This is a genomic window from Bradyrhizobium sp. RP6, from assembly GCF_003837805.1.
Lineage (GTDB): Bacteria > Pseudomonadota > Alphaproteobacteria > Rhizobiales > Xanthobacteraceae > Bradyrhizobium.
The window spans coordinates 1-55367 of sequence record NZ_RQIT01000023.1; the positions used below are offsets into that span (position 1 = coordinate 1).

Genomic DNA, 55367 nt, shown 5'->3' on the forward strand with positions numbered 1-55367 from the left:
CGCCAATCCGCCTCAGCACAGCGCTACCTTTGCCTCGCCGCGACACCAGCGCATCTGCGAAGCTCGGTTGTCCCACCTGTCGATATGCCATCCCAATCCGCCTCCAACGACAGATCCTAGAGAATCGCAAAATTCCCCTTTGTGCAAAGCCCTCGCTTGCGGGAGAGGTCGGATCGCGAAAGCGATCCGGGTGAGGGTTCCGTCCTCTTGTGGAGTGTTCGTCGTCGAGACACCCTCTTCCCAACCCTCCCCCGCAGGCGGGGGAGGGAGCGCAGCGGCGGCTCTGTCGCGACCTGCGCGCATCACGAACTCGCCTACTTCTGCATGAACGACGCCCAGCGCTTCTCGGCGGCTTCGCCCGCCGGCGAGGACCACCAGGCGTAGGACATCAACGCCTGCTTGGCCGCGTTCGCCGGTTCGCTCGGCAGCTGCGCGGCGCGCTCGGGCTTGATCACGCCCGTCTCGAACGCCTTGGGATTGCCCGGGCCGTAGTCGATGTTGAGCGGCAGGTTGGCCTGGTGCACGGGATCAACCGCCTCGTTGATGAACTTGACCGCCGTAGCGAGATTCGGCGCGCCCTTGAGGATGCAGAGCGAGGTGCTCTGCAGGATGCCCTGGTTGTAGGTGAAGGAGACCTTCGCGCCCTCCTTGGCGACGGCGCTGACGCGGCCGTTCCAAGCCATCTCCATATCGACCTCACCGTCATTGAGCAGCTGTGCCGACTGCGCACCCGAGGTCCACCACACCGTGATGTGCGGCTTGATCTCCTCCAGCTTCTTGAACGCGCGGTCGACGTCCAGTGGGTAGAGCTTGTCGGGTGCGACACCGTCGGCCATCAGCGCGGCTTCGAGGGTTGCGATCGGGTGATTGCGCAGCGCGCGGCGGCCGGGGAATTTCTTCACGTCCCAGAAATCGACCCAGCTGTTCGGCGCGTCCTTTGGGAACGTCTTCTGGCTGTAGGCGAGCACGCTGGAATAGAATTCGTAGGACACCGAATATGGGCTGCGATACGCCTCCGGCATCGGTGCGGCGTTCGGAATCTTCGAGAAGTCGAGCTTCTCGATCAGGCCCTGCTCGCCGCCCCGCAGGCAATAGCCGGTCGGGGTGTCCACGACGTCCCAGATTGGCTTGCCGCTGCCGACCTGCGTCTTGATCGCGGGCCAGGCGTCCGGAATCGAATCCTGGTTGATGGTGATGCCGAGCTTCTTGGCGGAAGGATCGAGGATCGCCACGGTCTGCGCCTGCTGATAGGCGCCGCCTTGCGAGACGAAGGTGATCTGCTCGGCGGCGTTGGCTGCAGTACCGAGCGCGACTGCACTGATCGAAGCACCCAACAAGGCGTAACCAAATCCGGAATTCCGTTTCGTCGTCATCCTCGCCTCCTCCATCGCCAAAGAAATCTCACTGACCGATCGCATCGAGAAACTGGTACCAGCCGGCGACCATGCGGACCGCGGGCTCGCGCAGCGGATAGAACGGAATGGGCTTCATGCGCCTGACATCGAGCAGGCCGACCTCCGGGGTCTCGCCGCGCACGAAGGCGGCGAGATAGCGGCCCATCAGGCTCGACATCGCGACGCCGGCGCCGTTGTAGCCCATCGCGACCAGCGTGCGGTCGTCGAGCCGGCCGATATGCGGCACCGAGTCGAGCGTCATGCCGACGAGTCCCGACCATTTGTATTCGAGCGGGATATCGGCGAGATCGGGGAAGATGCCGACCATCGCCTTACGCAGGGCGTCGAAGGCGGCTTGCGAGTCCTGCTTGCCGAAGGCGCCGCGACCACCAAAGATCACCCGATTGTCCACCATGCGGAACCAGCGCATCATGCGCTTGGTCTCGGTATAAGTGCGCCCCGTCGGCATCAGCTTGCCCGCGAGATTGCGCGGCAACTGCCCGGTCGCGACCATGGCGCTGCGGAACGGGATCAGCGTGCGCTGCATGTGCGCGGTCGCACCGGTCAGATCGGAATAGCTGTTGGTGGCGATGATCGCCTGCTTGGCTCGCACCACACCTTGCGGCGTCTCGGCAACGATACCGCCGCTCTCCTTCCGCAGCCGCACTACGGGTGATTCCTGGAAGATCGGGACGCCGCGGCTCGCGACGCCATTTGCCAGACCACGCAGATAATTCAACGGATGGATGCCGCCCGAGCCGGGATTGAGCACCCCGCCGACAAAGATGTCGGAGCCGGTCTCGTCCCGCACACCGTGCTTGTCGAGGATGCGGACCTCGGCCGCCCCCATCTCGCGCGTCATCCAATCGGCCTCGCCGATCGCGGTCTTAAGCGTCGTCTCGTTGTGCGCCGCCTTGACCTGGCCGGTGCGCGTGAGGTTCGCACTGGTGATGCCGAACTCCGAGACCAGCTCCTCGACCATGTCGGTCGATTCATGCGCGATCTCGTACATGCGCTTGGCCATGGCGCGGCCATGTGCGGCGTCGATCTCGCGGAACGAGAGGCGAAACTTTGCGGTGATCACGCCGCCATTGCGCCCGCTCGCGCCCCAGCCGGGGCGGTTGGCCTCCAGCACGACCGGCGACAGGCCGTCTTTGGCAATGTGGTGCGCGGCGGAGAGTCCCGTATAGCCCGCCCCGATGATCACCACGTCGGCCTGCTGCTCGCCCGACAGCACGGGAAACGCGCGCGCTGGCTCGGCCGTCGCTTCCCACAGCGAGTTGACCGATGGCAGCGCGCTCCAGTCCCGTGTCATGCTCGCGCTCACAACGTTAGACCGCGGGCCCGATGGCGGCGTCCGCCAGCGCCTTCAACGTCGGGTAATGAAAGTCCGGCTTGGTCAGCGTCTCCACTGCCGGCGTGCCGCCGAAGCCTGCAATGCCCTGGCGGCGCTCGATCCAGCACACCTGGTAGCCGAGCTTCCGCGCGATCCCGATGTCGTGATACTGGCTCTGCGCGACGTGCAAAATGTCGGACTGCTTGTAGCCGAAAGCGGACTGGCGCCCCCTGTTGTAGGCGAAGAATTCCGGATTCGGCTTGGCGACACCGGTGTCGTCGGCACACACCGTGTCGTCGAAGGGATCGCCGAGCGCGTGCGCGTAGCAGGACAGCGCAACGCGGTCGGCATTGGTCATCGCCACCAGGCGGAATTTCGTCCGCAGGCGCTTCAGCGCCTCGACCGAATCCGCGAACGGCCCCCAGCGCAGCACCGAGAGCTGGAATACATCGCAGGATGCATCGTCAGCCGGCAGCCCGAGCTCTTTGGCGAGATGGCGATAGACGTGGAACATCGCCTCGCTCGAGCGGCCATAGTGCTTGTCGCGGCCACGCTTGTACGGCTCGAAAATCTGGTCGTCGCTGAGCTCGGCCGGCGTCTTGCCGGAAATCTTGCGCACCGCGTCGAGGACGCCGGTCTCGAAATCGATCAAGGTGCCGACGACGTCGAAGGTGAGAACCTTGAAATTGCTGAACGCGGCTTGGGTCGACATGTCAGTTTCTTCTCTCAGGTTGAACAAGGCTGGCTTCAGTCCACCCGGGGCACGACGATGGTGTCCTCGGGGTGAAGGGTGACGGTGAGGCTGCCGCCGAGCGGCGGAATGCGGCTGTAGGCCTGGTGGTAGCTCGGCTGGCGCAGGCTGAGCGCGATGCCGTCAGCGAGCGCCAGGAAGATGCGCAGGCTCTCGCCCTGGTAGACGATGTCGGTGACCGTGCCGGTCAGCCGGTTGCAGGCGGCATCCTGCGCGCCGTCGTCGATCAGGAGCTTTTCGCTGTGCACGGCGAGCATCAGGGCATGGCCATCGGGAATGGCACGGGCGCTGCGCAGCAGCGCATTGCCGAGCGCGACGCTGGCCGCATCGACACGGCGAACGGGCAGCATCGTCGCCTCCCCGATGAAGCTGGCGACGAAGGAATCTGCCGGATGGTCGTGCAGGCGCTCGGGTTCGTCGATCTGGATCAGCCGGCCGTCCTTCATCACGGCGACCCGGTCGCTCATGGTCAGCGCCTCGCGCTGGTCATGGGTGACGTAGATGATGGTGGCGCCGACGCGCCGGTGCAGCGCGCGCAGCTCGATCTGCATGGATTCGCGCAACTGCTTGTCGAGCGCGGAGAGCGGCTCGTCCATCAGGATCAGGCGCGGCTCGAAGATCATGGCGCGCGCCAGCGCCACGCGCTGACGCTGGCCGCCGGAGAGCTGGGCGATGCCGCGCTCCTCATAGCCGGCGAGCCCGACCATGCCGAGGGCCGCGCGCACATTCTCGGGCCAGCTTGCTTTCGGCAGACGGCGGGCGCGCAAGGGAAAAGCGACGTTCTCGCCGACGCTCATATGCGGGAACAGCGCGTAATTCTGGAACACCACGCCGATGTCGCGCTTGTGCGGGGGCATGTAGGTGACGTCGCGGCCGCCGAACAGGATCGTGCCTGACGACGGCAGGATGAAGCCGCCGAGAATGCCGAGCAGAGTGGTCTTGCCCGAGCCGGAGGGACCGAGCAGCGAGACGAACTCGCCGGCGCCGACATTGAGGGAAACGTCGTCGAGGGCGCGGACGGCGCCATACGCCTTGCTCGCGGACCTGATCTCGACACTTTCCGCTCGTTTGTCCAACGATCGACCTCGCCCATCCCTGCAACGGCGTGCCTCACTGCGCGCCATAAGCCTGCTTTATAGACAGGGGTTTGGAGCACTCGCGGTTGCAGCGTGCGCTGCAACTCATCCCTCGCTCCAAGCCGCTATCTTTAGGCTCTGATGGCAATGACAACAGAGTTAGCAAAACCCGGCAATTGCCAAATTATTACGGGCCCCATAACATGGCGTTATGCCCGAGCTGCGCCGCATGCTGCCCTCCAGTAACGCCCTGTTCGTCTTCGACGCAGCGGCGCGCAATGGCAGTTTTACAGCCGCTGCCGCAGAGCTGAACGTCACGCAGCCGGCAGTGAGCCGGATGCTCGGTCAGTTCGAGGAGCATCTCGGCGTTCGCCTGTTCGACCGCACAGCGGGACGCGCGGTACTTACAGAGGAAGGCGAGCTGCTCTATCGCCGCGTGCTCGAAGGCTTTCGCAGCATCGAGACCGGCCTCGTCGAGATCGAGCGGCGCCGCAAGGGCACCGAGACAGTGACGCTATCGGTCTCATCAGCCTTCACCACGCATTGGCTGATGCCGCGCATCGACAAGCTGCAGAAGCAGTTTCCCGAGGTCGATCTGCGCTTCCAGCTCATCTCCGGTGCACTACGCGGACCGGTGGAGAATGTCGATCTGGGCATGCGCTTTCGCGACCGCGACGAGCCGTCCTCCGGCGGCACGCTGGTGATGAAGGAAGTCATGCTGCCGATGTGCAGCCCCGGCTATCTCGGCGAGAGCGATCCCACCGAAGGCAACACCATCATCCGCCTCGCAGAGACGCCGGGAGACTGGGCCGCGGATTACGCATCACTCCTCACCGGACGCCGCGGGGCGGCGAAAGCGCTGAGCTTCACCGACTATGCGGTCGTGGTGCAGGCCGCGCTGCTCGGCCAGGGCATTGCGCTCGGCTGGCTGACGGTGGCTTCGCATTGGCTCCTGACCGGCGCGCTGGTACCCGCCTCCGACACGCTCACCACCACGCGCCGCATCTGCGAATTCCTGCCGCCGCGCAACCGGCCAATGCGTCCGATCGCCGCCCAGATCCGCGACTGGATCATCGCGCAGATGAAGAGCGAGATCGTCGCGATCGACCGTCTCTATCCGAACCTCGGCGCGATGGCGGCGTGTTATTGACGTGCTTCTCCCTCTTCCCACCTGCAGGGAGGGACGATCCCGCAATTCCGCGACCGGCTGGAGACCTGTCGCGACATCACGCTGGCGGTGCGCGCCGGGCGGTGGAGACGACGTCTCAGCTTGATCGCATTTTGAATGCTGCACTGCGGCCAAAATCGACGGAAGTCGCGCTTGATTTTTGCCTGTCCTTGCCCCACCCGGGAGGCATGGCAAAGGACAGCAAGGTCATCGCCGCCAACGCGGCCTTTTACGCCGCCTTTTCGGCCGGCGATTCCGAGGAAATGCAGCGGATGTGGGCGGATGACGACGCCATCTCCTGCATCCATCCCGGCTGGCCGGCCATCATCGGGCGCGCCACCGTGATCGGAAGCTGGCGCGATATCCTGCAAAACCCGGAGCGGCCGCAGATCGTCTGCGCCGAGCCGCAGGCCATCGTCGACGGCGACAGCGCGCGGGTGCTCTGCATCGAGATCGTCGACGGCACCGCTTTGGCGGCCGCCAATCATTTTCGCCGCGTCGGCGACGACTGGCGCCTGGTGCACCATCAGTCGAGCCCGATCGCGCAGATTGTCGAACAGGCTGAGGACGATAGGACGAGTCACCGCGTTCACTGAACACGGCGATCACGCGAGTGTGATCTACTGTGCATGGGGTTGTTTTTCAGTTTCTTGTTTGGCGGCACCGAGTTCCGACAGATCGTCCAGCACGACCTGCGCCGCCGTGAAGTCATCGTCTCCAAAAAACATGCTGCGCGTGATCAGAACCGGGATGCCGGCACGCGAGGCCGCGACCAGGCCGTTGGCGGAATCCTCGATCGCGACGCAGTCCGACGCGCCCAGCTTCAGCCGCGCCAGGGTCTCGATATAGACGTCCGGCGCAGGCTTCTTGCGCCTGACATCATCGCCGGCGACGATCGCCTCGAAATCCCCGGCCCAGCGCGTTCCCAAAGCCTGCGAGAGCAGCGCATCGATGTTGCCGTGCGAGGTGGTGGTCGCGATGGCAAGCCGCTGGCCGCGCGCCCTTGCCGCATTGAGCAGATCCACCACGCCGGGCCGCAAGGGGCAGCAGCCGGTCTCGATCAGCTCGGCATAATGCACGGTCTTGATGCGATGCAGCTCTGCGATTTCCATGTCCGACAATGGCGGAGCGGCCCCCAGCCTCGTGTGGTAGGCGCGCATGCGCTCCTTGCCGCCCGTGACGCGCAACAGGTCCTTGTAGACGGCACGGTCCCACCGCCAGTCGAGACCGTGGCGGACGAAGGCGTGGTTGAAGGCTTGCCGATGCAGTTCCTCGGTCTCCGCCAGGGTGCCGTCGACGTCGAAGACCAGCGCCGCCGCGCGCCGGATCAGCTCGCTGGCTTCACATCGCGTCGCCACAGGCGCTTCAGCCTTCATGATCGAACCGGTCGCCAACGACGCTTCCCTCCCGACCTGCCTGTGACGTGCGAGCATTGCCCGCCGTGGCGGGCGAGACAAATCGCAATATCTTTTGCCGGACCCAAAAATCTCTTATGAGCGAAAAGCGCCACGGCGCGAACGGGAACTCCGACCTGCACGGGAGACGCATGCGGCTCTTCATCCTTGGCCTCGGCTACAGTGCCCGGCACTTCGTCCGCCAACACGGCGCCAGCTTCTCGCATGTCGCCGGCACCGTGCGCGATCCCGCGCAGCGAGCCGACCTCGGCAGCATGGAGGCGCATCCGTTTTCCGGCAGCCGTCCATCGCGCGAGACGATTCAACGGCTTCGCGACGCCGATGTCCTCCTGGTGTCGATCCCACCCGGCAGCGCCGGCGATCCCGCGATCGCGGCGTTCGGCGACGTACTCGAAGGGGACCGCCGCAAGGTCGTCTATCTCTCGACCATCGGCGTGTATGGTGATCACGGCGCTGCATGGGTCGACGAGAGCACGCCGCCTCAGGCCGTCCTCGACCGCACGCGCATGCGCGTTGCTGCGGAGCAGGCCTGGACGGACGCGGCGCGCGGCGATGCGGCCATCCTGCGGCTCGCGGGCATCTACGGTCCCGCCCGCAACGCGCTCGTGACGCTGCGCGCGGGAACGGCGAGGCGCATCGTCAAGCCGGGACAGGTCTTCAATCGCATCCATGTCGAGGACATCGCGAGCGCGATCATGGCCGCTATTCGTCACGCGAGCGGCGGCATCTGGAACGTCTGCGACGACGAGCCCGCGCCGCCGCAGGACGTGATCGCCCATGCGGCGAAGCTGATGGGCATGGCGCCGCCGCCCGAAGAGGCGTTCGCGACCGCCGAGATGTCGGCAATGGCCCGCAGCTTCTATGCCAGCAGCGCCCGTGTCTCCAACGCGAAATTGAAGCGCGAGCTCGGCGTCACGCTGGCCTACCCCACCTATCGGCAGGGCCTCGAGGCGCTGTGGCGGGCAGGCGAAGGACGATAGCGTTCCTGCACTCCCGCGCTTCCCAGACATGCCCCGCCCGCGCTTGACTTCATCCCAGCGCGGTCGTGATCTAGGCATCGAGCGGACTCGTCGAGCCCGGTGGCGCGGCAATATCGCGCTGGCGATCGAAGGCGACACCCAGGCCTTCATCGATCGCATCACCTAGCTGCCGCTGGCGCATCAGCCCTCGACCGAGTTCGAATATGGTTTCTCGATCGACGTGCTCGGCGCGGTTGTCGAGAAGGTGAGTGAGCAGAAGCTCGGCGACTATCTCGCCGCCAATGTCTGGCAGCCGCTCGGCATGAAGGATGCGACCTTCCACCCGACCGACGCGCAGCGCCCTCGCCTTGCCCGCCCGTTCACGAACGATCCGCTCACCGGCAAGCCGCAGGCCATCAGGCTCCTGGACACCCCGACCAAGTTCGATTGTGGCGGCGCCTGCTCGTTCGCGACGGTCGGCGACTACATCCGCTTCGGACAGATGCTGCTCAACGGCGGCGAGCTGGACGGCCAGCGCGTCCTCGGTCCGAAGACCGTGCATCACATGATGTCAAATCACCTCGGCCCCGAGATCAAGGTGGCCAATGTCGAGCCGCATCGCGGCGGCTTCGGCTTCGGCCTTTCGGTTGCGGTCCGGACCAGCGAAGCATTGTCGTCGGTCCCCGGCAATCCCGGCGAGTTCACCTGGAACGGCGCCTACGGAACGCAGTTCTTCTGCGATCCCAAGGAGCGTCGTCTCGCCGTTGTGGTGGGGACGGCCGCGCCCGGCGAGCTCAGGAAATACTACCGCGAGCAGGTTCAGGACATCGTCTATGGCGCGATGACGAAGTGAGATCGCTGCGCCGAAATCAAAAGGACGGCCGATCCGGCCGCCCATTGAAACCGTGCGTCAGCTCAACACGCCGTATTTCTTGAACCAGGCCTGCGCCTGCTTCCAGGCATCTTCCGCGGCGTCCTTGCCGTAGCTGCCGCGATAGTCGGCATGGAAACCGTGCGACGCATCGGGATAGATCTTGACCTCGGCCGTCTTCTTGTTCTGCTCGAGCGCTGCCTTCATCTGCTCGACCTGTGCGACGGGAATGCCGGTATCGGCGCCGCCGTAGAGGCCGAGCACCGGCGCCTTCATCTCTGGCGCGAGCTGCATTGGGCTCTTCGGCCACCGGCGCCCTGGTATTGCTGGCCGGACGGGCGAAATAGGCGGGCATCTCCTCGGAGCCGACCTTGATCTTGGCATCGCCGGCTTCGAGACCATTGGTGTCGGTCGTGACCACCTCGGCGCGCACCGGCCCGGCCGCAAGCGTGTAGCCCGCCGCCACACGGCCGCGGTGGCACTCATGAATCCGCGACGTGAGACCGGAGCACTTTTGGTCAGCCCGACGACGTCGGACGTCATGACAGTTTCGAGTTCATTGGTCCATCCCTTCCTGCCGCCTGCTACGCTCAGGGGGGAAGCATTCGCCAATAGTTGCCGACGAAACGCAAATCACCATCCTGCGCGCACGAGTCGTCGAATTCCAGGATATTGCCGGTCATAGCTATGAAGGCGGCACGCTTTGTCGTTGAACCGCGCGGCTTGTCCAATGCCCAACGACACCCTGACATTCCCTGGATCGCGCGTGTGCCGGGCTTAACCGTCTAGCTGCATTGCGTCGCAACATCCATTAACCGAAAAAGTCGGTTCTCTCCCGGCCGGCCACGCCGCTAGAGATTGCGAAAAATGCCCCTGTTCGCACACTAGACATGCTCAGCCGCAACAAATGGCCACTGGCGTGGCGGCAACGACAAATCATGTTGCTCGCGCAACGAACAACATCGCCAATCTCGGGCGAACCGTCGTCATTTGATTGAAATTTTCCGAGGATCCGAGCTGCGCGATTTACTCGAACTTTCTTTGCGACGCACTAGTTCCACGGTCGGAAGTTCCATCTCCGCTCCGAAACGGAAAGGCTTCTTCCCCAGCCATCCGCCGCCCGCCAACGGACGAAGGAGCGCTCGCGGGCTTCATTCTCGTCCACTCAGATTGCGCTACCGAAAGCTCAATTGAATGAACGCTTATACGACCTGGAACTGAAATGAATTTGGCTCGCGAATCGATTGAACTGTTGGAGCAGGCCGCGCGAATCCTGTGGTTCGAAGGCACCAAGCACGGCTTGCGCGACCGCGAATGGATGGCGCTGCGCTTTCTCTCCCGGGCCAACCGCTTTTCCCGAACGCCCTCGGCGCTGGCGAGCTACGTCGGCACCACACGGGGCACCGCCTCGTTCATCATCGGCGAGCTCGAGCGGCTCGGCTACCTCGAACGAAAGCGCTCGGCCACGGACAAGCGGTCGGTGATGTTGAGCGTGACCCAGCAGGGCAAGAAGTTCCTCGTGCGCGACCCCGTCAACGTTCTCGTCGAAGCGATTGCCGTTCTCGACGACGACGTCAAGATCCGCTTCCGCGACACGTTCCGGCACGTGCTGGATCAGTCCGACGCAGCCGAGCAGCGGCATCACACCGACGTTTGCAAGCGATGCATCTTCCTGCGGGAAGATCGCACCACCACGGACAGCAAGACGACGGTCGAGTTCAGCTGCCGCCTCTTTCGCGCACCGATCGCGGAGACGGAGGTCGATCTGCTATGCACCAGCTTCGAGCATCACCGTCAATAGACGACGGCGCGATCAAGGCGTTGCCTTACGTGACGAATAGATGACGCCGCCGCTGGATTCCACCACCAGGCGCCCGTTCTCGTTCCTGATCTCTTCGATGCGACCGAGGCCGGGCACCTGTTGTCCCAGCACGGCCTCGATGACCCCGTTCGGGCCTTGCAGGATCGCAATCCCTTCATAGGCCTGGCGGACCGACCAGCCCTTGATCGTCTTGCGCGGCACCGACGCACGCTCGGCCGCAGGCACCGAGCCGGTGAATTCGGGCGCTGCGACCGAAGGCATCATCGGCCCTTGCTGTGACGCCGGCTGCGATTGGACCATTGCCGGCGCCGGAGCCTGAACCTGGGCTTGGGCTTGGGCTTGGGCTTGGGCTTGGGCTTGGGCGAGCTTGTCAAGTTTCGCCGTCGAGGACGAGCTCACCCGTTCGATCCGGTCCAGGTTCTCGGCAAATCTGCCGAAGCGATCATTCGTCACCTTGCTCGATTGATCGACCGCAGTCCGCAAGCCATCGAGATTTTCGGACACGCCCGATACCTGCCTGCGCAGTTGCGCGACGGTCTCCCGCAGATTTCTGATCTCGGCACTGGCCGCAACGTTGCTCTGAGCGGGCTGCGTGGTGAGATAGGCAATCACGCCGGTGCAGGCGCAGACCACCAACATGGCAGCGACCGCCAGAGTCGCGAGCGGTGCGACCCAGGTCGGACGGGGTGGCGGCGGTTTCGCCACGATCACGGCCGGCTTGATCACGGCCGGCGCAGGTTTCGGGATCGCCATCTTGTCGAGGCGCGCTTTGGCACGAATGCGCTTCAGCCCCTCGAGAGCTTCCTTCGCGAGAGCTTCGTCGCTCGCCGCAGCCGATACACGCTTTGCGCCGGCACCAGCTTTGGCCGCCGGCGTCGCACTGTCCTTTGCATCGCGCGCCTCCGGAGTCGGCTTCGCCGCCGCGGAAGCATCCGCGGTCGCGTTGGGACGAGCTTGTCCGTCGGACAACATGTGAAATGCTCCGTTCGTTCGATCTTGTCGAACGGTGACATTATTTGCCGAAGCTTGCCTGAAACGTGCGCATCGAAAACTTGCCACTAGCGCATGGTGCGACTCCGCATGAGTCAATCGCGCCATACACGTGGCGATAGTGCGACTCGAAAGACACACACTCGCCAAGATTTCAGCGGGCTGGCGTCGTCTCGCGAAGAGTGAGTCGAGTTGTCGCATCTGGAAAGGCGAGCCCGGGAGTCAATCCCGGGTTGAAGAGCCCTCGATTTGCCCGACCTGCACACTGCTAAAAATAGCTGTAATTGTACGGGGTTGCGCAACATTACAACCGCCGCGCCGCGAAACTAGTTTAGATTCCAAATCAACTGATGCGATTGAGTACATCAAGAAACAACCAGAAACGTATCAACAACATAAAGCACGTGTAGCAACCGCTTTGTTGCGCACGCTTGATCGGAAATCGGCAATTGTTACGGTCCTACTCAAGTGATTCTCGCCAGTTGGCGAGGAGATCGACATAGTTCAGCAGTGTTCGGACGCGATGAGCAACTTGGCGCAACTGTTCTAGGTCGTTTTCTCAATCCGCTCCGCGAGGTGATCCGCAAGGCACCCGCCGGACCTCACCCAGTAAGCGTTCAGTATCGAGTTGATGTAGCAGGCCTGCGGGACGCAGGCACTGAATGCGTAGGGCTGCCCGCGAATATCGAAACCATAACAACGGTTCGCGGGAAGGAATGTCGTCAAACAGCATCGTTGCCGAGCCGGAGCATCACAACAACCAGCCGGCCGCAACAAGTGCGAAACAGGGGCGAAAGACTGATGTATATTATCGTTGATGATCGCGAGAGCGTCGCGAACAGCTACGTCGGAGGGCTCGTTCGCGAAGGTGTGTCGTCGATCGGCTTCTCCTCCGGAGAATTCTGGGACTGGCTGCAATCCGCAAGTGAATCGGATCTGGCAGCGGTGGACGCCTTTCTCCTCGGGGATTGCGATGCACGCGGAAGGCTGCCACGGGCGATGCGCAAGCGTTCCTCGGCGCCCATCATCGCCGTGAGCGGCCAGAAGATGCTCAAGAACACGCTGGAGCTGTTCGAATCGGGCGTCGACGACGTCGTGCACGTGCCGGTTCACCTGCGCGAGATCCTCGCCAGAACGGCTGCCATCGCGCGACGCCGGGTAGGCGAGCTGCCGAGGCCCTGCGAGAGCAGGATCCAGGTCTTCTTCAACGGCCGCGACCCTGAGATCGCGGGGCACGCCCTCACCCTGCCCCGCCGCGAACTGCGCATTCTCGAATATATGGTCGCCAACCACGGCAAGTGGATCACCAAGACGCAGATCTTCAACGCGGTCTACGGCATCTTCGAGTCCACCTTCGACGAGAGCGTGATCGAGAGTCACGTGAGCAAGCTGCGCAAGAAGCTCCGCGACCGCCTCGGCTTCGACGCGATCGTGGCCCGACGTTACGTCGGATACCGCCTCAACATCCCGGCCGGCGAGTCCCTCGACGAACCGGCGCAGGAGCTCGACGAGGTCGGCATCCTCCTGAACAGGGTGCATGCCGCCCCGGCGGCCTATCCGGCCGGAAACTGAGACGGCAAGACACTGCCACGAAACCGGCAACGGCCTCTGCGAACACCTTTGCAGAGGCCGTTGTACTTTCAGCGGCAGCGGCCTGGGATGAGCCCTGCCCGAGCCACCATGGAGGTGCGTTTGCCTCCTGCATCAGGGCTGGGGATCGCATTGCGGCGAGCTGAGCGCACACCTCGTCCTTCGAGACGGCGCTGACGCGCCTCCTCATCCTAAGGAGCCGCGAAGCGGCGTCTCGAAGGATGGCCGCAGAAAAGAGCTACGGCTTCTGCTGAAATTCTTCCCTGGACACGTAGTTGAAGTCCTCGATCAGGACGTCCTGGACGATTTCAGTCTGCATCCGTTCGTTGACACGCTGCTTGATGGCCGTCGTCAGGATGGAGAGGTCGTAACGGGCGAGCTTCCTGAAATCGAGGCGCTCGTCGGCATAGATCCTGCGAAAGGCCTCGTCGACGACGAACGGTTCTGGAGGAACGTTCAGCTGGCGCATGGTCCGCCCCTCGACGGTGTAGACGAAGCGCGCGACGATGTAGCCCTGCACATTGCCGTTCTCGACCATGGGCACGCTCAGTGCCCTCGTCTTCTGATATTGCAGCCCGTCGAGATATTCGTCCTTCGCCGGCAACAGGCTGCCGTTCTCCTTCCAATAGGCGACGGCATAGCTCGTGCCCGCGGTGAGGATGCATACCCACAGTCCGCCCAGCACCAGCCTGATCATTTTCCGTCCTGCGCTGCGCGACCGGTATAAGTGCCGTCCGATTCGGCTTCCTTGATCGCCGTGACGATGATGCTCGCGACCTCACGCACCGCGTCGTAGTGCATTTCCAGAATGGAACGATTCCGCTCGAGCTTCTCGCGCAGCCGCTGAATCTCCTCGGTGATATCGACTTCGCCGCCGAGATGCATCCGTGCCCGCATCAGGCGGACGAACTCGAGCATGCTCCGGCTCTTCCGCGCGCTGAAGTCGTCGAAATCGATCTTCCGGCCCGTCGCGAGCGCGGCCGTCTCCTCCTCGACGATATTCGCGAGCCTGCGGATTGCGGCCAGCAGGCCGCGCACCTCGTCCAATCTCGCCGCATCCGCGGCGTCGACCATCGCTTCGTCACCCGCGATCGGCAGCAGCACGGGCAGCAGAGCATGGCTTGCTGCTGCTTCCGTCGTCGTCACCTCGGTGTCCGCGACCGTCTGGTCCATTGCCATGACCGCCGCGCCTTCTTGTACCTGCATCGGAAATTCACCCCTCAACTTCTGTCACTCGTTCGCGGATCATGATCCGGCCTTCGCCGCAGCGTCCGGCCCCGCCGGATGTGCGGCGGCGAGCTGCTTGGCGATGCCAATGCCCTTGCCCTTTGCCAACTGGTTGCCAAGCTGCTCTGCAAGCATCGACTTCCAGACGCCGCCAGCCGTGCCCTTGCCAAACACCTCCTCCGACTCCTTCGGCAACATCGTCTCGACGAAGGTCTGGAGGATGAAAGCTTCGAACTTGCGGTAAACCTCGCCGGATGCCGGCGCCTTGATCATCTGCACTGGCGGACTGTTCGCTGCGCCCGGCTGCAATTCCGAGCCCCTCGTCGCGGATTGATCGGCAGCAGCCTTGCCGATCTCCGCGTCCATCGCCGCGGCGAAGTCGGCATCGGCGGATTTCAACGCGTCGAGCTTCGCGGTTGCCGCGCGCTGGGTCACGGGATCGGCGGCTTCGAGGACATCGAGAACGAGGTCGGGTGTCGCGGTCACGATCATATCTTGTCCCGGTTGGCTGGCCGTGGCATCCAGGCGTGCACGGCAGGGCTTATTCCCGTCATCTCCTCGAGCGAGCGCTTCTCCGCGTCACGCAGCTTGTCTGCGAGCGCCGCCTTCGCGACTTCCTCGAGCTGCTTCACGCGGCGGCTTTCCGCGCGAACCTGGCCGAGCTGCTGCGCGGCCTGCACCTGTACTGCGCGTGCGCCGGCGCTCGTCCTGTTCAAGCGCCGCGCGATCGATTCACTCGACGAGCCCGCGGGCGGCCTGCCATCGTTCAGGGCTCCGACCAGCCATTCCTGCTCGTCCTGCAGGCTGCGCTCCTGCTGCCGCAGTTGCGCGAGCTGCCATTCGGACAGCCGAAGCTGGAGCTTCACCAGCGAAACCATCCGGCCGAGCTTGTCCGAGCGCGACGTCATGATCGGGTCACTCCGCCAGCCACGACGAGACGCCGAGCATGAATTGCGTCAGCAGTTCGTCGCTGGTGAGGTAGAGCAGCAGGAAGCCGCCGAACAGTACGAAGGGCACGGAGATGAAATAGACCGGGATCGCCGGCGTCAGCTTGTTGATCAGGCCGACCGCCAGGTTGACGATCACCGAATAGACGATGAAGGGACTGGTGATCCGCAGCGTCAGGACGAAGGCTTCCGAGAGGCGGCCGACGAGCAGGTCGAGCGCCACGCTGCCACCAAGCTTGCTGCCGGGCTGCCAGACGTCGTAGGAGTTCATCAGCCCGCGCAGCACCTGCCAATGCTGGTCGGTCATGAAGAACAGCGTGGTGACGGCCGCCATGATCAGGGGCACCAGGGCCGGCGCCGGATCGGTGTCGCCGACCGGCGTCCCCGGGATATTGCTCAGCCCGATCGCACTGGCCATCATGGTCGCCATGGTCTGGAGCGCGAGAAAGAACACCCGTCCGCCGAGCCCGATGACGCTGCCGACCACGAGCTCCGAGCAGATCAGGAGCGCCAGCGTCAGCGGTGCCGCATTGTCCGTGAGCGGCTTCAGGACCGCGATCAGGATCGGCGTCAGCGCAAACGTCGTGACCAACGCGACGAACAAGCGCACCTGGGGCGGAACGTTGACGCTGGAATAGCCCGGCACCAGCATGAGGCAGGCGCCGATGCGGCAGAACACGATGAACGTCACCAATACGCTGTCCGCGAGGCCGCTGATCACGATACGGCTCCGAGCGCCCTGATCTCGATGCTGCGCGCGACTTCGACATGCGACAGGATCGGCAGGGTCGGGAACACCCGCTCCAGGATCATCCGGACATACGGACGTGCCTCGGGGGTCACCGCCAGCACCACGCTGGTGCCGTTCTCAGTGAATTTGCGGATCGCGGCGCTGGCTTCGGTCGCGAACTGCTCGATCAGGCGCGGGTCGGCGTCGAACTCGACGACGTCGCCCTTGGCATCGCGCTTCAGGCTCTGGTGGAACGCCAGGTCCCAACGGTTGCCGAGACGGACAACGTTGAGCACGCCATTGTCGGAAAGGTCGCCGCAGATCTGCTGGGCAAGCCGCGTCCGCACGTGCTCTGCGACCTGCTCGGAGCGCCGCAGATGGGGCGCGATCTCGGCGATCGCCTCGAGGATCAGGTGAAGATTGCGAATGGAGACTCGCTCGGCCAGCAGGATCTTGAGGATGGTCAGCAGGCCCGAATAGGAGATCTGCGAGGGGCAGAGATCCTCGACAAGGCGCTTGTATTCGGGATCGAGCCGCTCGAGCAGCGCGCGCATGTCCTTATAGGATAGGAGCTGGGCTAGATTCGCCCTGATCACTTCACTCAAATGCGTGAGCAGAACCGACAGATTGTCGACCGGCTTGCAGCCCTGCCGCTTGACTTCGTCGGTGAAGGCCTCCGTCACCCACAGCGCCTTCACGCCGAAGGCAGGCTCGATCACCTCGTCGCCCGGCACGTCGGGCTTGCCGTCCTTGTCGACCAGAACCAGCACCTCGCCGAGCCTGAGCTCGCCATGGGCAACGCGCGTGTCGTGGATCCGGATCTGGTAGCTCTTGGGATCGATCGACAGATTGTCGGTGAGCTTGATCTCGGGAATGACGAAGCCGTACTGCTTGGCAAACTTCTTGCGGATCTTGGCAACGCGGTGGGCGAGCTCGGTGCGCGAGCCCAGGAGATGGACAGAAAGGTGGCCGCCGAGCGCCAGCTCGATCTCGGCGGTCTTGAGCTGCTCCTTCACCGATTCCTTGGCCTCGGCCTGGGCGCGCTCGTCGGCCTTGGATGCGGCTTCCTTGCGATCCCGCGCCGCCTGCCGCCTCGGCAGCGAATAGCCGACGAAGGCCATGACACCCCCAAGCAGCACGAACGGCGCCATCGGGAGCCCCGGCATCAGGGCGAGCACGAACATCATCAGCGCGGCAGCCGACACCGCGCGCGGATAGCCGCCGAGCTGCCGCAGCACCGCCTGCTCCGCCGAGCCCCTGGTCCCGCCCTTGGAGACCAGGAGGCCCGCCGACAGCGACACGATCAACGCCGGCATCTGCGACACCAGACCGTCGCCGACGGAGAGCTTGGTGTAAACGTCAGCGGCGCGGGAAAGAGTCAATCCGTGATGGGTGACGCCGATGACGATGCCGCCGAAGATGTTGATTGCAGTAATGATGAGGCCGGCGATGGCGTCGCCGCGGACGAACTTCGAGGCGCCGTCCATGGCGCCGAAGAACGCGCTCTCCTCTTCGAGCTCGCGCCGTCGACGCTGGGCTTCCTTGTCGTCGATCAGGCCGGCGGACAGGTCCGCGTCGATTGCCATCTGCTTGCCGGGAATGGCGTCCAGGGTGAAACGGGCGCCCACCTCGGCGATACGCGTCGCACCCTTGGTGATCACGACGAAATTCACCGTGACAAGGATCGCGAAGATGATCAGGCCGATGACGAAGTCGCCGCCCATGACGAACTTCGAGAAGCCGGCAACGACATGGCCCGCGGCCTGTTCGCCCTCCCCGCCCCGCGACAGGATCAGGCGCGTCGTCGCGATGTTCAGCGCTAGGCGGAGGATCGTCGCGATCAGCAGCACGGTCGGGAAGGCCGAGAAGTCGAGCGGCCGCTGAATCCATAGCGCGACCATCAGAATCAGCGCCGACAGTGCGATAGAGAACGCAAGGCCGAGATCGATCAGGATCGGCGGAATGGGCAGGAACAGGATCGTGAGCATGGTCACGATGCCGGCCGCGAAGAAGGCGTCCGCTCCGAGGCGGCGCGGGCTGGGCAGGCTGGCAGCTGACGTATCGGCCATGGGTCACCGGCAGAAGGGTCCGCCCGCAATCTGCCGTGCAAAGCTTACGCGAGGGTGGTGCCGGGGTTGTCCGGATCAGAAGCCGTGCTCGATCCGCGAATAGACCATTTCGGTGAAGGTCGAGAGATGCGCGCCGATGAAAGAGCCCGAGACGGCAACGACCAGGAGAATGACGATGATCTTTGGAACGAAGGTCAGCGTCACCTCCTGGATCTGGGTCAGGGCCTGGATCAACGCGATGACGGTGCCGACCAGCATCGCGGCGCCGACCGCGGGCCCGGAGGCGACGATGATGGTCCAGATCGCGGCCTGGACGATATCGAGGGCGTCCCGCTCGTTCATGACTGGCTGATCGTGAGCCCGGGCCCGACGGCGACCTTGGTGCCGTCCGCGAGGGTCGCGATGGAGCCGTCGCTGTTAATGGAGACCGAAACGACCTTGCCGCTGAAACTGGCACCGGTCGAGTCGGTGAAGCTGACTGTCTTCCCGATCAGCCCGTTGGCCTGCGACAAGGACTGCGAGGACAGCAGCGCATCCAGCTTCGAATTCGTCTGCATCGCCTGCTCGACCGTCGAGAGCTGGGCGAACTGACTCATATATTGCGAAGTATCCATCGGATTGGTAGGATCCTGATTCTTCATCTCGGCGATGAGGAGCTGAAGAAACGTATTGTAGTCCACGGTGTTGCTCGACGTCGCCGAGCTGGAGTCGGTCGAACTGGACCTGCTGGTGCTATCGGTCGCGCTGGTGACGTTCATGTGTCTCTCCGTTGTCAGGCAGCCTCGACTGGAGGAATGGTGGCGGCGCCGGCCAGGATGGCCTGCTCTACCGGGAACAGGGCTCGAATCCGCTTGAGCGCCTCGAAGTAGCGGGTCGCGCTTACCAGCTCGTCGACGACACCAAGTCCGTCCAGCATCTCGCGGCTCTCGCACACGGCACGCAGGGCCGCATGATGTTGCGCGTAGAGCGCCGCAGCGTCGCGAACGTCGGTCGGATTCATCAGCATGAGCTGGACGATGAAATAGAGCTGCCGCAGCGCCGTGGTGGCGTCGGAAGCCTGCATGACCTGCCCCTCGAGCAGGAACATCACGTCGTTGACGAGCTCGACGGAGACCTTGCGGTCCACGCGAAGCACCGCGCCGTTGATGTAGATCCGTTCGCCCGCCCGCAAGGAGATCTTCATTAAAGCGCGTCTCGGATCAGGCGGTTGATTTCGATGAGCTGCACCACGTCGTTCGACCTCTGCTCGCGAAGGCGGTCGGCTTCCTTGACGACCCACAGTCCGATCGAGATGATGTCGGCGCGCAGCTTGTCCGGCAGACCATTCTCCGGATGCGCGAGATCTTCGATGAAGATCGTCCATAGCCGCCGCACATAGAGCAGGCTCTCGACCAGATCCTCGGCGCTGAAGCGGCCCTTCTGGATCCGCTCGAGCCGGTCGATTCCGAGAGTGAGCGCCTGCCGCTCGCGGCTTCGCGCCTCATAGCCACTTTCGTCAACGACCGCTTCATAGGCTTCAAACGTCATCAGCGTCACTCTGCGCAGGAGACCGAACAACTAGACAAAGGTTACGAGCTCCGCCTCAGAGGTAGTTGATGAGGCTGATCTTCTGGAGCTGCGAGGTGAGCGCCAGCGCCGTCTGGATCTGGGTCTGCAGGGTGTTGACCCGGACCGAGGCTTCGGTCGGGTCGACCTTCTCCATACCGACGATCTGATTGTTCAGAATGTCCTGCTGCGTCTTGAGCTTGGCGGTTGCGGTGGTGACCCGCTGCTGGACCGTGCCGACACTGCCGCCGAGCGCGGCGAGGTCGTTGATGGCGTTGCCGACGAGGCCGATGGCCTTGTCCACGACGACCTGGAACGTCTCCTGGCTCAGGCTCACATTCCCGAGATCGGCCATCATGGTGTAGGCCTCGGCGAGCCTGCGGAAGCCGATCTCGTTGGCGCTCACCGACGTTTCCGCGATCTCGGTGGTGGAGATGCGGCTTTGCATGATCTGGTCCGTCGCCGAGGACCAGTTGGTGTTCCAGGCCGGGCTCGCGAACTCGGCATCGAAGGTGGTGTCCAGGAAGGTCTGCATCTGGGCCGGAGTGATGGTGGCCACGGCGGGCGAGGATTGCGGGAAGCCGAAGGTCGCGAGAAAATCGGCATCGACCCGGTTCTTGCTGGCCGAGCCCGCGGCGTACGGCGTGATGGGCGCGTTCTGCGTGTTGATGCCCGAGAACAGCGACGAGCCGTTATAGGAGACATTCAACGCGCCGATGAGGTCCTGGAGATTGGAGGCTGCAGGCGGCAGGATGACCCGCCCGCCGCCATCGGTGCTGCGGGCCGCGATCAGATCCTTGAGGAAGTCGGTCGCGGTCTTGTTGAGCTGCGTGATCCGGTTCTGCGTCACGTCCAGGCGTCCCGCGACGAGACCGTTGGTGTCGACGAGCTGGTCGGCGAAGCTCCAGTCCGCCCGCAGCGTGAGATCGCTTCCCGTCGTGGCGCCGAGTTCGAGGCCGACATCGTAGAAGCGTCCGGTGGTCGCCTCCGTCGTTGCCCTGCTCAACGCCGCCTGGTTGTTCGTGATCGAGAACCTCAAGGACGAGGACAGCATCAAGGTCGAGACGTAGTTCGCGCTCATCATGGCTTAGTTCCCCACGGCAGCCAGCAGGCTCTGCAGCATTTCATCGACGGTCGAGATGATCTTTGACGAAGCCGAATAGGTGCGCTCGACCTGGAGCATCAACGCCATCTCGTCGTCCATGTTGACGCCGTTGACGTTCGACAACGCCGTGATGCTGCGGTTGAGCAGCGTGGCCTGGTACTCGGAGTTGTCGTTGGCAGTCTTGCGCTGGTTCTCGATCCAGCTCGTCGAGGACGACGCGAAGTCGATCAGGTTGCCGCTCGGCTTGCCTTGCGTTGTTGGATCGAACGGCTGCGACGCATCCATGCCGCCGATGAGCTGCTGCAGCCGGGTCGAGTAGCCTCCGTTGCCGGCGGTGTTGTATTGGTAGGCGGGGTTGCCGCTGATCGCGCCGTCGCGCAGCAGACTCGGGTTGCCGCCCAAGGTCGGATCGACCGATGCAGCGACCGAGATCGTGCCGGCGAGGCCCACCGAGACGGTTGCGCTCGCCGGCATCGCCGGTGCGCCGGGATAGGTGAAGAGGCCGGGAACGTCGGGCAGCGCCGCGGCGGTCTGATCGCTTTCCCTGAACGTATTGATCAGACCGCGCGCGATTTCGTCGAGCTGGCTCTGATAGGTGACGGTGTCCCGGTCACGCAGCTGGGCCAGCCCTGCGAGCTTGCCCGATTTCAGCGGCATCACCGAATTGGCCCCGGTCACGGGGACGCCGTCGATGTAGACGGCATTACCCGTGGTGCCGGCGGTGTAGACATTCGTCGGCGCAAAGCTCACCGTCCGCGCCGTCTTGTCGAACAGCACGACGCCACTGTCGGTGTAGAGCGCCGCGTCGCCGTTGGTACGGATCGACATCGAGACGCCGACCTCCTGCGACAGCTTCGAGACGATGTTGTCACGCTGGTCGAGGTAATCGGTGATGTCGTCGCCGGAGATCGTGCCCTTCACGATCGCGGTATTCACGGTCGCGAACTGGGAGAGCAACTGGTTGATGTTCTGAACCGACGTGTTCATGTCGGCGTCGGCGCCCTCGCGGACCGACTGCACGGTCCGGGTCGCCTGGTTCAGCGCGGTGGCCATATCCTTGGCGGACGCGACCGCCGCCTGCGCCAACGTGGTGTTGTCCGGGGCATTGGCGTATTTCTGCAGCGCCTGCTTCAGCGCATTGAGCTGCGCCGTCGGCGACTGCTCGAGTTCGGGATCATCCACGGTCGACGCCGCGATCTTCTGGAGACCGTCGTAGATCACGCTTTGCTTGGCGGATGCCGAGGTCGTGGTCAGGACGTTGGTGAACAGGCCGCCGCTCGCGGCGCGCTGGATCGCCGCGACATAGACGCCGGCACCTGGCAGATTGTCCAGAACGGCGATCTTGCGCGAATAGCCGGCAGCGCTGGCGCCGGCGATGTTGCGCGAGATCGTCGAGGACTGAATGCCCGACGCCATGAGCGAAGCGCGAGCGGAGTCGAGAGCGGAGGTAAGGGACATGGCTTGCTCTTGCCCGGAATGGGCGCTGAAGAATTCAGCGCTTCAAGTTGACGACGACGTCGAGCAGGTCTGCACCGGTCTGGAACGATTTCGAGTTCGCGGTGAAGCCGCGTTGGGCCTCGATCATCCCGGTGAGTTCGTCCGCGAGGTCGACGTTAGAGGCTTCCAGGGCGCCGGACTGGATCGTGCCGAGCCCGCCGGTGCCGGCGTTTCCGGCCTGCGCGTTGCCGGAATTCATGTTGGTCGAATAAACGTTGCCCGGCTCCGGTGTCAGATTGTCGGGGCTCGCGACGTCGGCGAGCATGATGGTGTAGAGCGTCCGTTGCTGGCCATTCTTGAGGATTGCCGTCACGTGGCCCGCCTCGTCGACGTCGACCTTGTCGATGGCCGAGGGAGCACTGCCGTTGACGGTCGCCTTGAAGCTGAAGTCGGTGCCGGCCTGCGTCATGTTCGACAGGTCCATGGTCAGCGCCGCGCCGCCCGGCACAGTCACGGTGAGACCGGTCGGGCTTGCAGCAGCCAGAGCGCCCTTGCCGGCCGCCGTGGTGTCGAAGGTGAAGGTGGTGGCGGGGGCGAGCGAGGTACCGGTCGCGGAATCGTACACCTGGATCTGCCAGGTGTCCGAGCCGGCCGCCGTCGCGGTGTGAGACATGTAGACGTCGAGCGTGACGGGCTGGCCGATATTGTTGTAGGCCACGATCGAGCTCTTCGAGGAATATGACGCGGGGCCGGGCGGACCCGCAATAACAGCCGCCTTCGGATCCAGATTGCCGGCCGTCAGCGTTCCCGCGGTCGACGGCACCGGCACCTGTGAGACCTGGGCGACGTTCACGATCTGCATTCCGGCCAGACTATTTTGCGAGAAGTTGGTCACGAGACCGGGCTGCCCTAGAAGATAGAAGCCGGCCGCGTTGACCAGATTGCCCTGACTGTCCGGCACGAAGGAGCCGGCGCGCGTCAGATACTGCTGCGTATTGTTTGCGTTCGACACCACGAAGAAGCCATTGCCCTTAACGGCGAGGTCCGTGCTCGACGTGGTGAACTGCGTATGCCCGGGATCGGTGATGGCGTAGCGGACCGTGGTCTCGACGGCACCGGAATCGTAGTTGCCGGAGCCGCTCTTCAGGATCAGCGAGGAGAACTCCGTGGAAGCCCGCTTGTAGCCGGTCGTGTTGACGTTGGCGATGTTGTCCGAGACCGTCGACAGCTTGTTGGACTGCGCAGACATGCCGGAAACGCCGGTGCGCATAACACCATACAGGCTCATGAATTGGGCTCCTTTGGTAGGTTGCAGCTACAATGGGGGGTCTTGCTTGCGCGGGGCTGACGATTGGAAGCGATGCACAACTTCATGTTGTCATGTCGTTTTCGGTTGGCAGAACGAGCGCGCCTTGTCGGTCCACGCGCCGAAGCCGCTCGATACGAGATGAGCGACGATGTGACAGACGTAGCGCTTCTGAGCCGGCTGGTTGTTGGGACCGGCATTGTAGCGCGCGACCGCCATGGTCCAGCTGCCTTCGCGCTGCTTCAGCTCTTTCAGGAAGCGCGCGGCGTAGTCGACGTTCCCAGCGGGATCGAACATCGCCCGTACCGAAGCGAACTTGTCGCCGTGATAATAGTGGTTGATCTGCATGCAACCGAGGTCGATGAGCTTGATCCCCTTGCTGCGCATCGTCTCGAAATTCGCGATTGCGTCGTTCATGTCCTTGGCGAACACGGTCTGGCCGTCGGCACCGAGGGCGTAGGGATGCAGCGCGCCGCGCCGACCGGTCTCGGTGAGGCCGACCGCGTAGAGAATGCCGAGCGGAATCCCGTGCTGCCGAGCCGCACGCGCCATCTCACGCTCGCAGGGGCGCGCAATTTCCTCGGCCGCCCGGGCAGCGCTCGCACTAGAGATAAACAGGGCCGCGACGATGATGCGGCGCCACGTCCTGATCATGACGCGTCTCCTGGTTGAACTGGCGCTCCTGCCGGGCCTGCTTCGCACCGCCGTCGGACTGCCCCGGGGACGTGCCGGCGCCGCCGAACGCGCCTTGCGACTGCGACGAGGGCTGGTGCTGGCCCGAGAGCTGCGGCTGCGAATGGCCGGAGCCGCTCTGGAATCCGTCCAGCGAGCCGTGCTGGACCGGCGCGACGTCGGCGACGTAGCCCGCCGACTGCATGAGATCGCGGATCTGGTCGCGCTGCTGGTCGAGCATTTGGCTCGTGTCCTTGCGCTCGGCGGCAAGCTGGACGGACACTTCGGTGCCGACGAGACGCAGGCGCACGGTGACGTTGCCGAGCGCCGGCGGCTCGAGATTGATGGTCAGGATCTTGAGCGGCTGATCCGGCGCATTGGTCCGGGAAGCTGCAAGATCCGGCGTTGCCGACGCTGTCGGAGCCGAGGACTCCTTCAACTCGGCGACGACTGCATTGGCGACCTGTTGCGGGGCGTTGAACTGCGCCGGCGGCAGATGGGTTTCCTGCTGGACCACGGTGACCTTGGTCGTCTCGGGCAGCGCGGCGCGCGTCGAAGCCCTGGCAGCACGCTCGACATTGGCCGTGACCGCTTCGAAGCCTGGTGACGCAGGCATTGCGCTCGAAGGCTCCTTTCCTTGCGTCGATGGCAACTGCGGCGCGGCCATCGCTTGCGAAGCCGCAGCCTGCGAGCGCGTGCCGGTCGAAGCGACACTGGATGGGGCGGTGTCGGCCGGCGCTGCCTTCGCCGCGCCCATGGCCGGAGCGTCGCGCTTCATCGTCGAGGACCGCTCGTCGCGCGCAGACACGTCCCTGTCGGAGGACTGTAGCATCTGCAGCTTCACGGCAGACGCAAGCGCGATCTCCTGCCCGACCGCAACAGCAACGCCCGATTGGCCCTGGACGTCTGCCCTCGTGGCATGATCGACCGGATGTTGCTTCTCCGATGACCTGTCCGTCTTATTGTCGGAGGATACTTCTGTGGGATCTGGTTGGTCGATCGCCGCGACAGGTTCGTGCACCGTCGCGTGCTGCGGCTTCTCTTTCTCGGTCGGGTGGGCCAGACGCGTGCGCAGCGTTCCGGCCTTCGCGGTCATATCGCTGCCGTCATCGCTCAGTGCCTGCTTTGCGAGGTTCGAGACGGTGTGGAGCAGATCGTTGAACGAATTTGCCGGCGATTTGGTCCCGGCGCTCTTTGCGGAACGCGACGCCCCGCGCACGTTGAGGCTCTCGGCGAGACCCGAGAAGAGCTGTCCGGAGGTTCCATTGAGCTTGGTCATGGACGGCGGTCCCTGGTAAGGAGTTCAAGCTCGCCGAGCTGCTTCTGCGCGCGCGCGAGCGTCACGCTCGATGAGGACAAATCGAGCCGCGCCGGCGTTGCCGGCGGTTTGTCGGCAGCGGCAACGGATCCGCCAGCGAAAGGCTTGCGAACGTCGAGCGCGAGCTGCACCGTGGCATTCAGAAGGGGGACGTCGCGCTCGGGCAGCTTCGACCGGTCGAGCGCCTTCAGCTCGGCCAGACCGCCGTCATATTCGTCGGTGAGTACCCGCGAGGCGCCGCGGAAGAAATGGGCCCGCTCGCGATCTGCGGATGCGTCGGCGCTGAGCGTCAGCGCCTTCTCGCCCGCCAGCCGGGTCACGGCCAGCTGTCCGCGCACCATCGCGGCGCGCGCGATCACGAAATACAGCTTGAGGCGGCTCGAGCGATCGATCTGCTCCAGCAGGGCCGTGATCCGCGCAAAGCGGCGGTCGTCGAGCGCCAGGCTCGATTGCGTCAGCCCCGCGGAGAAGCGCTGCCAGAAATCGCCGGCATAGATCGAATTGCGGTAATGACGGATATAGGCCAGCGTCAGGAACTCGAACTTCTCGAAATCCTCCGCCTGCCCCACCAGCAGGATCTCGCGCCGCAGCGCCGCCTCCTCGACGAGTGTGCCGGGCAACAGCAGGCGCGCGTCATCCAGACGCTCGATGGCGAGCGATGCCTCCGCACGCGCGAACAGCGCGCCCTGGACCAGCGCGACCTGTCCGCCCAGGCCCGAGGGAATCGTCCGCGGCTTGACGTCCTTGAGCAGCTCCCGCGCCTCGTCCTGACGACCCTCGACATAGGCGAGCGCACCGTTGAACAGCCGCTCGTCGACGTTCATCTTGTCGCGCGGCAGCTTGCGGACGACTTGCGGCGCACCGCCGCTGAGCAGGTAGATGACCACGGCCTGGCTGTTCTGCGGATGGCTCCACACCGCGGGATCGGCAGCGAGAAACTTCTCGCCGATCTGCCGGATCATCGCGATGTGGCTGTTATGCGCAGCGGTGTCGCCGTTGGCTATGCCGTCCTGCACCGCCTGTAGCGCACGGACGAGCTCATAGGGCTCGCCGGACGGGGGCGCCGGCTGGGCAAGCGCACTCGCCGCCGTGAACGGCAGCAGCAGCAAGGCGGCGCGGCGCAGCAGCCTGATCAAGGGCGCTTCTCCCGGATCAGGATCTCGATCCGGCGGTTCTGTGCGGCCGCCGGATCGTTCGGAAGCTTCGGCCGCCGGTCGGCGTAACCTTCGATATGCTCGATCCGCCGCGCATCGACGCCGGAGCGAACCAGCATGTAATAGGCCATCTGCGCACGGGCAGTCGACAGCCGCCAATTGTCGTAGGTTTCCGACCGATACGGCCGATTATCGGTATGGCCGCGCACGATGATCACGCCCTGGCGCTTGGTCAGCAGCGGCCCGATCTTGTCGATCACGCGGATCAGCTCGGGCCGCGGCTCGGCCGAGCCGACCGCGAACATGCCGAAGCTCGCATCGTCGGTCAGGCTGATCAGGAGTCCTTCTTCGACCTGACGCACCTCGGCCGCTGGCCCCGCGCCCGCTTTGATATCCGACAGCGCGTCCGCGATCGCGGACTGAAGCTGCTTCAGGGTCGGCTGCTGCGTTTGCGCTTCACCGCGCGGTTCGGACTCCTTTGCCGGGTCGTTGAAACGCGTCTGGGGGGCGGCATTGGGTTGAACGCCAGATTGGGCGCTGCCCTCGCGCGAGGATTGCGCGGGTGCGGGGCCCGGCGGCAGCAGTGGCGACAGGCTTGCGGACGGGCTATCCGCGTTCGGAGCCACGCTTCCGCCCGCCTCTTCCACCTTGGCCCGGCGCGCCTGCGACTCGCCCGCATTTGTTCCGGCTGCGCCGTCGCGCGCGGACGCGTTCGGCTTGGGCTCGCTCTCGATGAAGCGATCCGCGTCCCTGGACGCCTGCGGCGCCAGCTTCCAATAGCCGGGATCGAAGGGATCGCGGTAAGCGTCGCCACCCTTGAGGCCGTCCTCTTCGGCCGACGTCAGAGCGCCGGCACGCCGCTGGCCCGTGGACTGGTTCGCGCTGTTGGCGATCTCGGTGAGCGTCGCATAGGGGTCCCGGAACAGGACCTTCTCCTCGAAAGAGGCCGGCTTCTCGGCAGTCGGAGAATCGCCGCGACGTTCTTCGTTCGGCCCGGCCGGCTGACGCTTGCCGTCCTGGCCTTCGAACGACGACGGCTCTTTCTTGGAGAGATCCTTCAGACCCTTTGGGGCAGGCGCGTTCTCGGCAAGCTTGATCGGGTTGAAGTAACTCGCGACCACCTGCTTCTGGTCCTGGTTGAGCGCATTGAGCAGCCACATGACCAGGAAGAACGCCATCATCGCGGTCATGAAGTCCGCATAGGCGATCTTCCAGACGCCGCCATGATGCGCCTCCTCGGCGAAGGCGCTGCGCCGGCGGACGATCACGATCTCATGCTTGACCTCTTCCATGGCGGACTACCGGCGCGCTTCCTTGAGGCGTTCACTCCAGGCGGAGATCTGTGTCTCGATCACGGTCTGGTCGGCCACGACGCGGACCTCGAAGGTGTCGGCCGCCTCGTACTCGATGCCGGTTCGCCGGGAAGCGTCGAGCTGCGTCTTCACGAGGTCGAGCAGCTCGCTCGGGCCGGTGACCTTGAACACCGGCGTCGGTGAACTGCCGGTCAGCGCCGCAACCTGCTCGACCAGCGACCCGATTGCCTTGTCGCGCACCGCCTCAGTGAGGAACGGCAGCAATATCCGCGCAACGGAGCTTGCGATGTTGCTCTCGATCTCGCGGCAAGCCGCCTCGAAGCCGCTGACGATCGCGAGCGCCTGCTGGTCGGACCATTTGGCCCGCTCCTCGCCGAGCCGGATCGCGCTACGTACGCGCTCCTCCGCCAACCTGGCGTCGCCCTCCGCGACGCCGGCCGCATGACCTCGCCGATAGGCATCGTCCAGGAGATTGACGGACGCAGCTTCCGGCGCGGGAGGCGACGGCGGCGCCTGAAGCTGCGGCTGCGGCGGCGCCTGGGTCTGAGGCTGCATTTGAGGCTGCGGCTCGCGCCGGGTTTCCTTCGTCCTGGTCAGCACGTCCTGGATTTTCGGCGGCGGAGGCGGCGACGACTTGACCCGGCCATTCGCGTCGAACTGCGTCAGGAGTTTTCCGATTGCCGCGTTCATGCCGCCTCCTCACGCCGCATCCAGTCTTTAAGGATCGCTGCCGCCTGCATCTGATCGAGCCGGACGATCTGCTCCAGCCGCTTCTGCGGCGTTCGCTGCATCTTGCCTTCGAGGTCTTCGACGAGGTTGAGCTCGGCCTCCTCGCTGTCGGGCAACGCAAGGGCCGCCGCAGCCTCGAGTTGGGCGGCCTCAGCCGCCTCGGCCTGCTCCTGCTCCGCGCGATGGGTCAGAATCCCGTTGACCGCGGGCCGAAGCCCGAACCAGACCAGCATCGAGGCAACGGCCAGGATCGTCACGGCATTGATGACGCTGCCGAGCTGCTTGTTGATCATCTCGACGAAGCTGATCGGAGGCACCGGCGCCAGCTCACGCGAGCCCTCGATGAAATCGACGGCCGTCACCTGGATCTGGTCGCCGCGCGCCTTGTCCAGTCCGCCCGCCGTCGCCGCGAGCTGACTGATCTCCGCGAGCTTGCTGTCGATGATGGCCTGGTTGCTCTTGTCGCCGAGATCAGCGACTAGCCGCGCGCGGTTGACCAGGACGGCGATGAAGAGCTTCTTGACGGAATACCCGTCGCTCACCGTCATCGTAGTCTTGGACGAGACCTCGAAATTGGTGACGTCCTCGCGGCGGCTCTTGTCCTCGCTGGAGTTCTTGCCGCCGCCGGCATTCACCTGCTGGTCGGGGAGATTCTGCTGCACCGTGGTCGGCGTCGAGCGGTCGGCGTTCTGTGACGATTCCTTCTCGCGCACGTTCCGCACCGAACGTTCGGCGCGGCTCTCGGGATCATAGACCGTCTCGTTGATCTGCCGCTTGTCGGTGGAGAGCTGCGGTGCAACGCTCACCTCGAAATTGTCGAGGCCGAGATACGGCGTCAGCGCCTTGCGGATGTTCTCCTGCACCATGCCGCTGACCGTCTTCTGCAGGCTCGCCATCCTGGTCGGCGCCGCGCTCGCCTCGTCCTCTTCGGCGAGCAGCATCGAGCCGTCGGCGTCCAGCACCGTCACCTTGTCGCGGCTCATGCCGGGGATGGCGGCGGCGACCAGATGACGGATCGACTGGGCCGTGCGCGCCTCGATCGCGCCGTCGGTGCGCAGCACGACCGATGCCGATGGCGGCTGTTGCGTCGCGCGGAACGAGCCTCGCACCGGCAGCACGATATGCACCCGCGCCGCCTTCACGCCCTTCATCAGTTGGACCGTGCGCGCAATCTCGCCCTCCAGTGCCCGGAGTTTGGTGACCTCCTGCATGAACGAGGTCAGGCCGAGCGAGCCGATCTTGTCGAACAGCTCGTAGCCGGAATTGGCGCTGGTCGGCAGCCCCTTCTCCGCAAGCAGCATCCGCGCCTGCATGGTCTGGCTCGGGCGCGCCGAGACCGCATCGCCGGCGGAATTGACGTCGAAGGTGATGTTCTGCTCGCGCAGCGCCGCGCCGATGCGCGTCACGTCTTCGCGGGTGAGGCCGGTGTAGAGCGTTTCGAACTCGGGGCGGCTGAGATAATAGGCGCCGCCGACGACGGTGACGAGAACCGCAAAGCCGATCAGTCCCAAGGCCATCAGGCGTCGCGGCCCAAGCTCCAGCAGATTGTTGAGCAGTTGCTGTACCTGCGCACGACTGAGCATATGACCTCGTACCAATGCGAATGGTGACGACACTCAGCTGCCAACCTTGTCTGAAGGTTGCGCGGGGCGCGAATGTTGGGGTTCGCTGGCGAGGCGTTGCAATTATGCAAGACGAGGCGACGCAATCGGTTTGGCAGCCGCGAGCGAGCGCTCGGGCGCACGGCAGTCCGAGCGGCTGCAGCATGTCGCACGACGACGAAGGTTCGATTGCCGGCACGTCGCGTGTCGGCGCCCACCATCACGGCGGGGACCGTGCTCCCTGAGGGAGCACGGTCGCTTTCGAAAGCGCCGCTTAGCCGCGGAACAGCGACAGGATGCTCTGGCTGTTCTGGTTGGCGATCGAGAGCGCCTGAACGCCGAGCTGCTGCTGGGTCTGCAGAGCCTGCAGGCGGGTCGATTCCGCGTTCATGTCGGCGTCGACGAGCTGGCCGACACCGCGATCCACCGAGTCCATCAGGGTCTTGACGAATTCCGTGTTGGTCGAGATGCGGTTCTTGACCGCGCCGAGATCGGCAGCGGCCGAGGCCACCGAGTTGATGGCGGCGGTGACCTGCGCGATGTAGGCGTCGAGCGTGGTCTGGTCGGCGGCCGAGTCGGTCAGTGCCGAGATGTTGATCGTGTCGACCGAGGCGCTGCCAGCCACAGTGTCCAGAATGCCGGTCTGCGTCGTCGAGTAGAGCGTGTAGTTGGCAGTCGTCACGGTGATCGAACCGATGGTGGGCGTGCCGCCGACCCGCGAATACGACGAGACGAGGTTGAAGCTCGTCGGCGTGGTGCCCGTCGTTGTGCTCAGCCAGTTGATGCCGTTGAAGGTGGCCGAGTTGGCCTTGAGCTTCATGTCCTGCTGGATCTGGGTGATGTCGGCCTGGATCTTGGTGCGGTCGATACCGGCAGTCTTGGCTTCGACCAGCAGCGCCTGGAGCTTGGTCAGGCCGGATTCCTTGTCGCCGATCACCGAAGTCAGTGCGGTATATTCAGTGTCGACGGTCGCGGCCGACAGGCCGAGCGAGTCGGAGACCGCGGACAGCGCGGCGTTGTCGGAGCGCATCGAGGTCGCAATCGACCAATAGGCAGCGTTGTCCGAAGCGGTGGACACGCGCTGACCGGTGGAGATCCGGTTCTGCGTGGTGGCGAGTTGCGTGCTGACAGACCGCAGGGTCTGGAGCGCGGTCATGGCGGAGGAGTTGGTGAGAAGACTAGAACCCATTTTGATGTCCCTTTGAAGATTGAATCGAGCTTGGGGGACATACCGGGCTTGCACCGGTACGACAGAGCGGCGTCATGCCTTTGGGCGTGCCGCAAACGCGGGTTCAAGGCCCAATCTGTCGTAGCGGCGAGGTTAGCGAGCGAAGCTTGTGCGGGGCTTGTGGCTCTGTGCTCAAGCTGCAACAGAGAGCCGAAATGACGGCGTGCGCATGGCGTCACGCCAAACGAAAGGGCCGCGCTTCGCGAGAAGCGCGGCCCTCCTCCGATGACCTGGATCTTAGCGGAACAGCGACAGGATGCTCTGGCTGCTGTTGTTGGCGATCGAAAGCGCCTGAACGCCCAGCTGCTGCTGGACCTGAAGGGCGGCCAGGCGGGTGGATTCCGCATTCATGTCCGCATCGACGAGCTGGCCGACACCGCGATCAACCGAGTCCATCAGCGACTTCACGAACTCCGTGTTGGTCGAGATACGGTTCTTGACGGCACCGAGATTGGCGGCGGACGCGGCCACCGAATTGATGGCGGTCGTGACCTGCGCGATGTAGCCATCGAGCGTGGTCTGGTCAGCTGCCGAATCGGTCAACGCGGAGATGTTGATCGTGTCGACCGACGCACTGCCGCTCACGGTGTCCAGAATGCCGGTCTGCGTGCTGGAGTAGAGCGTGTAGTTGGCGGTCGTCACGGTGATGGAGCCGATCGTGGGCGTGCCGCCGACGCGAGAATACGAAGACACGAGGCTGAAGCTCGTCGGTGTGGTGCCGGTCGTCGTGCTCAGCCAGTTGATGCCGTTGAAGGTCGCGGCATTGGCCGTGCTCTTCATCTGTTGCTGGATCTGGGTGACGTCCGCCTGGATCTTGGTGCGGTCGATACCTGCGGTCTTGGCTTGGACCAGCAGCGACTGGAGCTTGGTCAGACCGGAGTCCTTGTCACCGATGACCGTGGTCAGAGCGGTGTATTCGGTGTCGACGGTCGCGGCCGACAGACCGAGCGAGTCGGAAACCGCGGACAACGCGGCATTGTCGGAGCGCATCGAGGTGGCAATCGACCAATAAGCGGCGTTGTCCGAAGCGGTGGCCACGCGCTGACCGGTGGAGATCCGGTTCTGCGTGGTGGAGAGTTGCGAACCCACAGACCGCAGGGTCTGGAGCGCGGTCATGGCAGTCGAGTTCGTAAGCAGGCTTGACATTGCGAATGTCCCTTTTTTGTACGCGATACATTTTCACGAGGGGACATACCGGGCTTTCACCGGTACGGAGGGACGGCATCATGCCTTTGGACTGATGTGGGGTGGGTCCAACCCGCCGTGCCGTATTGCTAGCACGCCGAATCTTGCCTCCAGATTAAGGCCCGACCAAATTCCGCAGTAAAATCATATGGTTAACATTACTCGACGCTAACCATAACCGGCACGTTTCGCTTAACCATAACCAGCCGGTCGGCGACCGCGGTGGCTACGAGAACGAGCGTACCAATCCGGAGGCCAGCAGGTTCCAGCCGTCGATCAGCACGAAGAACAGCATCTTGAATGGCAGCGCCAGGATCGTCGGCGGCATCATCATCATGCCCATCGACATGGTCAGCGTCGCCACGATCATGTCGATCACCAGGAACGGCAGAATGATGAGGAATCCGATCTCGAACGAGCGCCTGAGCTCCGAGATCATGAAGGCCGGAATGATGACGCGCAAGTCGATGCGCTTGTCGTCGAACTTTTTGCGGAAGCTCTCCGCGGCGAGCGCTTCGAAGGTCTGGAGATCCTTGTCGCGGACATGGGCCAGCATGAATTCCCGGAACGGGTCGGTGATCTTCAGATACGCTTCCTCTTCCGAGATCTCGTTCTTCATCAGCGGCTGGACGCCGGTCTCCCAGGCCCTGTCGAAGGTCGGCGCCATGACGTAGAAGGTCATGAACAACGCGAGACTGATCAGCACGAGGTTGGCAGGCGTGGTCTGGAGGCCGAGACCGGCGCGCAGGAACGACAACGCCACCGCAAATCGCGTGAAGCTCGTCACCATGATGAGCAGCCCCGGCGCCACCGACAGCACCGTGATCAGCGCCATCAGCTGGATGATGCGGCCGCTGGTCGAGCCGTTTCCCGGCGGCAACAGGGAATTCAGGTCCGGAATCTGGGCCAATGCCGCTTCGGGCAGCACGACCAGAACCAGCGCGAGCAGCAGGACTCTCACTCTCACTGGATCACCAGCGTCTCGATGATCAATTCGCGAACCTTGCCCGACGATCGGATGTTGGCGCGCTCGGTCAGGTCTTCGCGCAGATGCTGGAGCCCGCGCGATCCCTCGAACTGCGCGACCGTCGCCGACCGCAGATAGGTCACGATGTCCTCGCTGATGTGGGCGGCCAGAATGCCGGCATCCTCGTCGCTCATGCTGTCGGTCACCATGGAGGCCTCGATGCGCGCCCAGTTGTTGGCCGGTGCGGCGAGATTGGTCACGATCGGCGAGAGTTTCCTGAGCCGCGCGCTGCCGGCGTAGCTTGAGGCGATCGGCGGTGGCGTGGCGCTCTTCTTCGCATCGGCAACGCGCTCGGCGGTCGCGATCAGATGCAGGCCGGCAAGAGCGCCCGCGCCGATCGCGATCAAGGTCAGGACGACGAAGGCGGCAATCAGGCGCATAACGTCCCCTGCCATGGCGGCGCGACCGGACCGCAAGCCTCAGAATGGTGCCACAGCATCATAGATCCGGTGTCCCCATCCAGGCTGCTGCACGTCCGACAGATTTCCGCGACCGCCATAGGACACGCGCGCCTCGGCGATCTTTTCGTAGGAGATCGTGTTGGTTCGCGAGATATCGCGCGGACGTACGATGCCGCCGACGTTGAGCACGCGCATCTCCGTGTTGACGCGAAATTCCTGCGAGCCGCTGATCATCATGTTGCCGTTCGGCAGCACGTCGGTGACGATGGCCGCGATCGACAGCTTGATGTCCTCGGTGCGATCGATCTGGCCGTTGCCCTTGATCTGGGTATTGGTGCTGAGATTGGCGTTGGCCTGGCCAGTGTCGCTCCAGCCTGCGATGTCCATCAGCCAGTCGAGCCCGAACTTGACCTGCGAATCGCGCGAGCGGCCGGTCTTGTTGTCGAGCTTGGCCTTGTCCTGCATCGAGATGATCACCGTCACGACGTCGCCGGTGCGACGGGCGCGGGGATCGCGGTAGAGATCAGTGCCGTCGTCCCAGGTCGAGCGATAGCTGACGGGCGTACGCATGCGCGGCGTCACCGGGATCGGATCAGCCTGCATCCGCAGGCCGCTGCCGACAGGGGACATCTGCGGACCGGTCAGGACTTCGGCCGGATCATGGTAGCATCCGGCCAGGAGCACGGACGCGGCCAGGAGCGAGAGGATGAGGATCGGCTTGTTCATCTATTTGCTCTTTCCGTCGTCCACGCGACGCATGCCGCCGAGCAGGTCGGCGAGATGTGCCGCGCGCGCCGTGTCCATCTCGTTGAAGATGGCGCTCGAGTTCCTCGGGCTGAGCTTGGCGAGCACGGCGGCAGCAGTCTCGTCGGTCATGCCGGCGATCTGGGTCGCCGCAGCTTCGGGCTTCATGCGCGAATAGATCTCGACCACGCTCGCTTCGGCCTTCTTCAGGAAGTCGTCGCGCAGCGCCATCCACTTCTCGTATTCGGCGCGCTTGGCCTCGACTTCGGCAATGCGCTCGCGCAGCAGGCTCTCGGCCTTCTCCAGCTCCTTGAGCTGCCAGGCCAGCCTTGCGTCGACGGCGGGATCGGCGACGTTGCTGCAGAACAGGGCGATTTCGTTGTCCGGGGCCGGGGCAGCCTGCGGCGGCGCAGGCTTCGGCGGCGCCGTGACGCTGCCGGGCTTGGCCGGACGCACCGGTGCGGGCGCGGGTGTCGGGGTCTCGGATGCCGGCATCGCCCCGGTGACCGCGGGTCCCGACTCTTCGGCCGCCCATGCCGTCGCCCGGATCGGAGCACTCTCGCCGGAATTGGGGCCGGCCGGCGGCTGCGGCTTCTGCGGTCCAGCCGCACGCGCGCGCGCGAAGGAGAGCAGGTTGAGCGGCTTCGACGCCCTGGCCTCGTCCAGCGCCAGCACGGGCGGTGCGCTCGCGAGCATTGAGGCCGCGGCCAGCAGGAGGAATTTGGCTTTGTGATCCAGCTTCAGCATCGGGCCGCGTGCGATTCTCGGTCGAGACTTGAGCATTGAGCGACCAAGCTTGCACGACGCTTATGCATCATTGCACGATGACGTCGGCCTGGAGCGCACCTGCCGTCTTGATCGCCTGGAGGATCGCGATGATCCCCGATGGCTTGAGGCCGATCTGGTTCAGCCCGCGCACCAGGCGCTGGAGATCGACCCCACTCAGGATCGCCACCTGCGCTCCCGCCTCGTTGGCTTCGACCACGGTCTGCGGGACGACCACCGTCTGCCCTCGCGAGAACGGCGCCGGCTGCGACACGACCGGCATTTCCGTGACACGAACCGTCAGATTGCCGTGGGTCACGGCAACGGTCGATATCCGCACGTCGCGTCCGATCACGACCGTGCCGGTGCGCTCGTTGATCACGACCCGCGCCGGCGTATCCGGTTCGACCGTCAGTTCGCCGATCTCGGCCAGGAAGCGGACAGGGCCGATGTGGCGCGGCTTCGACAGCACGATGGTGCGGTAGTCGCGCTCGAAGGCGATTTGCGCGCGATAGCGTCCGCCGGCGTAACGGTTGATGGCGTCGAGAATGCGCGTTGCAGTGACGAAGTCGGGGTTCTTCAGCTCCAGCACAAGGAACTCCATCTCGTGGAGGCTTCCCTGCACCTCGCGCTCGACCAGCGCACCGTTCGGGATACGCCCGGCGGTCGGCGTGCCCTGGCTGACGTTCTGCGCCTGGCCTCCGACGCTGTAGCCGGCGACCGTGATCGCACCCTGCGCCACCGCATAGACGGCGCCGTCCGCGGCGCGCAGCGACGTCATGACCAGCGTGCCGCCGAGCAGCGACGTCGCATCGCCGAGCGACGACACGGTGACGTCCATGCGCTCGCCGGGCCCGATCGATGGCGGCAGGTCCGCAGTCACCATCACCGCCGCGACGTTGCGCGTGCGCAGCGTCGTCGGACGCGGGGGGTTGTTGGTGCTCGTGGTCTCGTTCCTGACATTGATGCCCATGTTCTCGAGCATCGATTGCAGGGACTGTTCCGTGAACGGCGCGTTGCGAAGCGTGTCGCCGGTGCCGTTCAGGCCGATGACGAGGCCGTAACCGACGATCTGGTTCTCGCGCAAACCCTTGATATCCGCGATGTCCTTGATGCGGACGGCAGCCTGGGCGCTGGCGACCGACATGAGCAGGACGAGCGCAAGCAGGAGTCTGGTCATGACCCGTCCACGACCCTGACGGTGCCGTCCGGCTGGACGACTCCCCTGATGATAACCCCGGTATCCGTATTGCGTACCGGGATGAGCGCGCCGGCCGCACCCGACTGCATCGCCGAACCGTAGGTGACGATGGACAGGCCGCTGTCTTCGACCACGACCTTGACCGTGGCGCCGCGAGCGACGGTCCAGGGGTCCTCCACCGCATTGGTCGGAATGGGCTGGCCCGGAAGCAGAGCGCGCCTCGCCATGCGGCCGACCAGGACCTGACGGCCCTCGATGAACATGGCGACACCGAGCAGGCTCGGCGCGAAGGCGCGTTCGGTGATCATCTCCTCCCGGATCAGCTCACCGGCTCGAATCGAGACGGCCGGCACGGGAAGCCGCTTCTCCTCGGCCGCAGCGCCGCGCGCCACGACGAGAACCAGCAGCACGGCGGCCAACCCGCGCATGATCAGGCCCACCCTGTTCAACATCGCGACACCGGAACTAGCGCATGCCCTTCGAGACCGTCTGGGCCATCTCATCCGAGGCCTGGATGACCTTGGCATTCATTTCGTAGGCGCGCTGGGCCGAGATCAACTCGGTGATTTCCTTGACCGGGTCGACGTTCGAGGCTTCGAGCCATTTCTGGTTGATCTTGCCGTAGCCGGCATCGCCCGGCAGTCCGACGACGGGCGTGCCCGACGCCGTGGTCTCCTTGTAGAGATTGCTGCCGAGTGGTTCGAGGCCCGCTTCGTTGGCGAAATTGGCGAGGTTGAGCTGGCCGATCTGCCTCGGGTTCACTTCCGTGTCGAGCTTGGCAAACACCTGGCCGGTCTGGTTGACAGTGACCTCCACCGTCCCCTGCGGAATGGTGATCGCGGGATCGAGCAGATAACCGTCGATCGTGACGAGCTGAGCGTTGGCATTGACGTTGAATGAGCCCGCACGGGTGTATTGCACCTCGTTGTTGGGACCGAGCACCTGGAACCAGCCGCGGCCGTTGATGGCGAGATCGTACGGATTTCCGGTCTGCGTCAACGCGCCCTGAATGTGCAGCTTGCGGATGGCCGCCGATTTGACGCCTAGGCCTAGATTGGCGCCTTCGGGGATCGGCGAGGAACCGTTGACGTTCGCCACGCCCTGCATGCGGTCCATCTGGTAGAACAGATCGGTGAATTCCGCGCGCGCCCGCTTGTAGGAGGTCGAATTGATATTGGCGATGTTGTTCGCGATGACTTCGATGTTGGTCTGCTGGGCGTTCATGCCCGTGGCCGCAATGGCGAGCGATTTCACTTAGGTCACTCCTCAGATCAAATCGACATCCGAACGACTTCCTGGTAGGCCTGCACGACCTTGTCGCGCACCGCGACCGCCGTCTGCAGCGCCTGCTCGGCTGACATCAGCGCCTCGACGACGCGTCGCGTCGACTCTTTGCCCTGCATCGCCGAGATCGACGCCGCCTCGCCCGCCTTCAGCGTTCCGATCGCGTCGGTCGTTACCTGTTTCATCACCGAGTCGAAGCCGACGTCGTCAGTGGTCTGGACCGCCGCAGTCGACGCAGGCGAGATGGCCTGCGTCTCGGTGGCGCGGCTCGCGGCCTGTCCTGCGGAGATCGCCGTGGATGAAATCGCCTCAAGCATCGTCAGCTCCTCAAGAGGTCCATTGTCATGCCGAGCATCGACCTCACCTGTTTCACGACCTGGAGATTGGCTTCATAGGACCGGTTGACTTCCCGCATGTCCGCCATCTCGATCATCATGTTGACGTTCGGCAGCTTGACGTAGCCGGCTTTGTCGGCGGCAGGATGTCCGGGATCGTATTCGACGCGGTAAGGCGTGGTGTCGACGCCGATCTCCTTGACTTTCGCGAGCTGCGCACCCGCGGCCCGGTCCATCGCTGCATCGAAGGTGATGGTCTTGCGCTGATAGGGATCAGCGCCGGCTGTGCGTCCCGTCGAGGTCGCGTTGGCGAGATTCTCCGAGACGATGCGCATGCGCGTCGACTGCGCTTCGAGCCCGGAGCTCGCGACCGTCAGGGAGGCGCTCAGTGAGTCCAGCATGTCAGTTCACCTCAGGCCTTTGCGCTCGACAGGACCATGCGGTGAAACGACCGCACGATCGCCGAGTTCATCGAATAGTCGCGATTGACGTCGCTGCCCTTGATCATTTCCTGCTCGAGGCTGACGGAGTTTCCGGAGTGAACCACTTCCCAGCTATCCTTCTTCGCGGTCGCACGCGTGTCGGTCTCGGCCGCGGACAATTGCATGTGCGACGGCGACCTCGTGGCGAGCCTCACCGGCATGCCGTCGAGCACCTTGTTGAAAGGCTCGACGTCTCGCGCCCTGAAGCCCGGCGTGTTGGCGTTGGCAACGTTGGTGGCGATGGTCGACTGGCGGAGCTCGAGATAGCGCGCCTGCGACGATGCGAGTTCGAAGAGGTAAAGCGGTCCCACGACAGCTCCATTCCGGTCCATTCGGAGAGGAGCCTAGGTCGTTAAGCTTTCGTCAAGCTGTTGGGCCGGACGTCGTCCTCGGAAATCTACTGGACCTTCTCGGTCCGCGGCGCCTGCTTCGACTGGAGGAAGTAGATGATCTCGGCGACGGGGCGGAAGAACTCAGCCGGGATCACCTGATCGACCTGAACCGCCTCGTAGAGTGCGCGCGCCAGCGCCTTGTTCTCGATGACGGGAATCCTGTTCTGCTCCGCAACCTCGCGGATCTTCAGCGCGATCACGTCCATGCCCTTGGCCACCACGAGCGGCGCGGGATTTTCCTCGCGCTTGTAGCGCAGCGCGATCGCGAAGTGCGTCGGGTTCGCGATCACAAGCGTGGCGCGCGCGGCGGAGGCGATCATCCGTTGCCGCGAGCGGTCGCGCGCCAGCGAGCGCAGGCGCGCCTTGATCAGCGGATCGCCCTCGGCCTGCTTGTGCTCGTCCTTGATCTCCTGCTTGGTCATGCGCAGCTCGCGTCGCCAGTGGAAGCGCGCCCAGGCGAGATCGATTGCGACCAGGACGATGGTCGCGATGCAGATCGCCGAGACGATCCGCATCGCGATGTTGAGGATCATCTCCGGCAGCGCGACCGGATCGGTGTACATCGCCTCGAAAGCCCTCGCTTCGGACGCGCGCAGCACGAAGGCGACGACGGCGGTCACCGCGGCAAGCTTGAACAGCGACTTGGCGAACTCGATCAGGCCCTGCGTCCCGAACAATCGGCTCCAGCCGCTGACCGGAGAGATTCGCGACAGGTCCGGCTTGATGCGCTGGAGCACAAGGCGCGGTGCGTTTTGCAACAGCGAAGCGGCAAGCCCGAACACCACCAGGACCACCACCAGCGGCAGCAGGAACCGCACGGCCTGCAGGCCGACAACGGAGAGCAGGTTCTGCGCGTCAGCGCCGGTGCTGAGCGGGAAGCCCTCGGGATCGTCGAGTAGGCTCTTCAGCGTCGGCGTCAATTGCTGCACGCCGTGGCCGATCAGGAACGCCTGGATCACCATCAGCGCGGCCATCGAGGCGAAAATGGACGCCTCGCGAGAGACCGGAATCTTGCCCTGTTCGAGCGCATCGCGGACTTTCTTCTCGGTCGGCTCTTCTGTCTTGCTCTCCTGATCGGATGTTTCTGCCATGCCCGTTCAGCGGTCAGCGGAAGACCAGCTCATCCTCCTGCTCGGGGTTGAGCTCGATTTCGCCCTTCTCCGCCAGCTCGAGCGCCAGATCGGTGATCACGCGCCGCGCTTCCAGCACGTCGCGCTGGTTCGACGGCTCGCCGATGGCGAGCTCGTGCTCGACGACGCGGCGGACGCGCGAGGCGACCGAGGACAGTATCAACTCGCGGAAATGCTTGTCGGTGCCCTTCAGCGCGACGACGATGCGGTCAGTCGGCACCTGGTCGAAGATCATGGTACGCGCCTTCGGCGTCAAATTGACCACGTCGTCGAAGGTGAACAGCAGCTCCTTCAGCACTTCGGCCGATTTCGGCCGCTTCTCCGACAGGCTCTTCAGCATGTCCTCGATATGGCCACGTTCCATCTTGTTGATGATGTCGGCGACGCGGGCGTAGGTGTCGGCGCCAAGGTTGCGGGCGAAGTTCAACGTCAGGTCCTCGTGCAACGTCTTCTCGATGATGCGCATGGCCTCGTCGACGATCGGCTTGAGGCTCAGAACGCGCCGCATCAGTTCGTTGCGCAGGCTCGAGGGCAGCTGGCTCATGACCTTGGCGGCGCAGGCCGGCTTGACCTTGGACAGGATCAGCGCCGCCGTCTGCGGATGCTCCTTGGACAAATAGCTCGCGAGCGAGTTTTCGGACACCGACGAGACGCGGTCCCACACCGACCGGCTCGAATTGCCGAGCAGATCCGACATGATCTGCGAGACCTGGTCGGCCGGAAGCACGTCGCCGAGCACGGCTTCCAGGCCACCGAGAGTGCCGAGGATGTTCGCGCCCATCGAGAACTGCTGGGCGAACTCCTCGACGATCCCCTCGAGCTCCTGCGCGGTGATCGGCCGCAGCTCCGCCGCCGCCTTGGTGACGATGCGGATCTCCTGCGGCTCGAACTGCTGCAGCACGCTCGCCGCCGCCTGCCGGCCCATCGCCAGCAGGAGCGCGGCTACCTTTTCCGTGCCGCCCAGCGTGGTAACACCTCGCTGCTTGGCTGGCGCGATGCCGACCGGTGCCGCCATGATCAGGTATCACCCTGCCCCAGCGGACCAACGATCTCCGTGAGCGAAACGCCGAAGCGGGAATTGTCCTCTTCGACGACGACCACCTCGCCGCGGGCGACGATGCGGCCGTTGACGACGACGTCGACGGGCTCTCCGACCCGGTGATCGAGCGGAACCACCGCGCCGCGGCCAAGCTTCATCAGGTTCGCCACCGGAATGGTGGCCGAGCCGAGCACCACTTGCATGGTGACGGGAATCCGCAGGATGGCATCGATATTGGCGAACTTGCCGGTCTCCTCGGCCGTGCGCTGGGCGATCTCCGCCAGCCGCTCCAGGGGAGAGGTTTCGGCCTCTGCCGATGCGGGTGCAGACTCATAGTCGAAGGATTGCGCCATCTGGTATCGCCTCTTGGTATTTCCGCTGCCGGAGCGCCGTGACGTTCCGATCGTAGTCGTCCTGCCGGCTTCGGCTTCAATGCTTGTTCAGGTCGGCGCCGCCTGCGGTCGCGGCGGGTGCGAGGCCGCTTCTGGCATCGAGTGCCGCGATCGCCTCGTGGGCCTGATCGATCTTCGTGCTCAGCACGTTGGCGAGCCGTCCGAGATTTGCGGTGGAATCGTGCGCTGCCGTGATGACCGTGTCGAAGGCGCCCGCCGTCTCGTGCACGATGGTCGAGAATTCGCCCTGATAGCTGCGCAAGCGCGCCAGCTCGCGGTGCATCCGCGTCACCCGCATGCTGGTGAAGGCGAGCGCAATCAGCAGCACGACATCAACGAGATAGGATATCATCGACGAACTCCCGCTTCTGATCGACGGGATCTGCCACCTGCATGGCGTAATAGCCATCAAGCTGGCCGATCTGACACCAGAACAGCACCTGATTGTTGCTTTCGAGACGGGCCAGCGTGCGCGGCGTGGCCTCGAGCTCGAGCACCTGCCCGACCTGGAACTTCACGACGTCACCGAGGGACACCATCTTCTCGTCGAGCACCGCACTGAGCGTGACCTCGGTCCGGTGGACCTCGCTCTCCATCTGCTCGCGCCAGCGCGGGTCGGCGGCGCGACCGTCGCTGACGACGACATGAGCAAGCTTCTGCCGGAGCGGATTAAGCGCGGAGTGCGGAATGATGAGGAACATCTGGCCGCCGCGGTAGAGGGCCTGCAGCATGATGTTCGCGCAGATCGACATGTTGCCACTCCGCCCGATCGCGAGCGAAGCCATCGCCGTCTCGACCCGCTCCACGCGAAAGGTCACGTTCGAAGTGCCGGCGAAGGCGGATTGCAGCGCCTTGGCAAACCGTTCGAACAGCGCCTGCACCAGGCGAAGCTCGATATTCGAGAAAGAGCGCTCGACGTCGAGCGGCGGCTCGGCGCCGTCGGAGCCGAACATCGCCTCGACCATGGTGAACACGAAGTCACGGTCGAGCATGATGATGATGCGGGAGTCCCACTGCTCGGCATAGAGCACCGCCGCGACGGCGTTGGCCTCGTAGTCCTTGATGATGTCGCCGACGCGGTCGTTGGTGATGCCGTTGACCGAGAAATAGCAGGGTGTTCCAGCCATCGGCTGGAGGCTGTCGGTGCACGATGCCGCCATGCGATCGAAGATCACATTGAGCATCGGCATGCGATCGATCGATATGCCGGCGGCGTCCAGCAGGTAGTTCGGCAGCTGCTTGCGCTGATCGACTTCGGCGTCTTCCATCATCATGCGCGCGCCGCCTTGGGTTCGGCATCGGCAACGACGGCCTTGGGGCCTGCGATGGTCTCGTTCTCGACGACGTCGATCGAGGGACGCTCGCTGCTGGAGATCATCTTGCGGCCGTGCTCGACCGCGATCTGCGGCATGGCGCCGTTCATGAACGCCAGCAGCGTCTGCTTGACGATGATGTAAGGCCGGCACTTCTTCTCGCGCGTCATCTTGATCTTGATCGCAAAGGGCGAAATGATGCCGTAGGACAGGAAGATGCCGGCGAAGGTGCCGACGAGAGCGGCGCCGATGAAGCCGCCCAGCAGCTTCGGCGACTGATCCAGCGCGCCCATCGCCTTGATGACGCCGAGCACCGCGGCGACGATGCCGAGCGCCGGCATCGCTTCCGACACCGTCACCAGCGCATGATAAGGTGCCAGCTTGCCCTTCACGATGGTGTGGATCTCCTCGTCCATCAGCGCTTCGATCTCGTGCGTGCGCGCGTTGCCCATGATGATGAGACGGACATAGTCGCAGATGAACTGGAGCAGCGAGGGGTCGCCGAGCACGCTGGGGAATGCCTTGAAGATCTCTGACGACGAGGGATCGTCGATATGCGCCTCCACCTCGTTGCGGCCCTTGCCCCGCAGCTCACGCATCAGGGCGTGCAGCGCCCCGAGCAGGTCGAGGTAATAGCGCTGTCCCGGCACCGCGTTGGTGATGGCCTGCATGCAGGCGACCCCGCTGTCGACGACCGTCTTCCACGGATTGGCCAGGATGAAGGTGCCGACCGCGGTGCCTATGATGATGACGAATTCCCACGGCTGCATGAGCACGGCCAGGTGCCCGCCCATGGCGGCAAAGCCGCCGAGCAGCGCCGCTACCGTGATGAAAATCCCCACGAAACTGCCCAACGCGCCGCTCCATCACCGATGCCATCGGGAATATCTAGTCGGCCACGCTTGCGCGAGGCTGGCTTCTTCGTCGCCAGCCTCGCGCAAGCAACCGGCGGCAGCTTGCAGCGGTGCCGCAACAGCGGCCAGAGGGGCGCGTGTCATGCTATCCACCATTGCGGACTACACCAGACTGACCAACGACATGGGCAAGTCGCTGACGCAGGTCGCGAAGCAGCCGGATGTCAGCCGCGAGACGGATTACTTCCTCAGCCATATCGGCAACGTGAAGACCATCGACGATTTCCTGAAGGACTATCGTCTCTATTCCTACGCGATGAAGGCCTACGGCCTCAGCGACATGACCTACGCCAAGGCGTTCATGCGCAAGGTGCTGACCGAGGGCGTTGCGAGCAAGGACGCCTTCGCGAACAAGCTGACCGACACCCGCTACCGGCAATTTGCCGCCGCCTTCAATTTCGCCGCCCTCGGCGACAAGGCAACCCAGGCCGCCGCGGCCACGACCGGCACCGCGACCCAATACGTCACGCAGACCATGGAAGAGAAGGCCGGCGATCAGAACGAAGGCCTGCGACTGGCGCTGTACTTCACCCGCAAGGCTTCCACGATCACGACCGGCTACCAGATCCTCGCCGACAAGGCACTGACGCAGGTGGTGCAGACTGCAATGGGCTGGTCGTCGACGATCAGCTCGGCCGACATCGACGCCCAGGCCAAGATGATCACGGACAAGATCGATCTCGCCGATTTCCAGGACCCGGCCAAGGTCACAAAATTCGTACAGCGTTTCGCGGCGATGTGGGATGCGACCCAGGCCCAGAGCGACGCCTCGACCAACCCCGCACTGGTTCTGATCGCCGGCGCGTCGACGTCGATCAGCATGGATACCAACATGCTCACGACGCTTCAGAACATCAAGTTCAACAGGTAAGCCATGCAATCGGCCCTCTATGTGGGATTGTCGGCGCAGGTCGCCCTCGAAAAGCGCCTCCAGACGATCGCCAACAACGTCGCCAACGTCAACACGGCGGCGTTCCGCACCGACGTGGTGAAGTTCGAGACCGTGCTGTCCAAGGCGGGCCCGACCCCGGTGGCGTTCTCCTCGCCCGGCGACAACATCATCTCCCGCGAGATGGGCAGCATCACCGAGAGCGGCAACCCGCTCGACGTCGCCGTGGTCGGACAGGGCTGGATCGCCTTCGCCGGTCCGAACGGCACGGTCTACACGCGCGACGGCCGCCTCCAGATCGCTCCCAATGGCGATCTTCAGACCGTGAGCGGCTTCCCCGTCGTCGATTCCGGCGGCGCGCAGATCACGCTCGATCCGAACGGCGGACCGATCTCGATCGCGCGCAGCGGCGCTATCACCCAGGACAACAACGAGATCGGCACCATCGGCCTGTTCAACATTCCGGCCGATGCCAATCTCGAACGCTACGGCAATTCCGGCGTGACGCCCGACCGGCCTGCGACCGCCATCGCCGATTTCTCCCGGGACGGCTTCAAGCAGGGTTATGTCGAGGGCTCCGGCGCCAATCCGATGCTCGAACTGACGCGACTGATCTCGGCCTCGCGCGCCTTCGACGGCACCAATTCGATGATCGAGGGCACCGAGAGCTCGCTTCAGAACGCGATCCGCACACTCGGCGAACCCGGCAAGTAGACTGCGCCTCGCGCGCGTTGAGATTGGACGGCTTCCTTGAACGCTCTTCGGCAACTCGAGTGGGCGCTGCTGGAGCTTCAGCAGAGCACTCCCCTGGCAAGCGTCAGCGGCGCGATCTCCGAGATCGCGCCGACGCATTTCCGCGTCTCGGGCCTGTCGCGCTTCGTCAGGCTCGGCGAGCTCATCGGCGTCAATTCGGCCGGCAAGCGCCAGATCGGCGAGGTGGTGCGGATCGACAGCGACGGCATCGTTGCCAAGCCATTCGACCGGCAGTTCGCCGGCGGGCTCGGCTCGGTCGCCTACCGGATGCCGCCTCTGTCCTTCGCGCCCGATCCGAGCTGGAAAGGCCGCGTCATCAACGCTCTCGGCGCGCCGCTGGACGGACAGGGCCCCCTCACCCAGGGATCCCAGGCGGTCTCCGCGGAAGCGGAGGCGCCGTCGGCGATGAAGCGCGCACGCGTGCACAAGCCGCTGCGCACCGGCGTGCGCGTCATCGACCTGTTCGCGCCGATCTGCGCCGGCCAGCGCGTCGGCATTTTTGCCGGATCCGGCGTCGGCAAATCGACGCTGCTTGCGATGCTCGCCCGCAGCCAGGGTTTCGACACCGTGGTGCTGGCCCTGGTCGGCGAGCGCGGCCGCGAGGTGCGCGAATTCATCGAGGACGTGCTGGGCACCGACCGTCACCGCGCAGTCACCATCGTGTCGACGGGAGACGAGAGCCCGATGATGCGGCGGCTGGCGCCGAGGACGGCCATGGCGGTCGCCGAATATTTCCGCGATCGGGGCGAGTCGGTCCTGCTCATGGTCGATTCGATCACCCGTTTCGCCCATGCCGCTCGCGAGGTCGCGCTCGCCGCCGGTGAGCCCGCGGTCGCGCGCGGCTACGCGCCGACGGTCTTCACCGATTTGCCGCGTCTCCTGGAGCGCGCCGGTCCAGGCGAGGAGGGAACCGGCACGATCACCGGGATCTTCTCCGTGCTGGTCGACGGCGATGATCACAACGAGCCGATCGCGGACACCATCCGCAGCACACTTGATGGGCACATCGTGCTCTCCAGGCACATTGCCGACCAGGCGCGCTATCCGGCCGTCGACGTCCTGGCGTCGGTCTCACGCCTCGCCCATAACGTCTGGGACCCCGAGGAGCGCGAACTGGTGAGCAAGCTGCGCGCCATGATCGCGAAATATGAGGACACGCGCGACCTTCGCCTGATGGGCGGATATCAGTCGGGACGTGATTCGGGGCTCGACCAGGCGGTCGACATGGTTCCGAGAATCTACGACGCGATGCGGCAAGGCGCTTCGGCTCCGCCGAGCGCCGATCCATTCCGCGAGCTCCGGGACATGCTCAAGGGCAACTAGCGGATGGAGAGGGCGAGGCGGCGTATGAGACGGGCCTGCCGCTCATCCTGCTCGTGGTTTTCGACAGGAGATTGCGCATGGCGTTACGCTTCCGACGCATGCGTGCCCGGATTGATCACCGATTTGCGTCATGAGCGCGTCACCATTCGGGTGAGCACAACGCGCCGCCGCGGTGCAAGCGATCGGGCGTGACGATTCTGCGCGCACGGCGACAACAACCGTCACGTGTAATTCCTGTGAATTCCCTTGGCGATTCTCCGCCGAAACGCACAAGTTGTGGATGACGTGCCGACACACATCATCGTCGTGCACAAGCTTCGATCAGATTGCGTCGACGACAGACAACAACATGCCGTGCAATCAGCCTCTCGCAAAGACGCGCGCGTGTTGCTCATCAAGCAGCGTATTGCGTTCACCATCATGTGTCCCGAAGAGCGGGATTGTCTTGAACGTTACAGTCGCTTACGACGACATCCAGTCTCCGCGAGCGTCTTGACTTGATTTTGTTGAGAAGCTCATTCATCGTTTCTTGCGGGTATAAGAAACGTCTGCCTGTGACTTGAACTTTGGGGGCTTCGGTTGAACCACTCCGATCCACCGTCTGCCGGTGACGGCAATCCGGGCTCCCGCGCGATGACGATGCTGCTGGCATGCCATCGACGCAGCCTCTCGCTCCGGACGAGGCGTTCCCCAACGGCCAAGGTGCGGCGCGTTGCGGTTCGTGCCTTCGAACGAGAGCGCGAGACGACAGGTTCGTCGAACACTCAGGGGGCAAAGCCGCTCCGGGACGCCGCAAACGAAGTTCCGGAGACGAGGTAGATTCATGCCATTGGCGCGAGAAGCCGTCGAGCTGCTGGTTCAGGCGGCGAGAGCTTGGTATTTCGAAGGCGATCAGCATGGATTGCGCGATCGGGAGTGGATGGCGCTGCGCTTTCTCGGCCGCGCCAACAGGTTTTCGCGCACCCCCTCCGCGCTCGCCGGCTTCATCGGCGCCACCCGAGCGACTGCATCGCAGATCGTGAAGACTCTGGAGAGCAAGTCCTTTCTGGTGCGAAAGCCGTCGCATGAGGACAAGCGTTCCGTCGTCCTGCACGTCACCGCCCAGGGCGAGAAATTCCTGAGCCAGCACGACCCGATCAATCACGTGATGAATGCGGTCACCGCGCTCGGGACCGACGAGTGTATCAGGCTGCGCGACTCTCTCCGCGAGATCCTCAATCACCTCGACGCGGCTCATCAGCGGCTCAATGCCAGTATCTGCAGGGACTGCATGTTTCTCGCAGAGCGCGGACCGGGAACCGGCAAGGGACGTGCAACCGCCGAGTTCATGTGCCGGTTGTATCGCGCCCCTGTTTCGCTCGAGGAGACCGAGCTGCTCTGCACCAGTTTCGAGCGTACGCGCGACCGCCCCAGAATCGAGCAGCATCCCGACCGCGCGCGCGTGGCGAGCCAGGGGTGAGAGGCGCACTCGCCACATCGTCAATGCGAGCCAACGGGTCCGCGCAGAGCGCGGCCCGATGACAGGCTCCGCGAAGCAATCCACAATTCCTACGCGGAAAGACTCTGGATTGCTTCCGACTTCGCCGAAGGCTTCGGCGGACAAGTCGCTACGCTCGCAATTGTCGATGTTCAATAATTCGCTGATTGGATTGCGGTGGTCTTGGTTGCTGCAAAAGCCTTGGGAGTTTGTCCTGCCAAGGCGAGACGTCGCATTCATTCAATTCACATTTCGACACGCAGACACGCTTTCGCATTCTCGCGGCGCTTTTCGCCCGAGCTTTGCTTGGTCGCTCACCCTCTTGAGCCAAGAGGGCACAGGGAAGGCCGGGTGCTGACAACGCACCCGCGGTCCGCTGCGCGAAAATGTAGCGCAAAGAGACCGCACAGCAGCATACAGGTGGTGCCGATCACTCGGCCTTCCCTGCGCGATGGTTGGACGGCTTATGCCGCGCTCTTGTGTCTGCAAAATGTGCCAAAAAACGCGAACGGGCGGTTCTAACCAACCGCCCGTCGCTCCCGGGAGCCGAGTTCGTTCTGGCCTCCCTCGCTCTCGCGAAATTCGCCGGCCTCCGCGCCGGTTGACGCGACTGCCGCCTCCGCAAGAGCTTGACCGTAGCAACGACGGTCAGGACCACACGGTTTTGCCGTACGCGCGGCTCGCTTGACCCCACCGGTTCCGACGACGTTGTGCACGTTGCCATCGAAGACCGCCGGGACGAACCTGTCAGCGCCGCTCGTCCGCACGCGGTTCGGGCTCACGGAGAGCAATCCGCCCTGCCCTTCACCTCTCGTGCACGACGCTGCCGCGTCCACCGCAAGCCCGGCTCGCGAACATGACGACCTCACGATCGCCCCTCAAGGATGAGCCGGGATGGACGACACATACGACAAATCCGAATTTCGGTAAAGCGGAATATTTTCGCTGCAGCGGCTTGACAAAGGCGACACAGCAAAGGCCCCGCTCCCCGGTCGCGCGCAACGCCATCCAACAATCGCGTCTCTGGCGCGGACGCCCGGATGTTCGCGGCGCGTGATCGGACAAACGACTCCAGTTGCATGGCGCGTACCGTACAACAAAAAAACACCCGGCGGTTTCCCGCCGGGTGCTCGTCGAAATGCTTCGACAGATCTTACCAGTTGCGCTGAGCGCGGAGCAGCAGCGTGAAGCTGTCCTGGTCCTTCAGCTCGTACGCAGCGGTCGGCTTGGCCGTGTTGGCAGCCGGGCTGAGCACGGCAGTGCCCGAGTACTTCTGGTCGAGACGGGTCCAGTTGAAATCCGCCGAGAAGGTCAGATTCTTCACAGGAGTCCAGCGGGTGATCACACCCACCTGGCCGACGGCGAAGTCAGGGTTACAACCCGTGACACCGGCGAGACCGCCGAACACGCCGCCAGCACCGCCGACGCCGCAGAGCGTGTTCTTGGCGAGCGTGCCGAACTGGGCCTGAGCGTAAGCACCGTAGAGTGCGGAGTTCCAGTAGGGATCCCAGTTGTGGGTGTAAGCACCACGGAAGCCCCAGGTCTTGACCGTTTCCTGCTGCGAACCCGTGACGTACACGGTATCAGGAGCATTGGCGAAGCCGACGCTCTGGTAGGCAATGCCCGAGCTGCCGTACATCTGGTAGGAGCTGCCCGCCAGGTTCTGGAAGTTGTAGCGGGTCGCACCGTCCGTGTAGACGCCCTGGATGTTGATCGTGTCACCCGCGCCGGTCGGGATGTTCTTGATCGACAGAGCGAGCTGAACCGCCCAACCCCACTTGTCGTCGGGGTGGCCAGAGGTCTCGGTCGCGCCGTAATAGGCGACGTGGTTGTCATGCGCGGCAACCGACGCCTGGAACAGACCCCAGGCCTGGTCGACACGGACCATACCGACCAGGTTCGGCGAACGCGAACCGCCGATGGCATTCGAGCCGTACGAACCGCCAACCATGCCAGCGGCAGTCGCGCCGTTCATGTTGAGGTTGCCGGCCTGATAGTAGGCCGTCGCATCTTCGGCCGAGAAGGCCGCCGTGATGCCCTGACCGAAGTCAGCGGTGTAGGTGAACTGGTTCACGCCAGTGACCGTGCCGCTGCCGCCGACGAGGCTGTCGATGTTGTTGCCGGGATAGTTGGTCCAGGGCGCGTCGAACTGCGACACGGCCTTACCCATGGTGAAGCCGGCGAACTGGATGAAGGCGTAGTACACGCCGAGCGAACCACCCGAGGTGCCGCCGTCGGTCGAGTTGATGGTGGTGGTACCAGCCGTCGTGGCCGTGTAACCAGTCGTGCCCGTGCCGGAGCCCGTGCCGACGTAGCCGCCGGTCGTCCAGGTGAAGACCGCGTCGAAGTAGGTGCGGACGACGCCGTATTCGGTCGCGGTGCGCGTGTCGATGTTGAGATCCTGACGAGCGCGCATCGAGTAGTAGTTGCTCAGACGGTTGTGAGCACCGGCGGGAGCGCCGTTCGAGATGCCGTAGTTGCTGTTGGTGTTCATCGCGACTTCGGCGCGCAGGTAACCACCCAGCTTGATGCAGGTGTCGGTGCCCGGGATGTAGTAGAAGCCGGCGCCGTACAGCGAGCAGATCTTCACGTATTCGACCGCCTTGGCCTTCACGGGGAGATCGGCTGCGAACGCACCGGAGACGGCCATCAGGCCGGCTGCCGAGCCGAGAAAGAGCGTCTTCGTCAACTTCATTAGTAAACCTCCAGGTCGGTTCAGGGGGCTCGGCTCCTCGGCGGAGGCCGCTTTACCCTCTTTAATTTCCGTTCAATTCAGATCCGCACTGAAGGTCCGGACTGAAACGACAGCGAGGTGCCCCCCCTCCGTCGTGCTTCACGTATAGTTTATAAAAACCATTGCCTCAATTTATTGATCTCGTGAATTGAAACTTCCGTCGGGGATGTTGCCCGGGAGCAACAAGCTGCCTCAACGGGACATATAGACCACTGAACAAAAAAGAAAAAACCCTCGGGGGGCATCCCGAGGGCTTTCTTGGAGGTCTCACATCGCTGCCTATCGCAATGGTCAAGAGCAGCAAATTCTGAGCGCGATGTGACGTAATCTAATTAATTGTTTTGTGCAAGCATCAAAATCGTCGATTTGTTCTTGCGATACGGTCTTGTCGTTCCGTCACTGCGCGAAGTCCGAGACGGCCCCCCAATATCCGGCTAAAACACTGCTCCAAGAACAATAAGAAAAACGGTCAGAGCAAAATGGGGGAGCCGGATGATCGAGAAGAAACTCGACAGGGCGATTACGGACTTCATCTGGAACGTCGTCGAAATTCACTCGCAGCTGGAGAACATCCACACCAGCTGGGCCGGACTGCTCGGCATTACCCAGCCGCAATGGCTGATCCTGATGGCGATCACCGAACTGGACGAGGGGCGCGGCGTCGCCGGGATCGACATCGCCAACAAGCTGCGGGTCCACCCGGCTTTCGTGACCAACCAGACCAAGACCCTCGAAAAAGGCGGCTTTCTATCACGACGACCGGCGGCGGACGATGCCCGCTTCGTCCTGATGTCGCTCACGGCGAAGGCGACGACCGAGATCGAGAAATTGTCGAAGCGAAAGCTCGCCCTGAATTCGACGATGTTCAACGATCTGGACGAGAAGACCTTGGCTGAATTGAACGCTTCGCTCGCAACGATCGCCAAGAACGCCCGGCTGGCTGCGCGATTGCTGGCTATCGACGCCTCCTGATATCGGCCGATGCCGGGCCCAGAATGCGAGCCGGATGCTGCGGTCGTCGCGCCGCGGGGTCCTGCAATGCCGCCGGACCAGGCTAAAGCGCGACGAGATTTGGATGAACCGTCATCGCGCTTTAGGTTGGTGTTTACGCATGATCTTTCCGGAAAACCGCTTCGCACTTTTCCGGATCATGCTTTAGAGCTGGGTCGCCGGGTCGAGCTTGCGGGCAGTTCCAAGCTTGCTATCGAGCCACTCGACAATGAAGTCGTCAACGGCGACGAAATTCTCGACCTCGCCGAGCGGGTGCGGGACGTTGTTGGGCACGACGACCGAGCAATCTCCTCCAATCCGCCGGTAGTCGGCTTGCAACTCGAGAGCATCCTGCTCCCACACCATGGAGCGACTCCCGACGACCAGGAGCAGCGGGCACGGGACTCGACGCGGCGGCAGCATTGCCTCTCTCGAGACCTCGTCAGGGACGGCCTGCCCGAAGCCGGTCATCCAGCGAAGTGTCGCCTGACACATGACCGGACGCATAAGCCCGCCGTCGCAGACGGCGGCCGCGATTCTGCGATCCGAGAGCGCAAGGCGGGAGGCATGAGCTGCGCCCGCCCCTTCGCCATAGATACCGATCCGCCGCGCGTCGACATCAGGGCGGGCTTCCAGGTAGTCCAGCCAGAGCTGAAGCCTGTGCTCCGGCTTGAAGGAGCGGTGAACAGTCGAATTGCCGGAATCGACGAGCAGCAGCGACATGGTCCCGCAGAGCGAGACGGGCAACAGCCTGCTCATCATCGAGCCCAGGGTGACATCGTCGTCACAGACGCAGATCACCGCCGGCGCGGCAGAGCCGTAACGACGCGCGGGCAGAAAGAAGCCAGCCAGCGCGCCTTGATCGAAGCAGTCGATCTTGACGCGCTCGATCGGCAGTCCGGCCTCTGTCTCGAGGCCTCTCAGCCCGGTGCCGACCTCGTCTGCGAGGGCGGCACTCTCGTCATCTCCGGGACCACACAGACTTCTGACGACTTCGAGGGCCGTCAACGAGCACAGCCACGCTTCCCCGGCAATCTGAGCGGAACGCGTTTCGCGTGCAGATTCTGCCAATGTCCGGTAGTCGTCGGCGACCCTCAACCAGTCCGAAATCCACAGATGCCGGTGCGACTCTCTCGCAAGCTCCGCGACCGACATGCTTTCGAAAAATTGGGAGGCTCGATCGCGCAAATGTGCCAGATTTCGCCCGGCGCCGTCGCACGAACGATGAGGCGAATGTTCACCATCCATGTCAGCCACCGAACGACGGCGCGAACGATTGTCCGGACTTGCCGGCGTCGCGCTCTGCGCGGCGCCTCGCACGCCCGATCGCGGGCGCGCCTGATCGCGTCTGCGTCCGGCAATGCTGCCTGCCTCGGTGATTTTCTTCGCGGCCATCTCGCCGCCGCGCAGCAAAGCTGCTGCGCGAAGCGGTCTGCATTCCAAACGGGCGGGCTTGGGCACGAAGTCCCCGCCCGCTCACCCCAATCGTCACGTCCCAGCTCCGTCGCTGATACACAGTCTAGCGCCACGCAACCTGCGAGGTTTACGCAGCGGGCTTTGTCGTTTCTTGTTGCGACCGGCGAGTCAGAAACCCCTCGTGCCGACACAAGTGACATGCCTGTGTAAGCCCCGATTGTGAAAGCACGATGTGGTGAAGAGTGCAGCGCATTACCATCGTGTGCCAAGCCCGCAGGAGAGACGCCAAGATCTTCATTGTGACAGTCTTTCGCGAGGGGCGCGTGATGACGACGCCCGCGAGGAGTGGAATAGCCGAAACGCCCACTCAATTCAGAAAGCTCAATCGCCTGAAAGAACAAGGTCCAAGCCTCAGCTCCGGGGCAGCGGCGCCTCCTTGTATGCATTATCCCAGTTGCCAACTTCCCGCAGTTCGCCTTACATGCCGCCAACTCGCCCGCGGATGACGGGTGAGGCTGAAGAATCACACACATCTTCAAAGGGACGGAGCATGGCGCGCAACATATTGATTCTGGGGGCTTCTTACGGCTCCCTGCTGGGCACGAAGCTGCTGATGGCAGGGCATAACGTGACCCTGGTCTGCCGTGCCAAAACCGCGGAGCTGATCAACCGCGACGGTACCGAGGTGCGCATCAAGTTGCGCGACGAGGCGGTGCACCGTGCGATCTTCTCGCGTGACCTGCCCGGCAAGCTCGATGCAGTGACGCCGGCCAATGTCGACCTTTCCCGTTACGATCTGGTCGGCCTTGCGATGCAGGAGCCGCAATACACCAATCACACGGTGCGCGTTCTCATGGTCAAGATCGCCGCGGCGAAATTGCCGTGCCTGTCGATCATGAACATGCCGCCGCTGCCGTATCTCAAGCGAATTCCGGCACTCGCCGGCATGGACCTCGAAGAGGCCTACACCAATGCGCAGGTGTGGGAGCGGTTCGAGCCCGGGCTGGTGACGCTGTGCTCGCCCGACCCGCAGGCGTTCCGCCCGCCGGAAGAGGCCGCCAACGTGCTGCATGTTGGCCTGCCCACCAACTTCAAGGCGTCGGTCTTCGCCGACGAGAGGCACAACAAGCTGCTGCGCGAGCTCGAGGCCGACATCGACGCGGTCACGCTCGACGGCCACGACGTGCCGGTGAAGCTGAAAGTGTTCGACTCGCTATTCGTGCCGTTGGCGAAATGGTCGATGCTGCTCACCGGCAATTACCGCTGCATCACTCCCGGCGAGCCGCAGTCGATCCGCGACGCCGTGCATGGCGATCTCAAGCGTTCGCAGACGATCTACGAGCATGTCGATGCGATCGCCCGCCGCCTCGGTGCCGATCCGCAGGACCAGGTGCCGTTTGCGAAATACGCCAAGGCCGCCGAGAGCCT

56 protein-coding genes and 2 pseudogenes (1 of these 58 running past the window's edge) are annotated in these 55367 nt (G+C 64.0%); 12 read left to right on the forward strand and 46 right to left on the reverse strand.

The window, feature by feature from the left end:
- Positions 1-314: 314 nt before the first annotated feature.
- Genes EHH60_RS29765 through EHH60_RS29780 form a run of 4 tightly spaced genes read right to left on the reverse strand, consistent with a single transcriptional unit; the run spans position 315 to position 4557 of the window.
- A complete protein-coding gene (locus EHH60_RS29765) occupies positions 315-1373 on the reverse strand; it encodes an ABC transporter substrate-binding protein (RefSeq protein WP_199752183.1) in 1059 nt (352 codons plus the stop codon).
- 28 nt (positions 1374-1401) lie between these two features.
- Positions 1402-2709 (reverse strand): NAD(P)/FAD-dependent oxidoreductase, encoded by a 1308-nt coding sequence (locus tag EHH60_RS29770; RefSeq protein ID WP_199752185.1) that lies wholly within the window; start codon positions 2707-2709, stop codon positions 1402-1404.
- A gap of 16 nt (positions 2710-2725) precedes the next feature.
- Positions 2726-3442 carry an HAD family hydrolase gene (locus EHH60_RS29775; RefSeq protein ID WP_124162932.1) on the reverse strand — a complete coding sequence of 239 codons (717 nt, stop codon included), beginning with the start codon at positions 3440-3442 and terminating at the stop codon, positions 2726-2728.
- Positions 3443-3477: 35 nt separating this feature from the next.
- On the reverse strand, positions 3478-4557 hold the full coding sequence (locus EHH60_RS29780) for an ABC transporter ATP-binding protein (protein WP_199752187.1): 1080 nt from the start codon (positions 4555-4557) through the stop codon (positions 3478-3480).
- A gap of 211 nt (positions 4558-4768) precedes the next feature.
- On the opposite strand from EHH60_RS29780, the gene EHH60_RS29785 reads away from it, so the two are divergent.
- Positions 4769-5707: a LysR family transcriptional regulator gene (locus tag EHH60_RS29785; protein WP_124162934.1), complete on the forward strand. Its 939-nt coding sequence runs from the start codon at positions 4769-4771 to the stop codon at positions 5705-5707.
- A gap of 206 nt (positions 5708-5913) precedes the next feature.
- Complete coding sequence (locus tag EHH60_RS29790; RefSeq protein ID WP_124162935.1) at positions 5914-6321, forward strand: nuclear transport factor 2 family protein; 408 nt, start codon at positions 5914-5916, stop codon at positions 6319-6321.
- Positions 6322-6345: 24 nt separating this feature from the next.
- Here EHH60_RS29790 and EHH60_RS29795 read toward each other — a convergent pair whose 3' ends face one another.
- The gene (locus EHH60_RS29795; protein WP_124163015.1) at positions 6346-7101 is read right to left on the reverse strand and encodes an HAD family hydrolase; all 756 of its coding nucleotides are present in this window, start codon (positions 7099-7101) and stop codon (positions 6346-6348) included.
- Positions 7102-7271: 170 nt separating this feature from the next.
- Between EHH60_RS29795 and EHH60_RS29800 the strand changes: the two genes are divergently transcribed.
- Together EHH60_RS29800 and EHH60_RS29805 are read left to right on the forward strand one after the other, a co-directional pair.
- Positions 7272-8120, forward strand: coding sequence for an SDR family oxidoreductase (locus tag EHH60_RS29800; protein WP_124162936.1), 849 nt, complete (start codon positions 7272-7274; stop codon positions 8118-8120).
- 78 nt (positions 8121-8198) lie between these two features.
- Positions 8199-8952, forward strand: a pseudogene (locus tag EHH60_RS29805) (serine hydrolase domain-containing protein); the annotation flags it as partial.
- 57 nt (positions 8953-9009) lie between these two features.
- On the opposite strand, the pseudogene EHH60_RS29810 reads toward EHH60_RS29805, so the two are convergent.
- Positions 9010-9513: pseudogene (locus EHH60_RS29810) on the reverse strand (dienelactone hydrolase family protein).
- 679 nt (positions 9514-10192) lie between these two features.
- On the opposite strand from EHH60_RS29810, the gene EHH60_RS29815 reads away from it, so the two are divergent.
- Complete coding sequence (locus EHH60_RS29815; protein WP_124162937.1) at positions 10193-10771, forward strand: MarR family winged helix-turn-helix transcriptional regulator; 579 nt, start codon at positions 10193-10195, stop codon at positions 10769-10771.
- 12 nt (positions 10772-10783) lie between these two features.
- Here EHH60_RS29815 and EHH60_RS29820 read toward each other — a convergent pair whose 3' ends face one another.
- On the reverse strand, positions 10784-11764 hold the full coding sequence (locus EHH60_RS29820; RefSeq protein WP_124163016.1) for a hypothetical protein: 981 nt from the start codon (positions 11762-11764) through the stop codon (positions 10784-10786).
- Positions 11765-12583: 819 nt separating this feature from the next.
- Here EHH60_RS29820 and EHH60_RS29830 point away from each other — a divergent pair.
- Positions 12584-13354 carry a winged helix-turn-helix transcriptional regulator gene (locus tag EHH60_RS29830; RefSeq protein WP_199752189.1) on the forward strand — a complete coding sequence of 257 codons (771 nt, stop codon included), beginning with the start codon at positions 12584-12586 and terminating at the stop codon, positions 13352-13354.
- Between the two features lie 256 nt (positions 13355-13610).
- Here EHH60_RS29830 and EHH60_RS29835 read toward each other — a convergent pair whose 3' ends face one another.
- From EHH60_RS29835 to motA, 37 genes are all read right to left on the reverse strand, one after another.
- Positions 13611-14069 carry a hypothetical protein gene (locus tag EHH60_RS29835; protein ID WP_124162939.1) on the reverse strand — a complete coding sequence of 153 codons (459 nt, stop codon included), beginning with the start codon at positions 14067-14069 and terminating at the stop codon, positions 13611-13613.
- Positions 14066-14578, reverse strand: a complete 513-nt coding sequence (locus EHH60_RS29840) for a flagellar biosynthesis protein FlgN (RefSeq protein WP_124162940.1) — start codon at positions 14576-14578, stop codon at positions 14066-14068. The genes EHH60_RS29835 and EHH60_RS29840 overlap by 4 nt, the downstream gene beginning before the upstream one ends.
- 39 nt (positions 14579-14617) lie before the next feature.
- Positions 14618-15091 (reverse strand): rod-binding protein, encoded by a 474-nt coding sequence (locus EHH60_RS29845; protein WP_199752191.1) that lies wholly within the window; start codon positions 15089-15091, stop codon positions 14618-14620.
- Complete coding sequence (locus tag EHH60_RS29850; protein ID WP_124162942.1) at positions 15088-15507, reverse strand: hypothetical protein; 420 nt, start codon at positions 15505-15507, stop codon at positions 15088-15090. Before EHH60_RS29850 ends, EHH60_RS29845 begins: the two co-directional genes overlap by 4 nt.
- 7 nt (positions 15508-15514) lie before the next feature.
- Positions 15515-16267, reverse strand: coding sequence for a flagellar biosynthesis protein FliR (gene fliR / locus EHH60_RS29855; RefSeq protein WP_124162943.1), 753 nt, complete (start codon positions 16265-16267; stop codon positions 15515-15517).
- Positions 16264-18345, reverse strand: a complete 2082-nt coding sequence (gene flhA / locus EHH60_RS29860; RefSeq protein ID WP_124162944.1) for a flagellar biosynthesis protein FlhA — start codon at positions 18343-18345, stop codon at positions 16264-16266. Before flhA ends, fliR begins: the two co-directional genes overlap by 4 nt.
- A gap of 75 nt (positions 18346-18420) precedes the next feature.
- On the reverse strand, positions 18421-18687 hold the full coding sequence (fliQ, locus tag EHH60_RS29865; protein ID WP_027572776.1) for a flagellar biosynthesis protein FliQ: 267 nt from the start codon (positions 18685-18687) through the stop codon (positions 18421-18423).
- Entirely contained in the window at positions 18684-19103 is a 420-nt protein-coding gene (gene flgD / locus EHH60_RS29870; protein ID WP_124162945.1) for a flagellar hook assembly protein FlgD, read from the reverse strand. Before flgD ends, fliQ begins: the two co-directional genes overlap by 4 nt.
- 14 nt (positions 19104-19117) lie before the next feature.
- On the reverse strand, positions 19118-19528 hold the full coding sequence (gene flbT, locus EHH60_RS29875) for a flagellar biosynthesis repressor FlbT (protein ID WP_124162946.1): 411 nt from the start codon (positions 19526-19528) through the stop codon (positions 19118-19120).
- Positions 19528-19872 (reverse strand): flagellar biosynthesis regulator FlaF, encoded by a 345-nt coding sequence (flaF, locus tag EHH60_RS29880; protein WP_199752193.1) that lies wholly within the window; start codon positions 19870-19872, stop codon positions 19528-19530. Before flaF ends, flbT begins: the two co-directional genes overlap by 1 nt.
- Positions 19873-19927: 55 nt before the next feature.
- Positions 19928-20974, reverse strand: coding sequence for a flagellar hook-associated family protein (locus tag EHH60_RS29885; RefSeq protein ID WP_124162948.1), 1047 nt, complete (start codon positions 20972-20974; stop codon positions 19928-19930).
- Between the two features lie 3 nt (positions 20975-20977).
- Positions 20978-22453, reverse strand: a complete 1476-nt coding sequence (gene flgK, locus EHH60_RS29890) for a flagellar hook-associated protein FlgK (protein WP_124162949.1) — start codon at positions 22451-22453, stop codon at positions 20978-20980.
- 34 nt (positions 22454-22487) lie between these two features.
- Positions 22488-23720, reverse strand: coding sequence for a flagellar hook protein FlgE (locus tag EHH60_RS29895; RefSeq protein ID WP_124162950.1), 1233 nt, complete (start codon positions 23718-23720; stop codon positions 22488-22490).
- A gap of 90 nt (positions 23721-23810) precedes the next feature.
- Entirely contained in the window at positions 23811-24392 is a 582-nt protein-coding gene (locus tag EHH60_RS29900) for a transglycosylase SLT domain-containing protein (protein ID WP_124162951.1), read from the reverse strand.
- Positions 24343-25689 (reverse strand): flagellar hook-length control protein FliK, encoded by a 1347-nt coding sequence (fliK, locus tag EHH60_RS29905; protein ID WP_124162952.1) that lies wholly within the window; start codon positions 25687-25689, stop codon positions 24343-24345. Before fliK ends, EHH60_RS29900 begins: the two co-directional genes overlap by 50 nt.
- Entirely contained in the window at positions 25686-26864 is a 1179-nt protein-coding gene (locus EHH60_RS29910; protein ID WP_124162953.1) for a chemotaxis protein, read from the reverse strand. The genes fliK and EHH60_RS29910 overlap by 4 nt, the downstream gene beginning before the upstream one ends.
- On the reverse strand, positions 26861-28174 hold the full coding sequence (locus EHH60_RS29915; RefSeq protein ID WP_124162954.1) for a MotB family protein: 1314 nt from the start codon (positions 28172-28174) through the stop codon (positions 26861-26863). Before EHH60_RS29915 ends, EHH60_RS29910 begins: the two co-directional genes overlap by 4 nt.
- A gap of 6 nt (positions 28175-28180) precedes the next feature.
- Positions 28181-28885: a hypothetical protein gene (locus EHH60_RS29920; RefSeq protein WP_124162955.1), complete on the reverse strand. Its 705-nt coding sequence runs from the start codon at positions 28883-28885 to the stop codon at positions 28181-28183.
- Entirely contained in the window at positions 28882-30507 is a 1626-nt protein-coding gene (gene fliF, locus EHH60_RS29925) for a flagellar basal-body MS-ring/collar protein FliF (RefSeq protein WP_199752195.1), read from the reverse strand. The genes EHH60_RS29920 and fliF overlap by 4 nt, the downstream gene beginning before the upstream one ends.
- Before the next feature lie 292 nt (positions 30508-30799).
- Positions 30800-31714: a flagellin N-terminal helical domain-containing protein gene (locus EHH60_RS29930; RefSeq protein ID WP_057030126.1), complete on the reverse strand. Its 915-nt coding sequence runs from the start codon at positions 31712-31714 to the stop codon at positions 30800-30802.
- A 276-nt stretch (positions 31715-31990) separates the two neighbouring features.
- On the reverse strand, positions 31991-32899 hold the full coding sequence (locus EHH60_RS29935; RefSeq protein ID WP_124162957.1) for a flagellin N-terminal helical domain-containing protein: 909 nt from the start codon (positions 32897-32899) through the stop codon (positions 31991-31993).
- 265 nt (positions 32900-33164) lie between these two features.
- Positions 33165-33905 (reverse strand): flagellar type III secretion system pore protein FliP, encoded by a 741-nt coding sequence (gene fliP / locus EHH60_RS29940; RefSeq protein ID WP_035715624.1) that lies wholly within the window; start codon positions 33903-33905, stop codon positions 33165-33167.
- Entirely contained in the window at positions 33902-34345 is a 444-nt protein-coding gene (locus tag EHH60_RS29945) for a flagellar basal body-associated FliL family protein (protein ID WP_124163017.1), read from the reverse strand. The genes fliP and EHH60_RS29945 overlap by 4 nt, the downstream gene beginning before the upstream one ends.
- A 39-nt stretch (positions 34346-34384) precedes the next feature.
- Entirely contained in the window at positions 34385-35092 is a 708-nt protein-coding gene (gene flgH / locus EHH60_RS29950) for a flagellar basal body L-ring protein FlgH (RefSeq protein WP_124162958.1), read from the reverse strand.
- The gene (locus EHH60_RS29955) at positions 35093-35857 is read right to left on the reverse strand and encodes a MotE family protein (protein ID WP_199752197.1); all 765 of its coding nucleotides are present in this window, start codon (positions 35855-35857) and stop codon (positions 35093-35095) included. It abuts the gene before it with no gap.
- Between the two features lie 67 nt (positions 35858-35924).
- Complete coding sequence (flgI, locus tag EHH60_RS29960) at positions 35925-37055, reverse strand: flagellar basal body P-ring protein FlgI (protein ID WP_124162960.1); 1131 nt, start codon at positions 37053-37055, stop codon at positions 35925-35927.
- Positions 37052-37528 (reverse strand): flagellar basal body P-ring formation chaperone FlgA, encoded by a 477-nt coding sequence (flgA, locus tag EHH60_RS29965; RefSeq protein ID WP_199752199.1) that lies wholly within the window; start codon positions 37526-37528, stop codon positions 37052-37054. The genes flgI and flgA overlap by 4 nt, the downstream gene beginning before the upstream one ends.
- A gap of 13 nt (positions 37529-37541) precedes the next feature.
- Complete coding sequence (gene flgG, locus EHH60_RS29970; protein WP_124162962.1) at positions 37542-38330, reverse strand: flagellar basal-body rod protein FlgG; 789 nt, start codon at positions 38328-38330, stop codon at positions 37542-37544.
- A gap of 17 nt (positions 38331-38347) precedes the next feature.
- Complete coding sequence (gene fliE / locus EHH60_RS29975; protein WP_124162963.1) at positions 38348-38677, reverse strand: flagellar hook-basal body complex protein FliE; 330 nt, start codon at positions 38675-38677, stop codon at positions 38348-38350.
- A gap of 2 nt (positions 38678-38679) precedes the next feature.
- Complete coding sequence (flgC, locus tag EHH60_RS29980) at positions 38680-39096, reverse strand: flagellar basal body rod protein FlgC (protein ID WP_124162964.1); 417 nt, start codon at positions 39094-39096, stop codon at positions 38680-38682.
- Between the two features lie 11 nt (positions 39097-39107).
- Complete coding sequence (gene flgB, locus EHH60_RS29985) at positions 39108-39509, reverse strand: flagellar basal body rod protein FlgB (RefSeq protein ID WP_124162965.1); 402 nt, start codon at positions 39507-39509, stop codon at positions 39108-39110.
- Positions 39510-39574: 65 nt separating this feature from the next.
- A complete protein-coding gene (flhB, locus tag EHH60_RS29990; protein ID WP_124162966.1) occupies positions 39575-40660 on the reverse strand; it encodes a flagellar biosynthesis protein FlhB in 1086 nt (361 codons plus the stop codon).
- A gap of 13 nt (positions 40661-40673) precedes the next feature.
- Complete coding sequence (locus tag EHH60_RS29995) at positions 40674-41714, reverse strand: flagellar motor switch protein FliG (protein WP_124162967.1); 1041 nt, start codon at positions 41712-41714, stop codon at positions 40674-40676.
- Positions 41715-41716: 2 nt separating this feature from the next.
- Complete coding sequence (gene fliN, locus EHH60_RS30000) at positions 41717-42091, reverse strand: flagellar motor switch protein FliN (protein ID WP_061877142.1); 375 nt, start codon at positions 42089-42091, stop codon at positions 41717-41719.
- A 76-nt stretch (positions 42092-42167) separates the two neighbouring features.
- A complete protein-coding gene (locus EHH60_RS30005; RefSeq protein ID WP_124162968.1) occupies positions 42168-42482 on the reverse strand; it encodes a hypothetical protein in 315 nt (104 codons plus the stop codon).
- Complete coding sequence (locus EHH60_RS30010) at positions 42463-43404, reverse strand: flagellar motor switch protein FliM (RefSeq protein ID WP_124162969.1); 942 nt, start codon at positions 43402-43404, stop codon at positions 42463-42465. Before EHH60_RS30010 ends, EHH60_RS30005 begins: the two co-directional genes overlap by 20 nt.
- Positions 43401-44297: a flagellar motor stator protein MotA gene (gene motA, locus EHH60_RS30015; protein WP_027572805.1), complete on the reverse strand. Its 897-nt coding sequence runs from the start codon at positions 44295-44297 to the stop codon at positions 43401-43403. Before motA ends, EHH60_RS30010 begins: the two co-directional genes overlap by 4 nt.
- Before the next feature lie 142 nt (positions 44298-44439).
- Here motA and EHH60_RS30020 point away from each other — a divergent pair, with 142 nt between their 5' ends.
- The 4 genes from EHH60_RS30020 to EHH60_RS30035 all read left to right on the forward strand — a co-directional run bounded on the left by EHH60_RS30020 (position 44440) and on the right by EHH60_RS30035 (position 48781).
- Positions 44440-45228: a DUF1217 domain-containing protein gene (locus EHH60_RS30020; RefSeq protein WP_124162970.1), complete on the forward strand. Its 789-nt coding sequence runs from the start codon at positions 44440-44442 to the stop codon at positions 45226-45228.
- A 3-nt stretch (positions 45229-45231) separates the two neighbouring features.
- Positions 45232-45960, forward strand: coding sequence for a flagellar basal-body rod protein FlgF (gene flgF, locus EHH60_RS30025; protein ID WP_035670156.1), 729 nt, complete (start codon positions 45232-45234; stop codon positions 45958-45960).
- Positions 45961-45996: 36 nt separating this feature from the next.
- Positions 45997-47322, forward strand: a complete 1326-nt coding sequence (gene fliI, locus EHH60_RS30030) for a flagellar protein export ATPase FliI (RefSeq protein WP_124162971.1) — start codon at positions 45997-45999, stop codon at positions 47320-47322.
- An 823-nt stretch (positions 47323-48145) separates the two neighbouring features.
- Positions 48146-48781: a MarR family winged helix-turn-helix transcriptional regulator gene (locus EHH60_RS30035; protein ID WP_124162972.1), complete on the forward strand. Its 636-nt coding sequence runs from the start codon at positions 48146-48148 to the stop codon at positions 48779-48781.
- Positions 48782-49952: 1171 nt separating this feature from the next.
- Here the strand turns inward: EHH60_RS30035 and EHH60_RS30045 are convergent.
- Positions 49953-51494, reverse strand: a complete 1542-nt coding sequence (locus EHH60_RS30045; RefSeq protein ID WP_124162973.1) for a porin — start codon at positions 51492-51494, stop codon at positions 49953-49955.
- Positions 51495-52025: 531 nt separating this feature from the next.
- Between EHH60_RS30045 and EHH60_RS30050 the strand changes: the two genes are divergently transcribed.
- Positions 52026-52505 (forward strand): MarR family winged helix-turn-helix transcriptional regulator, encoded by a 480-nt coding sequence (locus EHH60_RS30050; protein ID WP_124162974.1) that lies wholly within the window; start codon positions 52026-52028, stop codon positions 52503-52505.
- Between the two features lie 183 nt (positions 52506-52688).
- On the opposite strand, the gene EHH60_RS30055 is transcribed toward EHH60_RS30050, so the two are convergent.
- Positions 52689-53984: an alpha/beta hydrolase family protein gene (locus tag EHH60_RS30055; protein WP_245454625.1), complete on the reverse strand. Its 1296-nt coding sequence runs from the start codon at positions 53982-53984 to the stop codon at positions 52689-52691.
- 505 nt (positions 53985-54489) lie between these two features.
- Here EHH60_RS30055 and EHH60_RS30060 point away from each other — a divergent pair.
- Positions 54490-55367, forward strand: the 5' portion of a protein-coding gene (locus EHH60_RS30060; protein WP_124162975.1) for a ketopantoate reductase family protein. 187 nt of this gene lie beyond the right edge of the window; the window shows 878 of its 1065 coding nt (coding positions 1-878); the start codon lies at positions 54490-54492; its stop codon lies beyond the right edge, outside the window.

What these genes read in the sequence shown, in the direction of transcription:
- flgD (WP_124162945.1), bottom strand. Translation starts at nt 19,103, where the DNA reads ATGAACGTCACCAGCGCGACCGATAGCACCAGCAGGTCCAGTTCGACC.
- EHH60_RS30010 (WP_124162969.1), bottom strand. Translation starts at nt 43,404, where the DNA reads ATGATGATGGAAGACGCCGAAGTCGATCAGCGCAAGCAGCTGCCGAAC.
- EHH60_RS29895 (WP_124162950.1), bottom strand. Translation starts at nt 23,720, where the DNA reads ATGAGCCTGTATGGTGTTATGCGCACCGGCGTTTCCGGCATGTCTGCG.
- EHH60_RS29840 (WP_124162940.1), bottom strand. Translation starts at nt 14,578, where the DNA reads ATGCAGGTACAAGAAGGCGCGGCGGTCATGGCAATGGACCAGACGGTC.
- fliK (WP_124162952.1), bottom strand. Translation starts at nt 25,689, where the DNA reads ATGACCAAGCTCAATGGAACCTCCGGACAGCTCTTCTCGGGTCTCGCC.
- EHH60_RS29845 (WP_199752191.1), bottom strand. Translation starts at nt 15,091, where the DNA reads ATGATCGTGACCGCGACACCCGACCTCGTTCTCGATGTCCTCGAAGCC.
- fliQ (WP_027572776.1), bottom strand. Translation starts at nt 18,687, where the DNA reads ATGAACGAGCGGGACGCCCTCGATATCGTCCAGGCCGCGATCTGGACC.
- EHH60_RS29800 (WP_124162936.1), top strand. Translation starts at nt 7,272, where the DNA reads ATGCGGCTCTTCATCCTTGGCCTCGGCTACAGTGCCCGGCACTTCGTC.
- flgI (WP_124162960.1), bottom strand. Translation starts at nt 37,055, where the DNA reads ATGACCAGACTCCTGCTTGCGCTCGTCCTGCTCATGTCGGTCGCCAGC.
- flaF (WP_199752193.1), bottom strand. Translation starts at nt 19,872, where the DNA reads ATGACGTTTGAAGCCTATGAAGCGGTCGTTGACGAAAGTGGCTATGAG.
- EHH60_RS29835 (WP_124162939.1), bottom strand. Translation starts at nt 14,069, where the DNA reads ATGATCAGGCTGGTGCTGGGCGGACTGTGGGTATGCATCCTCACCGCG.
- EHH60_RS30020 (WP_124162970.1), top strand. Translation starts at nt 44,440, where the DNA reads ATGCTATCCACCATTGCGGACTACACCAGACTGACCAACGACATGGGC.
- fliF (WP_199752195.1), bottom strand. Translation starts at nt 30,507, where the DNA reads ATGCTCAGTCGTGCGCAGGTACAGCAACTGCTCAACAATCTGCTGGAG.
- flgF (WP_035670156.1), top strand. Translation starts at nt 45,232, where the DNA reads ATGCAATCGGCCCTCTATGTGGGATTGTCGGCGCAGGTCGCCCTCGAA.
- flbT (WP_124162946.1), bottom strand. Translation starts at nt 19,528, where the DNA reads ATGAAGATCTCCTTGCGGGCGGGCGAACGGATCTACATCAACGGCGCG.
- EHH60_RS29790 (WP_124162935.1), top strand. Translation starts at nt 5,914, where the DNA reads ATGGCAAAGGACAGCAAGGTCATCGCCGCCAACGCGGCCTTTTACGCC.
- EHH60_RS30005 (WP_124162968.1), bottom strand. Translation starts at nt 42,482, where the DNA reads ATGATATCCTATCTCGTTGATGTCGTGCTGCTGATTGCGCTCGCCTTC.
- EHH60_RS29915 (WP_124162954.1), bottom strand. Translation starts at nt 28,174, where the DNA reads ATGGAAGAGGTCAAGCATGAGATCGTGATCGTCCGCCGGCGCAGCGCC.
- EHH60_RS29900 (WP_124162951.1), bottom strand. Translation starts at nt 24,392, where the DNA reads ATGATCAGGACGTGGCGCCGCATCATCGTCGCGGCCCTGTTTATCTCT.
- EHH60_RS29995 (WP_124162967.1), bottom strand. Translation starts at nt 41,714, where the DNA reads ATGGCGGCACCGGTCGGCATCGCGCCAGCCAAGCAGCGAGGTGTTACC.
- EHH60_RS29850 (WP_124162942.1), bottom strand. Translation starts at nt 15,507, where the DNA reads ATGACGTCGCGCTCGGACAAGCTCGGCCGGATGGTTTCGCTGGTGAAG.
- flgH (WP_124162958.1), bottom strand. Translation starts at nt 35,092, where the DNA reads ATGAACAAGCCGATCCTCATCCTCTCGCTCCTGGCCGCGTCCGTGCTC.
- fliE (WP_124162963.1), bottom strand. Translation starts at nt 38,677, where the DNA reads ATGCTTGAGGCGATTTCATCCACGGCGATCTCCGCAGGACAGGCCGCG.
- flhA (WP_124162944.1), bottom strand. Translation starts at nt 18,345, where the DNA reads ATGGCCGATACGTCAGCTGCCAGCCTGCCCAGCCCGCGCCGCCTCGGA.
- fliN (WP_061877142.1), bottom strand. Translation starts at nt 42,091, where the DNA reads ATGGCGCAATCCTTCGACTATGAGTCTGCACCCGCATCGGCAGAGGCC.
- EHH60_RS30045 (WP_124162973.1), bottom strand. Translation starts at nt 51,494, where the DNA reads ATGAAGTTGACGAAGACGCTCTTTCTCGGCTCGGCAGCCGGCCTGATG.
- EHH60_RS29770 (WP_199752185.1), bottom strand. Translation starts at nt 2,709, where the DNA reads ATGACACGGGACTGGAGCGCGCTGCCATCGGTCAACTCGCTGTGGGAA.
- flhB (WP_124162966.1), bottom strand. Translation starts at nt 40,660, where the DNA reads ATGGCAGAAACATCCGATCAGGAGAGCAAGACAGAAGAGCCGACCGAG.
- EHH60_RS29920 (WP_124162955.1), bottom strand. Translation starts at nt 28,885, where the DNA reads ATGAACGCGGCAATCGGAAAACTCCTGACGCAGTTCGACGCGAATGGC.
- EHH60_RS29930 (WP_057030126.1), bottom strand. Translation starts at nt 31,714, where the DNA reads ATGGGTTCTAGTCTTCTCACCAACTCCTCCGCCATGACCGCGCTCCAG.
- EHH60_RS29785 (WP_124162934.1), top strand. Translation starts at nt 4,769, where the DNA reads ATGCCCGAGCTGCGCCGCATGCTGCCCTCCAGTAACGCCCTGTTCGTC.
- EHH60_RS29815 (WP_124162937.1), top strand. Translation starts at nt 10,193, where the DNA reads ATGAATTTGGCTCGCGAATCGATTGAACTGTTGGAGCAGGCCGCGCGA.
- flgB (WP_124162965.1), bottom strand. Translation starts at nt 39,509, where the DNA reads ATGGACCGGAATGGAGCTGTCGTGGGACCGCTTTACCTCTTCGAACTC.
- EHH60_RS29885 (WP_124162948.1), bottom strand. Translation starts at nt 20,974, where the DNA reads ATGATGAGCGCGAACTACGTCTCGACCTTGATGCTGTCCTCGTCCTTG.
- flgA (WP_199752199.1), bottom strand. Translation starts at nt 37,528, where the DNA reads ATGTTGAACAGGGTGGGCCTGATCATGCGCGGGTTGGCCGCCGTGCTG.
- flgK (WP_124162949.1), bottom strand. Translation starts at nt 22,453, where the DNA reads ATGTCCCTTACCTCCGCTCTCGACTCCGCTCGCGCTTCGCTCATGGCG.
- EHH60_RS30050 (WP_124162974.1), top strand. Translation starts at nt 52,026, where the DNA reads ATGATCGAGAAGAAACTCGACAGGGCGATTACGGACTTCATCTGGAAC.
- EHH60_RS29765 (WP_199752183.1), bottom strand. Translation starts at nt 1,373, where the DNA reads ATGACGACGAAACGGAATTCCGGATTTGGTTACGCCTTGTTGGGTGCT.
- EHH60_RS29775 (WP_124162932.1), bottom strand. Translation starts at nt 3,442, where the DNA reads ATGTCGACCCAAGCCGCGTTCAGCAATTTCAAGGTTCTCACCTTCGAC.
- EHH60_RS29795 (WP_124163015.1), bottom strand. Translation starts at nt 7,101, where the DNA reads ATGAAGGCTGAAGCGCCTGTGGCGACGCGATGTGAAGCCAGCGAGCTG.
- EHH60_RS29935 (WP_124162957.1), bottom strand. Translation starts at nt 32,899, where the DNA reads ATGTCAAGCCTGCTTACGAACTCGACTGCCATGACCGCGCTCCAGACC.
- EHH60_RS29945 (WP_124163017.1), bottom strand. Translation starts at nt 34,345, where the DNA reads ATGCGCCTGATTGCCGCCTTCGTCGTCCTGACCTTGATCGCGATCGGC.
- EHH60_RS29820 (WP_124163016.1), bottom strand. Translation starts at nt 11,764, where the DNA reads ATGTTGTCCGACGGACAAGCTCGTCCCAACGCGACCGCGGATGCTTCC.
- flgC (WP_124162964.1), bottom strand. Translation starts at nt 39,096, where the DNA reads ATGCTGGACTCACTGAGCGCCTCCCTGACGGTCGCGAGCTCCGGGCTC.
- EHH60_RS29955 (WP_199752197.1), bottom strand. Translation starts at nt 35,857, where the DNA reads ATGCTGAAGCTGGATCACAAAGCCAAATTCCTCCTGCTGGCCGCGGCC.
- EHH60_RS30035 (WP_124162972.1), top strand. Translation starts at nt 48,146, where the DNA reads ATGCCATTGGCGCGAGAAGCCGTCGAGCTGCTGGTTCAGGCGGCGAGA.
- EHH60_RS29830 (WP_199752189.1), top strand. Translation starts at nt 12,584, where the DNA reads ATGTATATTATCGTTGATGATCGCGAGAGCGTCGCGAACAGCTACGTC.